This window comes from Streptomyces sp. NPDC002773 (genome assembly GCF_040295605.1).
Taxonomy (GTDB): Bacteria; Actinomycetota; Actinomycetes; order Streptomycetales; family Streptomycetaceae; genus Streptomyces.
Genome location: NZ_JBEOVO010000022.1, coordinates 1 through 54,236 on the forward strand (window position 1 = coordinate 1; position 54,236 = coordinate 54,236).

The window sequence follows — 54,236 nt, forward strand, 5'->3', positions numbered from 1 at the left end:
ATCTTGGGGGGCAGTCGCATGTGTACCCACTCTGAGCAGGCACTTTCCCTCAGAGCCCCCTGTCGGGTTCGAACCGACGACCCCCGCTTTACAAGAGCGGTGCTCTGGCCAGCTGAGCTAAGGAGGCAGCGAGTGCAGTGTAACCAACGTCGTCCCGGGGGCGGTCGGGAATATCACTGGCTTCGGAGTACTGACAGATGCCGGATCGCCAGGTAGCGTCGCCTGGAGTTCACCTTGGTGGACTAGACCTCAATCCTTCCTTTACTCGGATCGTCCGGCACGTTCCTGCCGGTGAAGGGACACATCACCATGGCTTCCGTCACTTTCGACAAGGCGACCCGGGTGTACCCCGGTGCCACCAAGCCCTCCGTCGACCAGCTCGACATCGAGATCGCCGACGGCGAGTTCCTCGTCCTCGTCGGGCCCTCCGGCTGTGGCAAGTCGACCTCCCTGCGCATGCTCGCGGGTCTCGAGGACGTCAACGCCGGCTCCATCCGCATCGGTGACCGCGACGTCACGCACCTGCCGCCCAAGGACCGGGACATCGCCATGGTGTTCCAGAACTACGCGCTGTACCCGCACATGAGCGTCGCCGACAACATGGGCTTCGCGCTCAAGATCGCCGGCGTCAACAAGGCCGAGATCCGCGCCAAGGTCGAAGAGGCCGCGAAGATCCTCGACCTCACCGAGTACCTCGACCGCAAGCCGAAGGCGCTCTCCGGCGGTCAGCGTCAGCGTGTCGCCATGGGTCGTGCCATCGTGCGTGAGCCGCAGGTCTTCCTCATGGACGAGCCGCTGTCGAACCTCGACGCCAAGCTGCGCGTCTCGACCCGTACGCAGATCGCCGGCCTCCAGCGCCGCCTGGGCATCACCACGGTCTACGTCACCCACGACCAGACCGAGGCCCTCACCATGGGCGACCGCGTCGCGGTCCTCAAGGACGGTCTGCTCCAGCAGGTCGACTCGCCGCGCAACATGTACGACCGGCCCGCCAACCTCTTCGTCGCCGGCTTCATCGGCTCCCCCGCCATGAACCTGATCGAGGTCCCGATCGTCGACGGCGGCGTGAAGTTCGGCAACAGCGTCGTCCCGGTCACCCGTGACGCCATCGCCGCCGCGTCCGCCAACGGCGACACCACCGTCACCGTCGGCGTCCGCCCCGAGCACTTCGACGTCTCGGGTGCGACGAGCAAGGACGGCCTCGCCGTCACCGTCAACGTCGTCGAGGAGCTCGGCTCCGACGGCTTCGTGTACGGCTCCACCCGCGTCGGCGGCGAGGACAAGGACCTGGTCGTCCGCGTCGGCGGCCGTGACGTCCCCGCCAAGGGCACCACGCTGCACGTCGTGCCGCGCGCCGCCGAGCTCCACGTCTTCTCGACCTCCACGGGCGCGCGCCTCAGCGACTGACCCGCCCCCGCCCCCGGTCGGCTACGACGACCTCTCGGCAACCCTCCTCGGCCCCGTGTCTCTTGCAGACGCGGGGCCGTTGGACTAGGTGATGGTTTAACCCCGCGAAATCCCGGCAGATCCCGGTAGACCCCGATAGACCCCGCCAGATCCCGGCATTCCCGGGCGGCTCTCACCCCCCGCGTCAACACGGGATTCGAAAAGCCGCTTCGAACCATCCCCCGCGAGAGTGACTAAATGTCGCCAAATCACTACCGCCCGCTACGCTCGCCTGCGTGACGCACACTGCCCGCCGAATCGGCCGCTCTCTCGCCCTCGTCCTGCCCATCGTCCTGGTGCTCTCGGGAACGCTCGCGGTGTCCGCCGTTCCGTGGGCCGGCCGAGACGCCGGGACCCAGCTCACGGCGTCCTCCTCCGAGGTCTCCGTCCGTGCCAAGTCCCGTGCCCCGCACGACATCCTGCGCGACCAGCTCCTCGCGGAGCTCCAGCAGAAGGACCCCGGCATCGCCCTCACCCACCTCCAGCGCGAGGTGGAGAACCGGCCCTCCCTCGCCAAGCACTGCATGTCCATCGCCCGTTCCCTCGGCCGCGCCGCCGTCGAGCAGTACGGCCCGTCCCGCGCCCAGTCGTTCTCCCGACCGGTCTGCGACACCTCGTACGCCACCGGCGTGATGCGCGCGGGCTGAGGCCACCGTCACACGTCCGGCAGTCGGCCGTACGGGGCGCCTATCGTTCCCCGTATGCACAACACCTCTCCGACGCAGGCCGTGGTCCTGGCGGGCGGCCAGGGCTCACGGCTCCGCCCGTACACCGACGACCGCCCCAAGCCGATGGTCGAGATCCCGGGCACCGGGACCCCGATCATCGGCCATCAGCTTTCCTGGCTCGCCGCCGAGGGCGTGACCGACGCGGTCGTCTCCTGCGGCCATCTCGCCGAGGTGCTCCAGGAGTGGCTGGAGAGCGCCGACCTGCCCCTCAAGGTGACCACGGTCGTCGAGACCGAGCCCCTGGGCCGCGGCGGCGGCCTCAAGTACGCCGCCGCGCACCTGCCCGCGCCGGACCGGCCCTGGTACGCCACCAACGGCGACATCTGGACCCGTTTCTCGCTGCGCGAGATGGCCGCCTTCCACGCGGAGCGCGACGCCCTCGCCACGCTCGCCCTGGCCCGCCCCCGGATCCCGTGGGGCGCCGTCGAGACCGACACCTTCGGGCACATCACCGACTTCATCGAGTCGCCGCCGTCGCCGTTCCTCATCAACGCCGGCGTGTACGTCTTCTCCGCCGCCTTCACGGAGCTCCTCCCGGACCTGGGTGACCACGAGCGCACCACGTTCCCCCGGCTCGCGCGGGAGCGGCGCCTGGCGGGCTTCCCGCTCCCCCAGGGCGCCTACTGGAGGGCCATCGACACCGCCAAGGACCTCACCGAGGCCGCGAAGGAGCTCGCCGCCCAGAGGGGCTGAGGCACGGACGCGACGAGCAAGAAGGGCGGCACCGCGCCGAAGCGGTGCCGCCCTTCCCTTCTGTCTACGTCCGCGGGGCCTCAGCCCAGCAGGCCGCCGATCGGGTTCCTCGCGCCGCCCGTCGTCGAGCCGCTCTCGGACGGGGTCCCGGTCGAGCCGCCGGTCGAGCCGCCCGTGGAGCCGCCGCCCGTCGTGCCGCCGGTGGTGGTCGGCGTGTCGCTGGTGGTCGGCGGGGGTTCCGGCCTGGACTGCGTGGGAGTACGACTGCTGGTGCCGCCGGTGCTGCCGCTGCCCTGGGTCGCGGTCGGGCGCCGCTCCTGGGTCCGGGTGGACTCCCGGGTCGTCTCGGTGGGCCGGGTCGCCTCCCGCGTCTCCTCGCGCTCCGCCGGGGCCTCGCTGGTCGCGGTGGGCTCGGGCTCGGCGGACGGGGCGGCCTTCGAGGGGGCTCGGCGCGTCGGCTCGGCGGGGAGGGGCTGGCCGGGGAGGTGGTTGATCGGGTCGTCGTTGGGGCCGGGGACGGTGACCATCTCGGTGGAGCGGACGGCGCCGCCGAGGACCGAGCCGACGAGAAGGGTGAGGCCGACGACGACGGAGGCGACGAGGATGCTGCGGCGCATGACGCGGCGGCGGAGGTCCCAGAGGTCGGCGCGGGGACCGAGGGTCCGCCAGGCCTCTCCGGCGAGACGGCCGTCGAGGGAGTAGACCGGGGCGCCGGCGATGATCAGCGGCGACCAGGCGGCCAGATAGATGATGTCGGCGGAGTCGTAGACCGGGACGGTCTTCCAGCTGACCGTCAGGAGGAGCGCGGCGGAGAGCAGGGCGCCGACGACGGCGGCGACGCGCTGCCAGAGTCCGAGGACGGTGAGGACGCCGACGACGACCTGGAGGAAGGCGACGGTGAGTCCGGCGCCGACGGGGTGCTGGAGGGCGAAGTCGCGGAGGGGTTCGGCGAGGGCCCACGGGTGGAGGGAGTTGAGCCACTTCACCATGGAGCCGCGCTCGCCGCCGTCGAAGTAGACGGGGTCGCAGAGCTTGCCCATGCCCGCGTAGATGGAGATGAAGCCGAGGAAGACGCGGAGCGGGAGGAGGACCACGCCGAGGTTCATCCGGCGGCCGGGGTAGTAGGCGTGCCGGACGCTGTCCTGCCCGTGGCGCTGCGCGGGCCGTCCCTGCGCCGTCTCCTCGTCCTCGTACGAGCTCCCGTACGCGCCCTCGTACGATCCGGGCCCGCCGGTTCCGGGCCGGAGTTCGTACAGCTCGTCGTACGCGCCCTCGGCGCGGCGCATCGGCGGCAGCAGCGGCCCCGAGTCGGCGGGCACGACGGGGACGGGCATGGTGTCGTCGACGCGCGGGATGGCCTGGGTGGCGCCCGCGTCCAGGCCGTCGAGACCGGAGCGGCCCGCGTGCCCCGGGCGGCCTCCGTGGCCGGTGGTGCCCGGCTCCAGGGTGGAGACCGAGGACTCACGGACGGCCTGGAGGAGGCCGGTCGCGCCCGGGGAGGACTTTCCGGTCCACACGACGGGACGACGGCGCGGTCCGCCCGCTCCGGCCGCGGCCCCGGAGAGGGCTGCGGTACGGGCGCCGGCGCCGAACTTCGGCTGCGGAGCCGGCGCGAGCCGCACACGGAAGCTGGCGTGGTTCACGATCACCTGGGCGGGATCGGAATCCACCTTGACCATGCTCAACGCGGGCTGATCGTCGAACCCCGGCCGGGGCGTTCTGGTGTCCACACTCATCTAACCGAGTGATCTGGGTTTAGGACACTGCCTTGACGGCTCGCAAATGTCCGAGACCCGTCAAGATCAACGCCGCGGCCGGGGCCGGGTGGTGCGCGGGGGTGTCACTCCCGGGTGTTACGCCATTCGGCGGCGGGCCGCCTCGTAGAGCACGACACCGGCGGCGACACCGGCGTTGAGCGACTCGGCGCCGCCCGGCATCGGGATGCGGACGAGGAAGTCGCAGGTCTCGCCGACAAGACGGGACAGGCCCTTGCCCTCGGAGCCGACGACGATGACGACCGGGCCGGACAGCGCCTCCAGCTCGTGGACCTCGTGGTCGCCGTCGGCGGCCAGGCCGACGACCGCGAGACCGGCCTTCTGGTACGCCTCCAGGCAGCGGGTCAGGTTGGTGGCGCGGGCGACCGGGGTACGGGCGGCGGTGCCGGCCGAGGTCTTCCAGGCACCGGCGGTCATTCCGGCCGCACGGCGCTCGGGGACGACGACGCCGTGCCCGCCGAAGGCGGCGACGGAGCGGACGACGGCGCCGAGGTTACGCGGGTCGGTGATGCCGTCGAGGGCCACGATCAGCGGCTCCTCGTGGTGGTCGTAGGCCGTGGCCGCGAGGTCCTCGGGGTGCGCGTACTCGTACGGCGGGACCTGGAGGACGAGACCCTGGTGGTTCAGGTTGTTCGTCATCCGGTCGAGCTCGGGGCGCGGCGCCTCCATGATGTTGATGTTGCCGCGGCCGGTGGCGAGGTTCAGGGCCTCGCGCACGCGCTCGTCGTTGTCGATGAACTGCTGCACGTAGAGGGTCGAGGCGGGCACGCCGTCGCGCAGGGCCTCGAAGACCGGGTTGCGGCCGACGACCATCTCCGACTGGCCCTTGCCGCCGCGGCGGGCGACGGGCTTGCGCTTGGCCGCGTTCCTGGTCATCGCGTTGGAGACGCGGAACGCCTTGTGGCCCTTGCGGTTCTCGGCCTTGGGCGTGGGGCCCTTGCCTTCCAGGCCCTTGCGCCGCTGGCCACCGCTGCCGACCGTCGCACCCTTCTTGTTGGACGTGCGACGGTTCCTGCGCTGGCTGTTCCCGGCCATGACTACTCTCATCCTGGGTGTTGCGTACGTCGGCGTACTCGGCCTCCGTACAAGGTCTGTAAGTGAAGTGTGCCGCCCGGGGTCCCGAGCGGCACGTCTTCTAACGGTTGCCCAGCGTCCAGCGGGGGCCGTCGGGGCTGTCCTCGATGGCGAGGCCGGACTGGGTGAGCTGGTCGCGGATCGCGTCCGCGGTCGCCCAGTCCTTGCGCTCGCGGGCCGACTCGCGCTGCTGGAGCACGAGCCGTACGAGGGTGTCGACGACGCCGTGGAGCTCTTCGCCGCCACCGGTCTCCTCGGCCCAGTGCGGGTCGAGCGGGTCCAGGCCGAGGACGCCGAGCATGGCGCGGACCTCGGCGAGGCGGGCGATGGCCTCGTCCTTGTCGTCCGCGGCGAGGGCGCTGTTGCCCTGGCGGACGGTGGTGTGGATGATCGCGAGCGCGTGCGGCACGCCCAGGTCGTCGTCCATGGCCTCGGCGAAGGCCGGCGGCACCTCGGCGGCGGGGGCGACGGCCGCCCCGGCCTTCTCGGTGGCGCGCTGGACGAAGCCCTCGATACGGGCGAACGCCGACTCGGCCTCGCGCAGGGACTCCTCGCTGTACTCGATCATCGAGCGGTAGTGCGGGGTGCCCAGGTAGTAGCGCAGGACGATGGGCCGCCAGTTCCGCACCATCTCGGACACCAGCACGCTGTTGCCGAGCGACTTCGACATCTTCTCGCCGGCCATGGTGACCCAGGCGTTGTGCACCCAGTACGAGGCGAAGTCGTCGCCGAAGGCCTTGGCCTGCGCGATCTCGTTCTCGTGGTGGGGGAAGATCAGGTCGAGGCCGCCACCGTGGATGTCGAAGGCGGAGCCGAGGTACTTGTGGGCCATGGCCGAGCACTCCAGGTGCCAGCCGGGGCGGCCGCGGCCCCACGGGGTCTCCCAGTCGGGCTCGCCCGGCTTGGTCGCCTTCCACATCGCGAAGTCGCGCGGGTCGCGCTTGCCCGTGATGCCGTCCTCGGAGGGCTGGCGCAGGTCGTCGATGTCCTGGTTGGACAGCTCCAGATAGCCCGGGAAGGAGCGCACGTCGAAGTAGACGCTGCCGTCCGCCTCGTAGGCGTGGCCGCGCTCGATGAGCCCGCGCATCATCTCGACCATCTCGGGGACGTGCCCGGTGGCGCGGGGCTCGTACGTCGGCGGGAGGCAACCGAGCGCGTCGTAACCGGAGTTGAACGCGCGCTCGTTCTCGTAGCCGATGGACCACCAGGGGCGGCCCTGGTCCGCGCCCTTGGTGATGATCTTGTCGTCGATGTCGGTGACGTTGCGGATGAACGTGACGTCGTAGCCGCGGTACGCGAACCAGCGGCGCATGATGTCGAAGTTCAGCCCCGACCGGATGTGCCCGATGTGCGGGGCCGCCTGGACGGTGGCGCCACAGAGGTAGATCGAGACGCAGCCCGGCGTGAGCGGGGTGAAGTCACGGATCTGCCGGGCGCTGGTGTCGTACAGGCGAATAGTCACCACTCCAGGGTAGTGGGCGTGTGGTAGTGCCCCGATACCTCTTGCCCGTCTCCGGTCACGTTTTTCACCGCCCCTACCGCGCCACGGGGTAGACGAGAGCCGTCGCGAGCGCCGCGAGGCCCTCGGCGCGGCCCGTGAGCCCGAGGCCGTCCGTGGTGGTGCCGGAGACGGAGACCGGTGCGCCGGCCGCCTCGCTCAGCGCCTTCTGCGCCTCGTCGCGCCGCTTGCCGACCTTGGGGCGGACGCCGACGACCTGGACGGCGATGTTGCCGATCTCGTACCCCTCGGCGCGGACGATCCGGGCGGCCTCGGCGAGGAGGGTGACGCCTGAGGCGCCGGAGTACTCGGGGCGCGAGGTGCCGAAGTGGGCGCCGAGGTCGCCGATGCCGGCGGCGGAGAAGAGCGCGTCGCAGGCGGCGTGGGCGGCGACGTCACCGTCGGAGTGCCCGGCGAGGCCGTACTCCTCCCCGTCCCAGAGGAGACCCGCGCACCAGAGCTCGCGGCCCTTCTCGAAGGCGTGGACGTCGGTGCCGATGCCGGTACGGGGGATCAGGGGTCGGTCCATGGGCTCAGAAGCCATCGTTGGCCCTCCTGCGGGCGAGTACGGCCTCGGCGAGCACGAGGTCGAGGGGGCGGGTCACCTTGAAGGCCTCTTCGTGGCCGGGCACGACGACGACGGGCGCGCCGAGCTTCTCGACCATGCCGGCGTCGTCGGTGGCGCCTTCGCCGGTGAGGGCGATGGTGGCGTGGGCGTTGACGAGGGTGTCGTGGTCGAAGCCCTGCGGGGTCTGGACGGCGCGGAGCCGGGCCCGGACGGGGGTGGCGACGACCTGCTCGGGGTCGCCCGGCTTCTCGGCCGGTTCGACCTCCTTGACGGTGTCGGCGACGGGGAGCGCGGGGACGACGGCGACGGCTCCGTCCCGTACGGCCCCGATCACGGCGTCCACGGTGTCGACGGGGACGAGCGGGCGGGCCGCGTCGTGGACGAGGACGGTGGTGATGCCCTCGGGGAGCGCGTCGAGCCCGAGGCGTACGGACTCCTGGCGGGTCTCACCGCCGGGCACGACGAGGTAGTCGGTGCGCTCGGGGAGGGCGTGGGCGTCGAGGAGGTTCTTGACCTCGGCGGCGCCGTCGGAAGGGGCGACCACGACGACGAGCGAGACCGCGCGGGAGGCGGCCATCGCGCGGACGGCGTGGATGAGCATGGGGGTGCCGCTCAGCGTGCGCAGCGCCTTGGGGGCGCCGGGACCGAGGCGTACGCCCCGGCCGGCCGCCGGGATCACCACGGCGGTACGAGGAGGACGCGCTTCGTCTGACATCGGTTGCACTCCGGCAGGTTTGTTTCCGCGGCCGACATGGGTATGGCCTCAACCGTGCCGGACGTTCCGCCTTGACCGGGCCCTTTCCGTGACGACGGTCGAGGCGTTGCCGCCCGAGCACAAGGGGTTCGGACGTTACAGGGGGTGCGGGTTCCTTCTCGGCGGTGGGCACACGTGACGTCGTGACCGTGTGCGGGCTCGCCGCGCGTACGTCCGCATGCGTACGCGAACATGCCGCGGCGCCCGGCGGCAGCGCTGTGTGGATCACAGCACGCCAACGGGCACCGCGGCATCGCTTCACTTGGTAGCGCGCTCGGATGTCGTCAGAGCACGCTCAGGACGCGAGGACCTCGTCGAGGAGAGCCTCGGCCTTGTCCTCGTTCGTGTTCTCAGCGAGCGCCAGCTCGCTGACCAGGATCTGCCGGGCCTTGGCGAGCATGCGCTTCTCACCTGCGGAGAGACCCCGCTCGCGCTCGCGCCGCCACAGGTCGCGGACTACTTCGGCGACCTTGATGACATCGCCGGAGGCGAGCTTCTCAAGATTTGCCTTGTAACGACGGGACCAGTTCGTCGGCTCTTCGGCGTACGGCGCGCGCAGCACCTCGAAGACCCGGTCCAGCCCGTCCTGACCGACCACGTCGCGGACTCCGACGAACTCCGCATTGTCCGCCGGCACGCGAACAGTCAGGTCGCCCTGCGCGACCTTGAGCACCAAGTAGGTCTTGTCCACGCCTTTGATCTGGCGAGTTTCGATGGCCTCGATCAGCGCGGCCCCGTGATGGGGATAGACCACGGTGTCGCCAACCTTGAACGTCATGTGACAGGTACCCCTTCCGTGGCTATCCAGGGTAACACGGAAACGGCCGCTTCTGAATGGCGTTTTCGCAGGTCAGGGCATATCTCGGGGCTTGACAACAGCAACACGAACGTGCTGCGGAAGGCTTCCGGAAGGCGGTATTCGCAGGTCGGAGCGGCTGCGCGGACGGAGAGAAACGCGCACGTTACACCTACCCGGACCCCCGCCGAGGAGGGGTGATGCCCCGATTTGTCGGTTTCGGAACGTGTCTCTTCGCCTACTCCGTTCGAGGATCGTTCACCCGTACGGATGCATCGCGGGGTGATTCCGTAATTGATCAGCCGGCGCGGGTCGGGGATTTTCCGGAGGTACGGCTCCGGGGAATGCGGGGCGGCCCTCGAATTGATCAAGGCAGTTATGTGAACACCAGGTCAATGGATCGCGATCCGGCCACATCGGCCGACTTCCGACCGACGACGGGGCCGGTCGGGTCGGGGGCGGGTCGGGGCCGGTCGGCCCCGCGGAGGTGTCGCCCCGGAGAGGGCCGCGGCCGGTTAGGGGCGGGTCGGGTGCGGGACGGAGAGTGCGGCTCGGTAACCTGAGCGCGCTGACGCACCTTTAGCCGGTCCCTGGTTCCCCAGCCCGTCCCAGTCCGTCCATACGTCCTCACGTCCTAGGAGAAGCCGCCGCCGTGAGCCGCAGCCTTCGACGCGGCGCCCTCGCCGCCACCGCCCTCGTGTTCTCCATCGCCGCGCTGTCCGCCTGCGGGGCGGGCAACGACGCGCAGACGCTCGGTGTCCGGCCCGACAACGCCGCCGTCACGGTGGACGACGTCAAGATCCAGAACGCGCTCGTGATCACCCAGCCCGAGGCCGGGGTCAAGGGTCCGGCCGTCGTCTCGGCCACCGTCTTCAACAACGGTGACAAGCCGCAGACCCTCGACTCCATCAGCCTGCCGGGCAGCAACGCCACCGTGACGCTGAAGCCGGCCGAGGGCTCCGGCCCGATCAGCATCCCGGCCGGGGGCTCGGTCGTGATCGGCGGCGCGGGCAACGCCACCGCCACCATCGAGAACGGCTCGGAGGCCACCCGTAAGGGCGACGCCCAGAAGGTCGTCTTCAAGCTGAGCCGGACCGGCGACGTCGGCCTGAGCGCCTTCGTCGTCCCGGCGTCGAGCTACTTCAAGGACTTCGGCCCGTCCATCGTCCCGGCCCCGCCGGGCACCAAGCCCAGCGCCTCCGCGACGCCCTCGGGCGAGGCGGAGCACGGCGCCGAGCACGGCGGCGAGGCCACGGGCTCGGCCGGCCACTGACGGCGAGCAGCACGCACGCGTGAAGGGGCGCCCCCGGTCGGGGGCGCCCCTTCACGCGTACACACACCGGGTGTTTACGGCTCGAACTTGTAGCCCAGGCCTCGGACCGTCACCAGGTAGCGCGGGGCGCCCGGGTCCGGTTCGATCTTGGCGCGGAGGCGCTTCACGTGGACGTCGAGGGTCTTGGTGTCGCCGACGTAGTCCGCGCCCCAGACCCGGTCGATGAGCTGCATGCGGGTCAGCACGCGGCCCGCGTTGCGCAACAGCATCTCCAGGAGGTCGAACTCCTTCAGGGGCAGGTCGACCTTGCCGCCCGCGACCGTCACCACGTGGCGGTCGACGTCCATGCGGACCGGGCCGGCCTCCAGGGCCGCGGGGGTGACCTCCTCCGGCTCACCGCGGCGGCGCAGGACCGCGCGGATGCGGGCGACCAGCTCCCGCGAGGAGAAGGGCTTCGTCACGTAGTCGTCGGCTCCTATCTCCAGCCCGACGACCTTGTCGATCTCGCTGTCCTTGGCCGTCACCATGATGACGGGGACGTTCGAGCGGCCGCGCAGCTGCCGGCACACCTCGGTACCGGGCAGTCCCGGGAGCATCAGGTCGAGGAGGACGAGGTCGGCCCCGTTGCGCTCGAACTCGTCGAGACCGTCGGGCCCGGTCGCCGCCACGGCGACCTCGAAGCCTTCCTTGCGAAGCATGTAGGACAGGGCGTCGCTGAAGGATTCCTCATCCTCGACGACGAGCACTCGGGTCACGGAAGGACCTCCGGGGCAGGAAGCGGTTCGGTCATGAGATCAGGGGTGGGGGACGAGGCGGGCCGGCGGTCCCGTGCGGCGCCCGCCTCGGGCAGCCGCAGGGTGAAGGTGGAGCCCTGACCCTCGGTGCTCCAGACGGTGACCTCCCCGCCGTGCGAGGCGGCCACGTGCTTGACGATGGCCAGGCCGAGACCCGTACCGCCGGTGGCACGGGAGCGGGCCGGGTCGACGCGGTAGAAGCGCTCGAAGACGCGCTCCTTGTCCTTGTCGGGAATGCCGATGCCCTGGTCGGTGACGGCTATCTCGATCAGGTCGCCGGAGGGGGCGGCGACACGGCGGGCGGCGATGCCCACCCGCGTACGGGCCGGTGAGTAGTTGACCGCGTTCTCGACGAGGTTGCCGAGGGCGGCGGCGAGCTGGCCGCGGCTCCCCCAGACCCGCAGATCGGCCTCTCCCCCCGAGACCATGGTGATCTGCTTGGTGGAGGCCGTGTGCCGGGAGCGGTCGATCGCCTCGGCGACGAGTTCGTCCACGGACACCGGCTCGGAGTCTTCGAGCGGGTCGTCGTTCTGCACGCGGGAGAGGTCGATCAGCTCCTGTACGAGGTTGGTGAGGCGGGTCGCCTCTATCTGCATGCGGCCGGCGAAGCGGGTGACCGCCTCGGGGTCGTCCGACGCGTCCATGACCGCCTCGGAGAGCAGGGAGAGCGCGCCCGTGGGGGTCTTGAGCTCATGGCTCACGTTGGCGACGAAGTCGCGCCGTACCGCTTCGATACGGCGGGCCTCGGTGAGGTCCTCGACCAGGAGCAGCACGAGCCGCGAGCCCAGCGGGGCGACCCGGGCGGAGACGGCGAGGGCCTCGCCGCGGCCGCTGCCGCGCCGGGCCAGGTCCAGCTCGACCTGTCGTATCTCCCCGTCGCGGCGCGTGTCGCGGGCCATGTTGAGCATGGGCTCGACGGCCAGCTTGCCGCCCCGGACCAGGCCGAGCGCGTACGCCGCCGAGCTGGCCTTCACCACGGAGTCGCTCTCGTCGAGGACGACCGCGGAGGAGCGCAGCACGGACAGTACGGTGTCGACGCCGGGCGGGAGCACGGCGTCGGTGTGCAGGGAGGTACGAGTGGGTCTCGCCTGGTCGCGCTCGCTCCAGCGGAACGCCAGCATGGCGATCACGCCGGTGCACACGCCGGCGATCGCGGCCAATGCGGCGACTGCCGCGTTCACGTCCATGCCTCAAGGTTATGCGGGGTCACGGACACTCTCCCAGCCGTCCGAGTGGCTCCTCGAACAGTCGTCGCTCAGAGTTCACTGTGAAGACGTGGCCGGTTCATTTGCCCCGAGCGGGACAGTGGCGCGTGTAGCCCAGAGTTCACCTGGGAGAAAGTGATGGTTCATGTGTGCGGGTGGAACCGGACGCGTAGAGGGCCGAACGTGGGAGCGTGGGGGTTCCGAGCCCCACCCGGACCCCGGAGTTTTGCGTAGAGAGGGACAGCCACATGCGGGACGCGTACCACGAGGAACTGGACTCGATCGGCGAGAGCCTGGTCGAGATGGCCCGACTCGTCGGGTCGGCCGTCGGGCGCGCCACGACGGCGATGCTCGACGCGGATCTGAAGCTCGCGGAGAGCGTGATCGCGGCGGACCAGAAGGTCGACGACCTCCAGCACGATCTGGAGGCGCGTGCGATAGCGCTGCTCGCGCGGCAGCAGCCGGTGGCCACGGATCTGCGGATAGTGGTGACCTCGCTGCGCATGAGCGCCGACCTGGAGCGCTCGGGCGACCTGGCGCAGCACGTGGCGAAGCTGGCGCGGCTGCGGTTCCCCGACACGGCCGTGCCGCGGGACCTGCACGCGACCATCCTGGAGATGGGGCAGCTGGCGCAGCGCCTGATGGCGAAGGCGGCGGAGGTCATCATCACGAAGGACGTCGACCTGGCGCTCCAGCTGGAGCAGGACGACGACGAGATGGACCTGCTGCACCGGACGCTGTTCCAGCACCTGATCGACGACCGCTGGAAGCACGGCATCGAGACGGCGGTGGACGTGACGCTGCTCGGCCGGTACTACGAGCGGTTCGCCGACCACGCGGTGTCGGTGGCGAAGCGGGTCGTGTACCTGGTGACGGGTGAGCACGCGGACGAGCTCCAGGCCTCGGACGCGCCGGTGGAGGGCGCGTAACCCCGGCCGGCACGCGCGGGCGCACCGGGGTGCGGGCATCGATGCGCCGTTGATGCGCCGGTCCGGGTGGGCATGCAATGGGGGGAGGCGACTCACGCCTCGAAAGGGAGGGACCCCATGGCCGAATCCCCGATGACGACGACCGACGCCGGCGCGGAGGCGCCGCGCGAGGCGGTGTTCCTGCCGGTGCTCGGCGCCTGCGGCTGCGGCTCGGGCTGCAGCTGCGGCTGCCAGTCGGGCGGGCCCTGCCAGTGCGGGGGCTGCTCGGGCTGACGAGCGAGGGGGGCGGGGCGCGGAAGAATCCGCGCCCCACCCCCTTTCTCCGTGTCGTCTCAGACGTCGAGTACGCCGACGGTCTGGCCGCCGCTCAGCTCGCCGGTCGTACGGAAGCCGAGCCGCTCGTAGAAGGCGCCGGGTCCGTTCTCGCCCGGGTGCCAGGTCACGTACAGCCGGGGTGTTCCGCGCCGCCGGAGCTCCTCGCGTACGGCTTCGACGGCGAACCGTCCGTACCCCTTGCCCTGGGCGTCGGCGGAGATGTTGAGCCGCCAGAGGCCGCTGCGCCGGTCGTCCGGGTCCTTCTCCTCGTTCCAGGGGATGTCGAGGAAGGCCATCAGAAAGCCGACGAGTTCGTCGCCGTCGAAGACCAGCCGCGGCCAGGCGGCTTCCCCGAAGGCGTACGCCTCGGCGAGGGAGCGCGCGACGGGGGCGACGTTGTGCTCCTGGTGGGGGTGGACGCGCAGGGCGAGGGCGGCGTCGACGTTGGCCGGGGTGACCGGTTCCAGGCGCAGCGAGGTGCTGGGGGGTGGCGTGCTCATGGCCTGGACGGTAGCCACTCCGTACGAAGGGCGCCGGTGATTATCGGACCGGGCGCCCTGGCCGATGCCGGGCGCGCCCTAGCCGAGGAAGACGACCGAGCGGAGCTTGAGCCGGTCGGTGGCCGGGTTGCCGTGGGGGCGCAGGGTCCAGGAGTCGCCGGTGCAGTCGGGCTCGGTGAAGACGACCGCGTACTCGTCGGTGTCGTTGTGCGGTGCGAAGGCGGGCGCGGAGGCGCCCGGGTCGGCGGCCTCGGGGAGCGTGACGCACTCACCGCTCGCGGGGTCGTGGAGCGTGCTCGACCGCGGGTACCCGTCCATCCCGGTGAACCGGTAACCGAAGTCGCCGGTGGCGGCGTGGGCGGGGGCGGCGAGGGTGGCGGTGAGAGCGAGGGCGCCGCAGACGGCGGCGGCGGAGTGCCGGAAACGCACGGGGGTTCTCGATTCGCGTGAGGGGAGCAGTTCCACCCGCACCTCTAACCCCCCGTCATCCCCGCCACGCGGGAACCGTGCGCCGGAAGGTTTCCCCCTCACCCGTCCGGCCGAACGACACGGAAAGGGCCCCCGCCGGCGGAGAGTCCGACCTCCGCCGACAGGGGCCCCGATGACGTGTCAGGGTTACTTCTTCTTGCCCTGGTTCTTCACGGCCTCGATGGCCGCGGCCGCCGCGTCCGGGTCGAGGTAGGTGCCGCCCGGCTTGAGGGGCTTGAAGTTCTCGTCGAGTTCGTAGGCGAGGGGGATGCCCGTCGGGATGTTGAGGCCCGCGATGTCGGCGTCCGAGATGCCGTCGAGGTGCTTGACCAGGGCACGGAGGCTGTTGCCGTGGGCGGCGACCAGGACCGTGCGGCCGGTGAGGAGGTCCGGGACGATCGAGTCGTACCAGTACGGGAGCATCCGGTCGACGACGTCCTTGAGGCACTCGGTGCGCGGGCGCAGCTCCGGCGGGATCGTCGCGTAACGGGCGTCGTGCGCCTGCGAGTACTCGCTGTCGTCGGACAGCGCCGGCGGCGGGGTGTCGTACGAGCGGCGCCACAGCATGAACTGCTCCTCGCCGAACTCGGCGAGCGTCTGCGCCTTGTCCTTGCCCTGGAGGGCGCCGTAGTGGCGCTCGTTGAGGCGCCAGGAGCGGTGGACCGGGATCCAGTGGCGGTCCGCGGACTCCAGCGCGAGCTGGGCGGTGCGGATGGCGCGCCTCTGGAGGGAGGTGTGCAGCACGTCGGGCAGCAGGCCGGCGTCCTTGAGCAGCTCGCCGCCGCGCGTCGCCTCCTTCTCGCCCTTCGCGGTGAGGTTCACGTCCACCCATCCGGTGAACAGATTCTTCTCGTTCCACTCGCTCTCGCCGTGGCGGAGGAGGATCAGCTTGTACGGTGCGTCGGCCATGCGTACGAGCCTAATGGACCCCTGACGATTGACGCGCGTCGTCAATTGGCTGGCGTCCGACCCCTGAGATGCGTAAGTTACGAGAGCCGGAAGCAGGGCTTACATATCGCAGGGGGCTGCCACACATGTCCATCGACACGCTCAGACGATCGGCCCGTGCGACGGTCTCCGGCCTACCGCAAGGTTTCTGGTGGCTCTGGCTGTCGACCCTGGTCAACAGGACCGGCGCCTTCGTCCTGACCTTCCTCTCGCTCTACCTGACGGTGGAGCTCGGGCACTCCGCCTGGTTCGCCGGGCTCGTCGTCGCCCTGCACGGCCTCGGCGGCATCGCCGGCTCGCCGCTCGGCGGCGCGCTCACCGACCGCTGGGGCCGCCGCCCCACCATGGTCACCATGCACCTCGCGGCAGCCGCCGGCGCCGCGGCCCTCGCCGTCGTCACCAGCGCCTGGGCCATCGCCGCCGTCGTCCTCCTCATGGGCGTCGCCATGCAGGCCGTCCGCCCCTCCATCAACGCCACGATCGCCGACATGGTCCCCGCCCACGACGTGCGCCGGGCCTTCGCCCTCAACTACTGGGCGCTCAACCTCGGCTTCGCCATCGCCTCCATCGGCGGCGGCGCCGCGATCTTCCTCGGGTACCGCACCCTCTTCGTCGTCGACGCCGTCGCCACCGTCCTGTGCGCCGTCATCGTCTTCCTCCGGCTCCCCGAGTCCCGGCCCGAGGCCCGCGTCGACACGGCGGGCGAGCCGGTCGTCGAGGCCAAGGTCAGCATGCTCACCGTGCTGCGCGACGCCCCGTTCCGTACGCTCGTCCTGCTCAACCTGCTCGTCTGCCTCGTCTTCACCGCCCCCTGGATCGGCCTGCCCCTCACCATGGCGGGCCAGGGTCTCGCCCCCTCCGCCTTCGGCGTCGTCATCGCCGTCAACGGCATCGTGATCGTCGGCTTCCAGCTGCTCGTCAACAAGCTGACCGACAAGCGCTCGCCGGTCGTCCTGCTGAGCCTGTCCTCGCTCCTCTTCGCCTTCGGCACCGGCGCCACCGCCCTCGCCGACTCCTCCCTGGCCTTCGCCGCGACCGTGGTCGTCTGGACCGTCGGCGAGATGATCCACGTGCCGACGAACGCCGCCGCCACCGCCCGCCTCGCCCCCGAGCACGCCCGGGGCCGCTACCAGGGCGTGATGGGCATGTCCTGGGCCGTCGCCGGCTTCGTCGCCCCGATCGGCGCCGGTGCGATCGTCGGCGGCCCGGGACCCGGCGTCCTGTGGGCGGCGACGGCCGCGATCGGCGTCCTCGCCGCCGTCGGTTACCTGACCAGGCTGCGCCGTGTTCTGGGGGAGGACGACGAGGGCGGGGCCGGGGGCCGTGCCGACGATACGGACGCCGCGCCCGCCGCCCCTACGGCCAAGACCGAGGCCAAGTCCGGGGCCGAGAGCGTCGGTCAGGTCTCCGCCGGCTCCTGAGCGCCCGCGCCCCCGCCCGCGCCCTCACCCACGCCCGTACGCCGCCCACCGTACGAGCCCGAACCCCTCCCCCTCCCTGCGCACTTCGGCGGCACCTGCCCCGCCGAAGTGCGCCGGCACGACCAGCTCCCGCTCGTCGGCGGCGCGTCCGAGGATCCGGCGCCGACTCGCCGCCGCCTGCCCCGCGTCCAGGCAGAAGCAGCTGTTGCACGAGGGGGCGAGGAACTGCACGGGACTGTGCAGGAGGTCTCCGACGAAGACCGCCCGCTCTCCCCCGGACGCGAGCCGCAGCACGGCGGAGCCGGGCGTGTGGCCGGGCGCGGACTCCAGCGTGAGGTGCTCGTCGATGCGGTGGGTCCCGTCCCACAGCAGGCTCCGACCCGCGCGGTGGACGGGCGCGACGCTGTCCTCGTAGACCAGCCTGTCGTCCTTCCGAAGCCCGTTGCCGTACGCGTTCCCCGGGCCGAAGTGGAAGTCGTCGGCGGCCGGAAGGAGGTACTGCGCGTTCGGGAACGTCGGCACCCACTCCCCGTCGGCCTCGTGCGTGTTCCAGCCGACGTGGTCGGCGTGCAGGTGCGTGTTGACGACGACGTCGACGTCCTCGGGGCGGACGCCGACCCGTTCCAGGAGGCCGAGGAAGTCCCCCCGCCGCCGGTGGAATTCGGGCGAGTCGGGCCGCTCGCGCCCGTCACCCACACCGGTGTCGACGAGGACCGTCCGGCCCCCGCTGCGCAGTACCCACGTCTGCAGCGCCTGCACCGTCCGGCCGGTCTCCGGCTCCCAGTGGTCCGGCGCGAGCCAGTCCTCGTTCTCCGACCACGTCTCCGCCGCGACCGCCGGGACGAGCTCCCCACCGGGCCGGAAGGCCCCCTGCCACTCGACGATCCGGAGGACCTCGACGTCCCCGAGGACCATGCGCTGCGCGTTCTCCTGTGTCATGTCCTCGACCCTACGAAGCGGGATGTGAGCCTCTCAATGCCCGTAGGGCTCTGCCGGATACGCGTCCGTCTCACCTACGCTGGGCGGATGGACGTGGTGAGCGACGCGATCTCGGCGGTACGGGTCGGGCGGCCCTCCTCCCAGCGGGTACGGATCGGCGGCAGCTGGTGCACCCGGCTGGCCCCGTACGAGGGCGCGGGTTTCCACGTCGTCCTGGAGGGCGGCTGCTGGGTGCTGCCCGACGGCGGCGAGCCGGTCGCACTCGGCGCGGGAGACGCCGTCCTGCTGCCGCACGGGGCCGGGCACGTGCTCGCCGACGCGCCCGTCGACACGGAGGGCCTCGCGCGCGCCGTGCCGTTCGAGCGGTGGAGCGACGGGACCGTGGAGCGCCCGCTCCTGACCGCCGCGCACGAGGGCAGGCCCGTGGTGGAGATGCTGTGCGGCAAGTACCGGCTCGACCGCAGCCACGTACACCCGCTCCTGGCGGAGCTCCCGCCCCTCGTGCATCTGCCGCACCGGGCGGAGAGCAGTCCGGAACTGCGGGCCGCCATCGGCCTGCTCGGCCACGAGGCCGGCGAGCGGCTTCCGGGCTCCGGGGTCGCGCTGCCCAGCCTGCTCGACCTCCTCCTCGTCTACATGATCCGCTCCTGGGCGGCCGTGAGCACCGCCGGCACGTGGCCGGCCGCCCTCGGCGACCCGGTGACCGCGACCGCCCTGCGGGCGCTGCACACCGACCCGGCCGCCCCCTGGACCATCGACAGACTGGCGGCAGAGGCGGGCGTCTCGCGGCCCACCCTGGCCCGCCGCTTCACCGCACTCGTCGGCCGCCCTCCGATGGCGTACCTGACCTGGTGGCGGCTCACCCGCGCCGCCGCCCTGCTCCGGGACACCCCGGATCCGCTGGCCTCCGTCGCCCGCCGCGTCGGCTACAGCACCCCGTACGCCCTCTCGCACGCCTTCCGCCGCGAGTTCGGTACGACACCGGGGCAGTACCGGGCCGGCCGGGCGGCGGCTACCGCCGACTGAGCGCCCGCTGTGCCTCGTACAGGTTCCGCGGGTGCACGGAGCCCGGGTTCCCGTACGCCTCCACGCGCGCGTGGAGGTCGCCGGCGAAGTCCGGGACGTCCGTCTGGTCGAACTCGCGCACCTCGCTGATGCCCACCGTCGCGCTGTACGGGGCGACGGTGTCGATCTTGACGAGGCCGGCCCGGGCGTTGGTCACCGTCACGTTCCAGTGGGCGAACCGGGCCCCGTAGAGCGGGCCCGCGGAGGCGTCGCCGCCGTGCCGGCCGTTGTTCTCGACGGTGATCTCGGTCCGTACGTTCGCGAAGGGCATGCCCCGGTGGGTGTCGAAGGTGCCCATCTCCATCACCCCGCGCGACCAGACGTTGTGGCTGGACAGGCCCTCGACGTTGATGCCGTGGAGCTGGGTGCCGGCCGGGGCGGGGACGGTGCGGGCGGCGATGTGGAAGTCCTCGACCAGGTTGTCGTGCGCTCCCTCCCGGCAGTAGTACGGGTGGTGGGAGCCGCGCCCCTCCACCCGGGTACGGCGCAGGGTGCAGGCGGAGGCGGCGACGAGCCCGAAGCCGTTGTCGACGTGCCGGACGACCACGTCCTCCGCCCAGCAGTCGTACGCGCACTGGAAGGTGACGCCGTTGTAGCCCTGGTCGAGGAGGTGGGGGGATTGCGGTGTCTCCACCGCCTCCAGGGTCAGGCCCACCACCCCTGAGTCGGTGAGTGCCTCGGCCCCCGAGATCAGTCGGGGGTCCCACTCGGGGCGCGCGTCGAGGGGCAGCGGCCGTTCCAGGGTCGCGGTCCGGCCCCGTACGGCGGTGATCCGTACGGGCCACTCGTAGGGGACGTAGCTGGTCAGCTTCGTCCTCTCGTCCCAGGTGTACGCCTCCGGGCCCGGCCCGCCGCCCGCCATGTGCTCCAGGAGGGTGTGGGCGGGGTCGTCGGCGAGGCGGAGGACGACCAGCTGTCCGCGCTGGAGGGCCGAGGGGTCGTCGACCGTGATCGTGTGGTCGCCGCGGCGGGCCGGGCGTGCGGCGGTGAGGGTGGTGAGGGTGGTCCACTCGTCGCGCCGGTTGCCGGTCCAGCCCTCGAAGGGCCAGGCCCGGTCCCGTATCGCGGCGACGAGGGAGGCGTGCCGGGCGTGCGGGGAGAGCCAGATCAGGCCGCCCGCCCAGGACCAGGACGACTTGTCGCCGCCGTAGCGGGAGCCGTACGGGCCGATCATGTCGGTCAGGTTCCGGGTGGCGATCAGGGTCGTACGGCCGGAGCCCGCGCCGCGCAGGACGACGCCGCTGTGGCCGATCCGGAGGTAGTCGTCGATCCGGTACGTGCCCGGCGGCAGCAGGACCGTGCCGCCGCCCCGCTCCCCCGCCTCCGTGAGGGCGCGGTTGATGGCGGGCGCCGAGTCGGTCGAGGCGTCGGGGGTGGCCCCGTAGGTGAGCGCGTTCGCCACCACCCGGGGGCGGGGCGGTGTGCGGCGGGCGCCGGCGTGGGCGCCGGCCCGGCCCACGTAGGGGATCTGGGGGTGGGTGTAGGGGGCGGTCTCGAACTCGCGCCAGAGTCGGGCGGGGAGGAGGGGGCCGGGGGGTGGTGAGAAACCCGTCGCTCCCGTGGCTGCCGTCGCTTGTGTCACTCCCGTCGCTCCCGTGGCCGCCGCCACTGCCACCGCGCCGCCGACGAACTGCCTTCTGCTGAGTGCCATGCCCCTGAACCTTTCACGTATATGAACGGTGTTCAGATCTGCGCCGGGCGTGAGCATGGCACTGGAAGGCCCTGTCGGGAAGAGGTCAGTCCGCGGATTTACGAGTCAGCTTCTTGAACGCGTCGAGGTTCCGGGTCGACTCGCCGCGCGAGACCCGCCACGCGTACTCGCGCCGGATCGCCGACGCGAACCCCAGCTCCAGAAGCGTGTTGAAGTCGCCGTCCGCCGCTTCGAGGACCGAGCCGAGCAGCCGGTCCAACTCCTCCGGCGTGACGGCGGAGAGCGGCAGCTTGCCCACGAGGTAGACGTCGCCGAGGCCGTCGACCGCGTAACTCACCCCGTACAACTTGAGGTTGCGTTCGAGCAGCCAGCGGTGGACGCCCGCCTCGTTCTCGTCCGGGTGCCGGACGACGAAGGCGTTGAGCGAGAGCGAGTGGCGGCCGGCGCGCAGCGAGAGCGTCGTGAAGAGCTTGCGCGTGCCGGGGAGTTTGACCACGTAGGAGCCCGGTTCGGGGGACTCCCACTCCAGTTCGGCGTCCTTGAGCGTGTCCTCGACGATCCGCCGGACGTCGCCGGCCCTTGCGTCCTCAGCCATGGTGGGAGCGTACGCGACGGCGGTTCTCGCGCAGCCGGTGGTCGTGCACGGCGGCCGTGTACACATCCGCCGTACCCGAGGCGGCCGTGTCCCAGCCGAAGGAGCCGGCGTGCAGCGCCGCCGCCGCGCCCATCCGGGCCGACAGGGACGGCTCCGCCACGAACCGGCCGAGCGCCCGCGCGTAGTCCGCCGGCTCGTGGCCCTGCACCAGGAAGCCGGTCACGTCGTCCCGTACGGCGACGGGCAGACCGCCGACCGCCGCCGCGACGACCGGCGTGCCGGCCGCCTGCGCCTCGATCGCGACCAGGCCGAAGGACTCGCTGTACGAGGGCATGACGAGGACGCTCGCCGCGCGGAACCAGTCGGCGAGCCGGTCCTGGCCCACCGGCGGGTGGAAGCGCACGATGTCCGCGATGCCGAGCCGTGCGGCCAGCTTCTGCAGCCCCTCCGGCTTCGCGAGGCCGCTGCCGCTCGGGCCGCCGACCACCGGCACGATCATGCGCGTGCGCAGCGAGGGGTCCTGTTCCAGGAGCACCGCGGCGGCCCGCAGCAGGATGTCCGGGGCCTTCAGCGGCTGGATGCGGCCGGCGAAGACCGGGATGAAGGCGTCCTGCGGCAGCCCGAGCCGGGCGCGGGCGGCGGCGCGGCCGTCGGCGGGGCGGAAGTTGTCGAGGTTGACGCCGGGGTGGACGACCGCGATCTTGCCGGGATCGGCCTCGTAGAACCGGGCGAGCTCGTCGGCCTCCTCGGCCGTGTTCGCGATCAGCCGGTCGGCGGCAGAGACGATCTGCGTCTCGCCGATCACCCGGGCCGCGGGCTCGGGCGTGTCGCCGTCGGCGAGCGCCGCGTTCTTGACCTTCGCCATGGTGTGCATGGCGTGGACGAGCGGCACGCCCCAGCGTTCGGCGGCGAGCCAGCCGACGTGGCCGGAGAGCCAGTAGTGGGAGTGGACGAGGTCGTAGTGGCCCGGGCGGTGGCCCGCCCACGCCTGCATCACGCCGTGCGTGAAGGCGCAGAGCTGGGCCGGCAGCTCCTCCTTGGCCAGGCCCTCGTACGGGCCGGCGTCCACATGCCGTACGAGCACGCCGGGCGTGAGCTCGACGACCGGGGGGAGACCGCCGGTCGTGGCCCGGGTGAAGATCTCGACCTCGATGTCGATGGCGGCGAGACGTTTCGCCAGCTCGACGATGTAGACGTTCATACCGCCCGCGTCGCCGGTGCCCGGCTGGTGCAGCGGGGAGGTGTGGACGCTGAGCATGGCCACGCGGCGGGGGGTGCGGTTCCGGCCGGGGAGCCGGAGCCGGGATGGTGCCGGGTGCCGGTGCCGGGTACCGGCGAACCGGGACACGTACTGGCTCACGTCGGCGGTCCTTCCGCTGGGGGGCCTGGGGGGCGGGGCGATGGTGGGCGGGGCTGGGCTTGGCTTGGCCTAGTCGGGCTGGGCTCGGCTTGGCTGGGCTTGCTCGCCTTAGCTGGGCTTGGCTTGGCTGGGCTTTGCTCGGCTCGGCTCCGCTGTCTCGGGCATGACGGTCGGAGGGCGGGGGCCGTCCTCCAGCCGCGACAACACCGGAATGACACCTTTCATTTCCGGTGGCGGGGGCGCTTTGCCAATTCATTACCGGGGGCCCGCGGGAGGCGGGGGCGGGGGCCGGGGGCGGGGCCGGGGCCGGGGCCGGGGGCGGGGTCCGGAGCCCCCGGCCGCTCCCCGCCCGATCCGCCCGCTCCCCCCGCTCCTCTACGCTCATGGCATGGCCCCGCGCACCACCCGCCCCGTCGGCACCCCGACCCGCGGGACCACCAACCCCAACCGGCTGCGCCGTATGGACCGCTGGATCGCCGCCGTCCACGGCCCCGCCCTGCGCCGCTCGCCCGAGCCGCCCGTCGCCGTCGACCTCGGGTACGGGGCCGCCCCCTGGACCGCCGTCGAACTCCTCGCCCGGCTGCGCACCGCCGAGCCCCGCACCCGGCTCTACGGCATCGAGATCGAACCCGCCCGCGTCGAGGCCGCGAAGCCGTACGAGCACGAGGGCCTCTCCTTCCTCCACGGCGGCTTCGAGGTGCCGGTGCCCGGCCGGGTCGCCCTGATCCGGGCGGCGAACGTGCTGCGCCAGTACGACGAGGAGCAGGTCGCGGCCGTCTGGCGGCGACTGTGTGAGCGGCTGGCACCCGGCGGGCTGCTCGTGGAGGGCACCTGCGACGAGATCGGCCGCCGGCACGTGTGGGTGGCGCTCGACCGGAGCGGGCCGCGCACGGTGACCTTCGCGACCCGGCTCGGTTCGCTGGAGCGCCCGTCGGACCTGGCGGAGCGGCTGCCGAAGGCGCTGATCCACCGGAACGTGCCGGGCGAGCCGGTGCACGCGTTCCTGCGGGACTTCGACCGGGCCTGGGCGGCGGCCGCCCCGTACGCCTCGCTCGGCGCGCGGCAGCGGTGGATCCGCTCCGCCCGCGACCTGGCGGCGGACTGGCCGCTGACGGACGGTCCCCGGCGGTGGCGCCAGGGCGAGGTGACCGTGCGGTGGGAGGCGCTGGCGCCTCGGGGGTGAGGCGGCGGCGGGGGTGGTCGGCGCGTCGCCGGGTTCGCGCCTCGCGGGAGACGGGAGACGGGAGACGGGAGAACCGAGGGCACAAGGAGGCGCGGCCCTTTGCCCAACTCCCGCTGAATTTCCCGTACGCCGGGAACGCCACGCCCGCCCCACCCGTCCCCTTGGGGGAGAGGAGGTCCGACAGGCCCCGGCTTCCCCTGTTGATTTCCGGTTTCGCATGGCACTATCGCCATCGTTGCCCTCAAGTTACTGACGGTAAATCAGATGTGGCCACTCAAGGGGGAGCCAGTGAACCGACGCCGCCACGCCACCGCCGCGATCACCATGATCTGCGCCTTGACCGTGCTGGCCTCTCCCGCACTGACCCTCCAGGCCGCCGCCGCTCCCCTCCCCCCTCCCCCGCCGAAGAAGAGCCTGGAGCAGGTGCGCCAGGAGATAGACGGCCTGTACCGGCAGGCCGCCGTCGCCACCGACGCGTACAACCTCGCGGAGGAGAGGGCCAAGGAGCAGTCCGCCGAGATCGTCCAGGTCGCCCGGATGATCGTGGAGGGCCGCGAGAGGATCGAGGCGCTCAAGGCCAAGGCCGGCGCGTCCGCCCGCGCCCAGTACCGCAACGGCGGACTCCCCGACGGCGCGCAGCTCGTCCTCACCGACGACCCGCACCTCTTCCTCGACGCGGCGGGCCGGCTCAAGGCCGGGGCGAAGGCCACCACCGACCTCCTCGGCGAGCTGAACCGCACCCAGGCCCAGCTGGACGTCTACGCCAAGGACGCGGGCATCAACTGGACCAAACTGGAGGCCAACCGCGTCCGGCAGGCCCAGGCGAAGCAGCAGATCAACGACAAGATCGCCCAGGCGAAGAAGCTGGAGTCCGAGCTCGCCGCCGAGGAGCGGGAGCGGCTGCGGCTCCTTGAGGAGCAGGAGCGGCAGCGGGCCCAGACGACCTGGCTCGGCACCGGCGTCCTCACCGGCCTGAAGGCCGACGCGACGCCGGACGCCAAGAAGGCGATCGCGTTCGCGATGGGCCAGATCGGCAAGCCGTACGTGTGGGGGGCGGAGGGGCCGGGCTCGTACGACTGCTCGGGGCTGACCCAGAGCGCCTGGGGCGCGACGGGCCGCACGATCCCGCGCACCTCGCAGGAGCAGTGGCGCCTGCTGCCGCGCGTGGACATCAAGGACATGCGGCCGGGCGACCTGATCGTCTACTTCGCGGACGCGAGCCACATCGGGATGTACGTCGGGAACGGCACGATGGTGCACGCGCCCCGCCCGGGGCGGGACGTGACGCTGGCGGGGGCGGGCTCGATGCAGATCCTGGGAGTGGTACGCCCGACGTGAGGCGGGGGGGCCGTACGCCCGAGGTGACCCTCGTACCCTCGCACCCCCTGTACACCCGTCCACCCGTCCACCCGTCCACCCGTCCACCCGTCCACCCGACGTGACGGAGTGCCCGCCCGGAACCGGGCCGGGAACCGCCACCCCCGCGTGACCTTTCTCATTGCCTTCAGCCGCTCCCGCGCAGCAAACGGCGGCAAGTACGCCCCCTTCCGCGGCATATGCCAATCCCGCCACGGCCGCTCTCCCGCTGATCACCATTCCGCTGCGCACCGCCCTACCGCTAGGGTCCGGGACGGGCGGGACGCCACCCGGCGCCCTGCGCACCCTCGGGGGGAGGGAAGGAAACCCGGACCGATGCCCGTATCCGTACCGCGTCAGAGAATCGTCTCTGCTGCTGCGGGACCCGGCGACGCCACCGCTATGGACGCCACCGCTATGACAGGCACAGTCACAGGAACCGACCGCACCGATCTCACTCTCCTGGTCGTCGAGGACGACCCGGCGGGTGCCCTCGCCGTACCCGAACTCCTCGACGCCGCCGGCACCCGGGTCCGCATCCGTACCGCCCGCAACCTCACCGAGGCCGAGCGGCTCCTCACCGACGACGTCCACTGCGTCCTCGTCGACCTCTCCCTGCCCGGCCCCCGGGCCGCCGCCGGAGACGACCCGCTGGCCCCGCTGAGGCACATCCTGCGCCTCGCCCCGCGCCACGCCGTCCTCGCGCTCGCGGCCTCCGCCGACGCGGAGCTGGCGGCGGAGGCGGTACGGGTCGGCGCCCAGGACCACCTCTTCCGCGAGGAGCTCGATGGGCGGCTGCTGAGCCGGGCCATCCGGTACGCGGTCGAACGCAAGCGGGCCGACGCCGTCCAGGTGAAGCTGGCCGAGTCCCGGCTCCGGGCCCAGGAGAACGCCCGCCTGGAGCGCGGGCTGCTCCCGACGCCGCTCCTGGAGGGCTCCGACCTGCGGTTCGCGGCCCACTACCGGCCCGGCCGCTCCCGCGCCCTGCTCGGCGGAGACTTCTACGACACGGTGCGTACGCCCGACGGCACCGTCCACGCCATGATCGGCGACGTCTGCGGGCACGGCCCCGACGAGGCCGCCCTCGGCGTCGAGCTGCGGATCGCGTGGCGGGCCCTGACCTTCGCGGGCCTGTGCGGGGACGAGCTGCTCTCGACGATGCAGCAGGTCCTGGAGCACGAGCGGGAGAGCGACGAGATCTTCGCGACCCTCTGCACGGTCGACATCGCGCCCGACGGACGCCGGGCGGGCATGTGCCTGGCCGGCCACCCCTCGCCCCTGATCGCCCGGCAGGGACGGGCGGCGCGGCTCCTCCCGTACGAGGACGGCGGCCCGGCCCTCGGTCTGCTGCCGCGCGCCCGCTGGCCGCGCCGGCAGGTCGAGCTCGGCGGGGCGTGGAGCCTGCTCATGTACACGGACGGACTGATCGAGGGCCGCTCGGCCGGGCCCGGCTCGCCGCGGCTCGGCCAGGACGGGATGGTCGGCATGATCAACCGGCAGCTGGCGTCCGGCCTGCGGGGCGAGGAGCTCCTGGAGGCGGCGGTCACGGAGGTCAGGTCGCTGAACGGCGGCGAGCTGACGGACGACGTCGCGGTCCTGGCCCTGGAACGGGACAGGACCCGGGGATGATCCCCGGGCCCTGTCACTCTGCTTCTCCGCTGCCGGACTACCGACCGCCGTTGTAGGGGCCATAGGGTCCGTCGCTGCTGGAGCCGCCGCCCCGGCCTCCGCGGCCTCCGCCGGAGACCTGTGCGAGCGCGGGGCGTACGTCCACCATGAAGACGATGGCGGCGATGACACCGGCGATCTGCAGGAACAGCATCGGCACCAGCAGGTTCAGGGCGAGGTTGATGCCCAGGATGATCAGCCAGAACTTCTTCGTCTGCTTCTCGGCGGCCCGGTACGCGTCCTCGCGCGCCATGGCGGCGAAGACGAGCGCGGCGACGGCGAAGCCGGTGAAGATCAGGAACATCACCAGATGGAGAAGGGAATCGAATCCCGCGCGCAACATGCTGAGCACCGCCTAGAGAAGAGGGGAAGAGCGCCTCGCGGTCAAGGTACCCGGTACAACGCCCTGGATACCTGTATTGGTGCCCGGCCCTACTCCTTCTCGGCGGCGACGGCGTTCTTCTTGGCGGGGGCCTTGCGGGCGGCGGGCTTCCTGGCGGAGGCCTTCGCGGCCTCGTCGGAGTCGCCCCCCGCGTCCTCGCCCTTGTCGGCCTTCTCCTCCGGCTCGACGACGACGGCGATCTCGACGATCTCCTCGGCGACCTCGCCCCGCCAGGCCTTGACGGCCTCCTCGCCGTGGGCGGCGACCTCCTCGTACTTCTCACGGGCCTTGACCGCGTACTCGGCGGCGACGCCGACACCGCGCAGCGCGAGGTCCTGGGCGGTCTCGCCGAGCTTCTTGAGGTCGGTGTCGAGACCGCCGACGACATCGGCGAACTTCGACTGCACGGTGGCCTGGGCCTCCTTGGCCTGGGCGCTCACCTTCTCCTGTACGGCCTTGGGGTCGGTCTTCCGTACGGCCTCGATCCGCGCGGGCGCCTCGGCGGCGAGCTGCTCGATCAGGCCGGGAACCTTCTTGGCCTGCTGCACGGCGAGGTCGGCGGTGCCGGCGGCGAAGAAGAGAGGGGTACGCAGTTCGTCAATGATGGCCATGCTGGTGGTCCTCCCGGATGTGACGTACGAGCGAGCGAGCTAGTTCAGGGGCGTTTCGGCATCGGGCGCGACGGCGGGCGACTCGGGGTCGACGTCAGGTTCGACGTCATCTGCTGCGACTGCTGCGACTGCTGCGGCAGCGGCGACCTCAGCGGCGTTCTCCTTGCGGAAGGAGTCGTAGATCTGGAGCAGCACCTGCTTCTGCCGCTCGTTGATCGAGGGATCGGCCAGGATGACGGCGCGCGTCTCCAGCTCGTCCCGCTCCTTCTCGTCGAGAATCCCGGCCCGTACGTAGAGCGTCTCGGCGGAGATCCGCAGGGCCTTCGCGACCTGCTGCAACACCTCGGCACTGGGCTTGCGCAGCCCGCGCTCGATCTGACTCAGGTACGGATTCGACACCCCGGCGGCGTCGGCGAGCTGCCGCAGGGACAACTGCGCGGTCCGCCGCTGCTCGCGGAGGTACTCACCGAGATTGCCGACGTTGAGCGATGCCATGCTCCGACCATGCCAGCCATTGCTAACTATTGCAAGCACCCGCTTGCAGGAGTCGCCCTGTCATGTGGAGCCCCTGTTCCCACATGCCACCGTCCGGGCCCAGCGGCGAAGGTAGCGGTCAAGGTAGGCGGCCAGCAGGTCGGCGTCGCGCGGCGTGCCGAAGCCGGCCAACGCCACGCAGTACGCCAGTCCCGCACAGCAGACCTCGCTGGCCAGCAGCAGCTCACCGAGTCGCTCACGGAAGTCGGTACGGCGGCCGACTGCGATGAGCCATGCGGCGGTCCTCCGCTCGCGCCACCCACCCTCGAGGAGGGTGGAGATCTCGTCCGGTGTGATGAGTCGCGCGTCTTCGCCGACGGCTCGCACGAATCGGTCGTACTCGGGACCGCGCATGCTCAGCACACCGCCGCCGAGCTTCAGATAGCGGCGCCCGGGTGTGACATAGCGGCGGACCAGGGCCAGCAGTTCGGCATCGTCGTAGGCGTGGCGTATCACAGGACGATCCTGGCTGGCCGATGTGCACTTGGGCCAGCCCTTCTGCGGAAGCTGCCTCAGCCCGCCCAGGCGGCGAGGGTCTCGTAGTCCGCGGCCGCGAGTCCGCGGGTCGGGTTCACGCGGTGGAGCAGTGCTCGGCCGGGGTGGTGGGCGGTGACCCAGTCGCGGTCGGCGGGGGCAATTTCGTCGTCCACCCAGGCGAACGGTCGCCCGTCCGCCCACGCCACGAGCGCCGCCGTCTTCCAGTGGAGGCCCCCGGCGTCGGGGCTGTCGTCCGGCCACCGCACCAGAGGCAGCGGGGACACTCCGAGGCGCGGCGCGATCCAGGCGTTCGCGTCGTCCTCCCAGGTCGTCGCCCAGACCCTGGGCCGTCGACGTCCAGGAAGAGCAGTGTCGTCGTCGTCATGTGCTCATCCTGACCGAATGGCACCCCTTGCCGTCCGCTTCTCGATAATCCGCGACGGATCGAATTTCGTTACCCTGGCAGGCATGACAGCCATGGCGCCCACCCGCACCGAGCCCGATCTCTCCTACCTCCTCGATCACACCAGTCACGTGTTGCGCACCCGGATGGCCGCCGCGCTCGGTGCGATCGGGCTCACGCCCCGGATGCACTGCGTCCTCGTCCACGCCCTGGAGGAGGAGCGCACCCAGGCGCAGCTCGCGGAGATCGGCGACATGGACAAGACGACCATGGTCGTCACCGTCGACGCCCTGGAGAAGGCCGGGCTCGCCGAGCGCCGGCCGTCCAGCACCGACCGGCGGGCGCGGATCATCGCCGTCACCGAGGCGGGGGCGAAGGTCGCCCGCGAGAGCCAGAAGATCGTCGACGGCGTGCACCAGGGCGCCCTCTCCTCCCTCCCCGAGGACGAGCGGACCGTCCTGCTTCGCGCCCTGAACCAGCTGGTAACCGGCCACCTGGAGACCCCCGTCGAGGGCCCGAAGACGGCCCGCCGGGCGCGGCAGCGCGCCTGAGGCATCCCCTGAGGTGGCCCCTCAGGGCCGTCCGTCCCCTAGGGCGTCCCCGAGGGCGTCCCCGAAGGGGCGATCGGCTTGCGCAGGTCGTCGCGTATCTTGCTGGTCTCCGCCGCCGCCACTTCGAGTGTGCTGCTCGGTTCGAACTCGACCGCGACGGTGGTGTTGTCGTCGCCCCAGCCGCACACGGTCTTCTGATCCACCGTCGTACAGCGGAACTCGACGTCCGAACCGGGGACGCTGATCATCCTGGGCGGATCGCTGACGTTCTCGCTGCCCGTGACCGTCATGGCTCTCATCAGGCCGTCCCGATCCTCCTCCGGGTACTTGTACCGACCCGAAGAGCCGTACACCGACACCTTCCGGAACGCGGGGGGCGTGTCGTGGTCGCTGTTGGTGACCGTGTAGTCGGCGCTGAAGTGCGTCGAACCCCTCTGGCTCTCGCTGTCCGCCTGCGGGCGCGGAGGGAGGCGGGATTCGATGTTCCAGCCGTACGCGCCTCCCACGATCGACTCGGCGATGACGAGTTCGTGCGTGGCCTTGGGGAAGGAGGAGTCGTCGTCCGGACCCGCGGTGGCGTAGATGCCGTAGCCCACGCCACCGAGCACGATCAGCACGGACGCCACGCCCGCGGCGAGCCGTCCGCCGCGTTCCCGCACCGGCGGGGGCCCGGTGCGCGGGGCGGCGGTGACGGTCCCGGCGCGGGCAATGTCCGCGTCGGCCGGTGCGACCGTCGGCGAGGCAGTCGGCACGGCCGCTGACCTCGACCCGGCCAGCAGCGTCGGCGGGTGTGCCGCCCGGCCCTCGGGCGCCCGCTCCTCCGCCGCCTCCGGTGCGAACTCGTCCAGCAGTCCTCGGGGCGTCGGCCTGTCCGCCGGGTCCTTGGCCAGGCAGGCGGCGACCACCGGCCGCAGACCCGGCGGCAGGGCCGACAGGTCCGGCGGTTCGTGCACGGCCCGGTACATCAGTGCCATCGGGGTGCCCTCCCCGAACGCCTGCCCACCGGCCGCCGCCACCAGCACCGCACCCAGCGCGAACACATCGGCCGGGGCGCCGACTTCGAGAGCCTGAGCCTGTTCCGGGGCCAGGAAGCCCGGGGTCCCGAAGGCCGCCCCGGTGGAGGTCAGACGGGTCGACTCCAGAGCCCGGGCGATACCGAAGTCGAGCACCCGCGGCCCGTCGTCGGCCATGATGATGTTGCCCGGCTTGAGGTCGCGGTGGATCAGGCCACAGGCGTGAATCGCGTGCAGCGCCTCCACCAGCGCCGCGCCGAGTTGCCGCAGCCGGGCCTCGTCCATCGGGCCCCGCTCGGCGAGCAGCCCCGAAAGCGTCGGCCCCGCGATGTACGCGGTCGCCAGCCAGGGCGCCGCCGCGTCCGGGTCGGCGTCGACGACCTGCGCCGTATGGAACCCGCCGACCCTGCGGGCCGCGTCGACCTCCGCGCGGAACCGGGCCCGGAAATGCGGATCGCCGGCCAGCTCGGGACGGGCCACCTTGACGGCCACCGTCCGCCCGCTCCGGGACCGCGCCAGGTACACCGTCCCCATGCCGCCGGCGCCCAGCTCACGCACCACCGCGTAATCGCCGATGCGCTCCGGCAGGTCCACGCCCACGCCGTCCACCCCCAAGTTCCGTGCGGCACACCCCCGTTGGAATGCCGTCGCTCAGTATGACCGACCCCTCCCGGACACCTTCGCCCCCGCCCTTCGTTCCGTAAAAAATAGTCTGCAACAAAACCTTCTGTTAATGTCACTCCTATCGCCTCCCTCGAACAGGAGTGACTCCCATGGCCACGCCCCGCCCCCTCTCCCCCCAACTCGCCCTCGGCGTCCTCGCCACCGGCATGCTCATGACGATCCTCGACGGCAGCATCGTCACCGTCGCGATGCCCGCCATCCAGCGCGACCTCGGCTTCTCCCCCGTCGGCCTCAGCTGGATCGTCAACGCCTACCTCATCGCCTTCGGCTCGCTCCTCCTCCTCGCCGGCCGCCTCGGAGACCTGATCGGCCGCAAGCGGATGTTCCTCGCGGGCACCGGGATCTTCACCGCCGCCTCCCTCCTCGCCGGCGTCGCCGCCTCCCCCGGCGTCCTCATCGCCGCCCGCTTCCTCCAGGGCGTCGGCAGCGCGATGTCCTCGGCCGTCGGCCTCGGCATCCTCGTCACCCTCTTCACCGTGCCCCGCGAACGCGCCCGTGCCATCGCCGTGTTCAGCTTCACCGGCGCCGCCGGCGCCTCCCTCGGCCAGGTCCTCGGCGGTGTCCTCACCGACGCCCTCACCTGGAACTGGATCTTCTTCATCAACCTGCCCATCGGCGTCGCCACCCTCCTCGTCGCCCTCCGCGCCCTCCCCTCCGACCAGGGCCTCGGGCTCAGGGCGGGCGCCGACGTCCTCGGTGCGCTCCTCGTCACCAGCGGGCTGATGACCGGGATCTACGCGGTCGTCAAGATCGAGGAGTACGGGGCGGGTTCGGTGCACACCCTCGGCCTCGGGGCCCTCGCGCTCGCCCTCCTGGCCGGGTTCCTCCTCCGCCAGACGAAGGCCGCGAACCCGCTCATGCCCCTGCGGATCCTCCGCTCGCGCAGCGTCTCCGGCGCCAACGCCGTCCAGATGCTGATGGTCGCCGCGCTCTTCTCCTTCCAGATCCTCGTCGCCCTCTACCTGCAGAAGGTCCTCGGGTACGGGGCCGCCGAGACCGGCCTCGCGATGCTGCCCGCCGCAGCCGTCATCGGCGCCGTCTCGCTCGGCGTCTCGGCCCGCCTCATCGCCCGCTTCGGCGAGCGGAACGTCCTGCTCACCGGCATCCTGCTGCTCGTCGGCGTCCTCGGCCTGCTGACCCGCGTCCCCGTCCACGCCTCGTACGCCACCGACCTGCTCCCCGTGATGCTGCTCGCCGCCGGCTTCGGCCTGGCGCTCCCCGCCCTCACCTCGCTCGCCATGTCGGGCGCCGAGGAGGCCGACGCGGGCCTCGCCTCCGGCCTCTTCAACACCACCCAGCAGATCGGCATGGCCCTCGGCGTCGCCGTCCTCTCCACCCTGGCCGCCTCCCGCACCGAGACCCTCACCGCGGCCGGCAAGCCCGCCGCCGAGGCCCTGACCGGCGGATACCACCTGGCCTTCGGAGTCGGCGCCGGTCTCCTCCTCGCCGCCTTCGCCATCGCCTTCACCGTCCTGCGCCGCCCGGCCGCCGAGGCCACGGCGGTGGCGCCGGAGCCCTCCGCCAAGGCCCTCGCCACCCACTGAGGAGCACACCCCCCGCCCCGGGCGGCGGCGAGACCGACCGGCTCCCACGGCGACGTCACAATGGCGCCATGAGAGCCGATCGACTCGTCGCCGCCCTGCTCTTCCTCCAGACCCGGCAACGCGTCACCGCCGCCGAACTCGCCGCCGAACTCGACGTGTCCGAGCGCACCGCACGCCGGGACCTCGAAGCGCTCGCGAGCGCCGGGATCCCGGTGTACTCGCAGGCGGGACAGGGCGGCGGCTGGTCCCTCGTCGGCGGCGCCCGCACCGACCTGACCGGTCTCACGGCCCCCGAGATCCGCGAACTGTTCCTCCTGACCGGGGCGGACGCCACCGCGAGCCCGCAGACCCGGACCGCCTTGCGGAAGCTCGTACGAGCCCTCCCCTCACCCCTCAGGGACGGAGCCGAGGCCGCCGCCCGCGCCGGGGTCGCCGACGGCACGGACTGGGCGGGTACGGAGACGGAGGAGGCCGGACTCGCCCCGCTCCAGCGGGCGGTGGTCGAGGCCAGGGAGGTACGGCTCGGGTACGCCCGTCCCGGCCGGGAGCCGCGCGAGCGGACCGTCCACCCGCTGGGCATCGCCCTGAAGTCCGGCGTCCGCTACCTCGTCGCGGACACGGAACACGGCCTGCGCACCTTCCGGATCGGCCGCGTCACCTCCGTCACCGAGACCGGCGCCCCCGCCGTACGGCCCGAGGGCTTCGACCTGCCCACCGCCTGGCGCGCGCTCGCCGCCCGCATGGAGGACCGGCTGGTCGCCGCGACGGTACGGGGCCGGGCCGCCCCCGGCACGGAGCCCGTCCTCGAGGGCCTGCTCGGAGGGCGCGTACGGTACGGGGAACGCGCCCCGGACGGCTGGACGCCCATCGAGGCCGACGGCCCCTCCCCCGAGGTGATCGCCGCGCAACTGGCCGGCCTCGGCGCCCGCGTGGAGCTCCTGGACCCACCCGAGGCCCGCGCCGCCCTGATCCGCATCGCGACCGAACTCACGGAGCTGTACGGGCCCGGGGAGTGAGCCGCCCCACCTCCCCCTCCGCATCCGGCCGCCCCAGCCACCCCGGAAGTTCCTCCGCGTGCACCAGCGTCAGCCGTGACACGGCCCGGGTGAGCGCCACGTACAGACGGTTCGCGCCGCGTGCCTCGGCGGCCACGATCGCCGCCGGTTCGACCACCACGACATGGTCGAACTCCAGGCCCTTGACGACCGTCGCGGGCAGCACCGCCACCCGCTCCCCCGCCCCGCAGTCCCGCACCGCCGCACCCACCGGCCCGGCGAGCCCGTCGGCGGTGATCACCCCGATCGAACCCTCCTCCGCGAGCGCGGTCCGCACGGCCTCGCGGGCCCCGGCGAGGAGGTCCGTCGTCCGGTGGACCGCCACCTCCCCGTCCCCGCGTACCGAACGCCCCACCGGTACGTCCGCTCCCAGGTGCGGAAGGAGCCGGTTCGCGAGGTCCACGATCGCCGCCGGGACCCGGTAGCCGAGGGTGAGCGGCACGACGGGCGCGTCCGCCTTGCCGAGGTGGGCGAGTTGTTCGCGCCAGGAGCGGGCGGCCCACGGGGTGGTGCCCTGGGCCAGGTCGCCGAGGATGGTGAGCGAGCCGAAGGCCGTGCGGCGGGCGATGGCCCGGCACTGCATGGGCGACAGGTCCTGGGCCTCGTCGACGACGACATGGCCGTAGCTCTCGGGCCGCTCGATCAGGCCCGCCAGCTCGTCGAGGAGGACGAGGTCGGCGGCGGTCCAGCGCGCCGAACGGTACGAGCGCGGCGGCCGGTCCCACCGGATGGCCGCCCACTCGGCCTCCGTCAGAACAGCGTCCGGCAGAACACCGTCCGGCAGAACAGCGTCCGCGCGATCAGAGAGGCCAGAGGCGCCCGGGGGGCCGGTGAGAACCCCGGCGAGGACCTCCTCCGGAGTCGTCCTCGGCCAGCACGCGTCGAGGAAGGCCGTCACCGGCCGTGCCCGCTCGATGCGCCGCGCCCAGGCCGCGCCCATCGGCCCCGACCGGCGCTCGGCCAGGAGCTGGAGGGCCCGTACGACCCGGGCGCGCACCCGCTCGCGACCCGTCGCGTAGGGCGGCGCCTCCTCCCGTACGCCCGTGACGATCTCCGCGAGCAGGGCTGCCGGCAGCCGCCAGTGGTACGAGCCGTCGGGGACGGCGAGGTCGCGCGCGGGGGCCGGGTCGACCCTGCCGTACAGCGCGCGGTGCAGCACCTCCGCCATCCGTGCGTCGTGCTTGACCAGGGCCGCCGCGTCGGCGTCCTCGGCGCGGACCGGATGGCGGGCGAGCTCCTCGTCGAGGGTGGCCTGGCGGATGCCGGTCTCGCCAAGGGCGGGCAGCACCTCGGAGATGTACGAGAGGAAGGCGCGGTGCGGTCCGAGGACGAGGAGGCCGGAGCGGCGGATCCGCTGCGGATGGGTGTAGAGGAGGTACGCGGCCCGGTGCAGGCCCACGGCGGTCTTGCCGGTGCCGGGCGCGCCCTGCACGCACAGCGAGGCGGCCGGGTCGGAGCGTACGAGGTCGTCCTGTTCGGGCTGGATGGTGGCGGCGATGTCCCGCATGGGACCCACCCGGGGGCGTTCGATCTCCCCGGCGACGAGGGCGCTGACCGTCCCGGCCGCCCCGCCGTCCGTGAGGGCTTCGTCCTCCAGTGCGGTCAGGTCCTCCGACGCGCCCCGGCTGTGCGGCGCCCATCCGAAGCGGCGGCGCCGGAGAACGCCCTGCGGGTCGTGGGCGCCGGCCTGGTAGTAGGCGCGGGAGACGGGGGCGCGCCAGTCGACGACGAGCGGCGGGGCGGCGGGGTCCTCGGCGATCCGGCGGCGGCCGATGTGGTGGGTCTGGCCGTCCTCGCGGTCGAGCCGCCCGAAGAACAGCGGGCCCGACGGCTGCTCCCGCATCTCCTTGGCGCGGCTGCGCAGATGCCTGCCGAGCGCCTCGGCGTCGGCGCCGGACGCGGCGACGTCCTCGCCGGTGACGACCTGTTCGGCCACGTCCTCGGTCATACGGGTCAGGGCGGCGCGGCAGGCGTCGTGGTGGGAGCGTTCGCGGGCGAGCTCAAGGTCCAGTGACGTCATTCCGGCAAGCCTAGCCGAAAACGTTACTGGGTTACATTTTTTACTTGTCTACGTGAGGCTCCGCATGCTTTGAGTACGGGAGCCCCGCACGCTTCAGTACGGGAGCCCCTCCCGCAGCGCGCGGAACGCCAGTTCCGCCGCCGTCCTCGCGTCCGCCTCCACCGCGTCGGCCGTCTCCCCGGCCGCGATCCGGGCCGTGTTCTCCTCCGCGAGGACCCGGAGCACGGTCACGATCTGCCCGGCGGCGAGCCGGGCGAGGAGGGGGTCGCCCTCCTCGCCGGCCGCCAGCGCGTCCGCGAGAGCCGTCTCCGAGCGCACGCGGTACGCGTGGAGCCGGGCGACCAGGGCCGGCGTGCCGTACAGGAGCCGGAGGTACGCCAGGACCGCCGGGTGGTCGCAGAGGCCGGTGACCGGGTCGCGCCGGGCGAGCCCGTCGAGCAGGTGCGCGTACAGCGCGTCGAGCGGGGCGGTGCCGGCGCCGCGCCCGGCGGCCACCACCCGCGCCGCCTCGTCCTCGTGATCGGCGAACCGGTGGAGGACCAGGTCCTCCTTGGCCGGGAAGTACCGGAAGAGAGTCGGCTTCGACACCTCGGCGGCGGCGGCCACCTCCGCGACCGACACCGCGTCGAAGCCGCGCTCCAGGAAGAGCGCGACGGCCGCGTCCGACAGGGCCTGCCGGGTGCGCTCCTTCTTCCGCTCGCGCAGACCGGGGGACGCGGCGGAGCCCCGCGAGCCCGGGCCCCGCATCACGAGGCACGCCCCTCGACCAGCACCGCGACCCCGTCGAGCAGCCGGGCGAGGCCGAAGCGGAACTCCACCTCCGGCTCGTCGGCGACGTCCATCACCCCCGAGTCGAGCAGCCGCGCCACCTCCGGGTACCGCTCCGGGTCGGCGAGCCGGCGCAGGGTCCGGGCGTACCGGGAGAGCACCTCCTCCGGACCGGCCCCGTCCCCGGCGATGACGGCGGCGAGGTCGGCCATGACCAGGGCGTCGTTCCGGACGAAGCCCCCGAGCAGCAGGGTCACCGAGATCTTGCCGCCCGCGTCGAGGCCCGTGCCGTCGAGGGCGACGAGTGCCTTCTCCCACCAGGCGACCAGGTTCGGGGTCGCGGGCGGCCCGGACACCGGGAGCCGCAGCATCCAGAGGTTGCGGTGGTAGACCTCGCGCAGCGCCCACGCCCAGGCCTCCAGGGCCTCGCGCCAGCCGGTGCCCGGCGGGTAGAGCTCGGGCGGGGCGCCGGTGGCGGCCTCCTGCATGAGGATGTGCAGCTCGCTCTTGGCGGAGACGTACCGGTAGAGCGACATCGTCGAGACGCCGAGCTCCTTGGCGACCCGGCCCATGGAGACGGCGCCGAGCCCCTCGGCGGCGGCGAGCGCGACGGCCGCGTCGACGATCCGGTCCAGGGTCAGACCGGGCTTGGGCCCCTTCGAGGGGCGTTCCCGCAGCCCCCAGGCGGCCTCGATGCTCGGCGGCAGGAAGGTCCCGCCGTCGCCCACGCCGTCACTGCCGTCGCCGCCTGCCATGACCCGCCTCCACCTCGCACGCTTGACGCCCATCCTAGTAATGCGTAACCCTTACACAGTAACGCGTACGGCATACGCAGTACGGCATGCGCGGTACGCCGGCCGCCGTACGCCCCCATGCCCGGCACCACCCACCCACCCGCCCCATGAGCCCAGGGAGTACGCCCATGCCTCCGGCCGCCGTCCACGCCACCGGCCTCACCAAGTCCTACGGAGACGTCCGCGTCCTCGACGCCCTCGACCTCCACGTCGCCCCCGGCACCGTCTTCGCCCTCCTCGGTCCCAACGGCGCGGGGAAGACCACCACCGTCCGCATCCTCGCCACGCTCACCGCGCCCGACGCCGGCCACGCGCGCGTGGCCGGGCACGACGTCGTCACCGCGCGTTCCCAGGTCCGCCGGGCGATCAGCCTCACCGGGCAGTTCGCCGCCGTCGACGAGACCCAGACCGGCGCCGAGAACCTGTGGACGGCGGCCCGGCTCTCCGGCCTCTCGCGCCCCGCCGCCACCCGCCGCGCCGCCGAACTCCTCGAACGCTTCGGCCTCACCGAGGCCGGTGACCGGCTGACGCGCACGTACTCGGGCGGAATGCGCCGGCGCCTCGACCTCGCCGCCGGGCTCGTCCGCGACCCCGGCGCGACCCGGGTGATGTTCCTCGACGAACCGACCACCGGCCTCGACCCGCGCAGCCGCCAGGAACTCTGGCAGGTGGTCAGGGAACTCTCCGACGGCGGTACGACGGTCTTCCTGACCACCCAGTACCTGGAGGAGGCCGACCGCCTCGCCGACCGGATCACCGTCCTCGGCAAGGGCCGCACCCTCGCCGAGGGCACCCCCGCCGAACTGAAGGCCCGCTACGCCGCCCACCGGCTCGACCTCGTCGCGCACGACGACGAGAGCCACCGCCGGCTCACCGCCCGGGCGGACGCCACGGCCGTCCACGCCCCCGGGGCCCGCACCCTCAGCCTCCCCACCGACGGCAGCGCCGCCCACGTCCGCGCGCTCCTCGACGCGCTCGACCCCGAGCGCGTCGACATCGCCCGGTTCACGCTGCACACGGCCACGCTCGACGACGTCTTCCTGACCCTCACCGCCGACCACACCGCCGACAAGGAGCCGAGCCATGTCTGACGCCCTGACCACCGCGAAGCCGCACGGCACCGCGGAGCCACTCACCGCCGCGGGCACCCTCGCCGGGCGCGGTATCCGGCTCCAGCGCCGCAACCTAGACGCCGTCATCACCTCGTTGATGATGCCGATCATGATGATGCTGGTCTTCGTCTACTTCTTCGGCGGAGCCATCGACACCGGCACCCTGTACGTCACCTACGTCGTCCCCGGCGTCCTCGTCCTCTGCGCCGGATTCGGCGCGGCCGGCACCGCCGTCTCCGTCAGCGAGGACATGCGGCTCGGGGTCGTCGACCGCTTCCGTACGCTCGACATCGGCGGGACGCCGTTCCTCGCCGGACACGTCGCCGCCTCCGTCGCCCGCAACGCGCTCTCGACCACCGTCGTCCTCGGCGTCGCCTTCCTCATCGGCTTCCGCCCCTCCGCCACGGCGGGCGGCTGGCTCGCGGCGATCGGGCTCCTCCTCGCCTACATCACCGTCATCTCCTGGCTGGCGGCGGCCATCGGACTCGCCACCCGCACGGCGGAGGCGGCCGGCGCGGTCACCTTCTTCGTGATGTTCCTGCCGTACCCGAGCAGCGCGTTCGTGCCGATCGACACCATGCCGAGCTGGCTGCACGGCTTCGCCGAGCACCAGCCGCTGACCCCGGTGATCGAGTCGATGCGCGGGCTGCTGCTCGACCAGCCGGTCGGGAACTCCCCCTGGATCGCCCTGGGATGGTGCGCGGCGCTGCTGGCCCTGGCGGTCGGTGCCTCCGGATGCCTCTTCCGCCTCCGCACCCGCTGACGGTCCGCCCCCGGACGGAACGTCAGAAGATGTCGGGCGAGAACGGCCGCAGCGGCGTACGGAACAGCAGGTCGGCGCGGGCGGCGGCGCCCGCCGTCAGCTCCTCGACGCGCCCGAGTCGGCAGAGCCGTACCGCCGACTCGTCACCGAAGGCGAGCGTCCCCAACTCGGCGACGTCGAAGGAGAGGTCGGCGGACGCGTCCGTACGGACGCAGGACACGCCGTCCGGGGAGGCGTCGAGCCGGTAGCGCCCACCGGCAAACCCGCCCCTGCCCCCGTCCCCGTCCCGCACATCGAGCACGAGGCCGTCCGCCACCGGGTACGTCCGGCTCTCCAGGACCCGGACGACGTCCAGGACCCGGACCCACAGCATGTCCGCGTACGTCAGGGTCCTCGCCGCGCGCGGGTCGGGCAGCAGCATCGGCAGCGGGTCGTCGGGCGCCCGGTAGCCGGAGCGGACCGTGCTGATCCAGTCCACGGAGCACAGATAGTGCCAGAGGGCGCGCTCGGCGGCCGGGGTGACGGCGATCAGATCCCGTACGGTCGCGGTGTTCTGCGGCTGCTTGGCGTCGTCCCACTTGTCGTCCGCCGTGTAGGCCACGAACCCCTCGGCCTCGCCGGACTCCCCCCGGTACAGCGCGTAGAACGGCTCCCGCCACGGGTCGCTGTGCACGCCGAGACCGGTGCCGACCTCCCAGTCGCGCGGACGGCGGTCGGTGACCCCGGCGCGGACGCCGGCGAGACGGCGGTGCACCTCGGGGCCGACCTTGCGGATCTCCTCGGCGTCGGTCAGGTCGATCCTGCCCCCGTCCTCGGGGCGGCCGGAGCGGCGCGGGTCGAGCCCGGCGCTCCGGACGTCCACGCTCCACTCGGTGGACCAGCTCGCCACGCCGAAGCCGAACCGCCCGTAGATCGGGTACTCGGCGGCGATCAAGGTCGCGATCGCGTCGCCCCGCTCCTTCGCGGCGGCCAGGTCGGCGGTCATCATCCGGCTGAGCAGCCCGCGCCTGCGGTGCGTCGGGGAGACGGTGACCTGGGTGATCGCGTCAGCGGTGAGGCTGCCTCCGCCGACGGTGCTGACCTCCTGCCGGAACGACCGGAAGGTGGCGACGACCCGGTCCCGATCGAAGGCGCCGAGGGTCCGCGCGAGGTCGACGTGCGCCAGCCGGTCGGCGACCTCCTCGTCGGTGACGACGGGCGGACGGAGGAATCCGGTGCGCAGGGCCCGCTGCCAGTCGGGGAACTCGGACTCCGCCACCGCGCGTACGTCGACAGTCATCCTTCGACCCTACGCACGGCCCGCCCGCACCCGCACCCGACTTTTCTCCCGCGTCCGGCGGTCACGCCAGCAGGTCGTCGACCTGCGCCTCGCCCTCCCGGTAACGGCGGGCGATCTCCGCGCTGCAGTCGTCGGCGGTCCGCTGGAGGTGCTGCCGGCGCCGGGAGATCTGCTGCTCGTACCCCGCGAGCCGCCCCATCCCGGTGTGCAGCTCGTCGTCCGTGCGGGCCGTCAGGTCCGACAGCTCGACCTCCGACAGCATCTCGGCGGCGAGCCGCCGGTACTCCTCGCTCCGCGGCGTCGACAGCGTCACGTGCCGGGCCGAGCTGCGATGCCGCGAGGGCACGTCGGCGAGGATCTCGGAGAGCCGGTCGACGACCGGGGTCTCCGGATCGGTCCGCCGCGCCAGCTCCGCCCGCAGGATGTCGATCCGGCCCTGGAGCATCCGCCGTACGTAGCTCAGGTCGGCCTCGTCGCTCTGCGCGTCCCGGCGCAGCGCCCGCAGCTCGGGCAGCCGCAGCGCGCCGAGATCCGGCTGCGCCCGGTCCGGCAGGGCGGCCTCCGCGGACCGCTGCACGGGTGGGCGCGAGCCCGGCCCGCCGCCCCTTTTTCCGGCGCGGGTCAGCGGTACGGGTCCGGACGGCGTCGGCCCGGTGCCAGGTGCACTCATCAGAATCGTCCCCTCGACCGGTGCGGAGCCGCACCGCCTGACACGCATGGTGCCACTCCTGCACGCGCGCGTGCAGGCGCTCTGCACCCGTTCGGCCCCTCGTCCGCCGGACTGCGGGCGGCTCGGTAGGTTGTGACGCATGCGTGCAGTGGTGCAGAGGGTCGACGGCGCGAGCGTCGTCGTCGCAGGAGAGACCGTCGGTGAGATCAGCGGCGAGGGGCTGTGCGTCCTGGTCGGGGTGACCCATGACGACACCCCGGAGAAGGCCGCCCAATTGGCCAGAAAGCTCTGGTCCGTCCGGGTACTGGACGACGAGAAGTCGTGCTCGGACGTGAACGCGCCGCTGCTCGTGATCTCTCAGTTCACGCTCTACGGCGACGCCCGCAAGGGCCGCCGCCCCACCTGGAACGCCGCCGCGCCCGGCCCCGTCGCCGAACCCCTCGTGGACGAGGTCGTACACCGGCTGCGGGAACTCGGCGCGCACGTGGAGACGGGCCGGTTCGGAGCGAAGATGAGCGTCTCCCTCACGAACAACGGCCCGTTCACGGTGCTCCTGGAGGTCTGAGCCCCCGGGCGGTCGGCCCTACGGCTCGACCACGGTCTCCTGGGCGGCCGCCGTCGTCCCGACGATCAGCGGGGCGTCCACGGGCACGTTCCGCTTCACCAGGGCCAGGGCGATCGGGCCCAGCTCGTGGTGGCGGACGGAGCTCGTCACGAAGCCCAGCTGCCGGCCCTCCTCCCCGTCGGCCGCGAGGCGGACCGGGGTGCCGTGCCCCGGCAGCAGCACCTCGCTGCCGTCCAGGTGCAGGAAGACGAGGCGGCGCGGCGGCTTCCCCAGGTTCTGCACCCGGGCGACGGTCTCCTGCCCCCGGTAACAGCCCTTCTGGAGGTGGACGGCGCTGCCGATGAGGCCGACCTCGTGCGGGATCGTCCGGTGGTCGGTCTCGAAGCCGAGCCGCGGCCGGTGCGCCTCGACGCGCAGCGCCTCGTACGCGAGCATCCCGGCGGCCGGCCCGTGCGAGCCGGCGAAGGACTCCAGGTCTGCCCGGGGCAGGAACAGCTCGCGGCCGTGCGGGGTCTCCCGTACGACGACGCCCTCGGGCACCTCGGCGATGGAACCGGCCGGGAGGTGGACGACGGCGATGTCGTCCGTACGGTCGGCGACCTCCACCCGGTAGAAGAACTTCATCGACTCCAGGTACGCGACGAGCTCCTCCCGCGTCCCCGGCTCGACGTGCGCCCACACCGTCTCGCCGTCGTCGACGAGGTACAGGGCGTGCTCGATGTGCCCGTTCGCGGACAGGACGAGCGCCTCGGTCGCCCGGCCCGGCGGCAGGTCGGTCATGTGCTGGGTGACGAGCAGGTGCAGCCAGCTCAGCCGGTCGTCGCCGGTGACGGCGACGACACCGCGGTGCGAGAGGTCGACGAAACCCTTGCCGTCGGCGAGGGTGCGCTGCTCACGGAACAGGTCGCCGTAGTGCGCGGCGACACCTTCGTCGCGGCCTTCGGCGGCGACGGCACCGGGCAGGGACAGCAAGGGGCTGGTCGTGGAAGGTCGCTGCATACGGCAAGCCTACGACCCGGCGCCGGCGTCCTTCCGGTCGCCGTCGCCGGCGGCCTTCTCCGCGGTGCCCGCGGCTGTCTTCCCCGCGCAGTCCCCGCACCGCCCGAAGATGGCGAAGTGCTTCATGTCCGTCTCGAAGCCGAAGGTCTCACGGAGCTTCCCGGTGAACTCGGCCGCCACCTCGACGTCCGCCTCGATCACCCCGGAGCAGTCCCGGCAGACCAGGTGCAGATGGTGGTGCCGGTCGGCGAGGTGGTACGTCGGAGCCCCGTGCCCCAGATGGGCGTGGCTCACGAGCCCGAGCTCCTCCAGGAGCTCCAGGGTCCGGTAGACGGTGGAGATGTTGACCCCCGACGCGGTCCTGCGGACCTCGACGAGGATGTCGTCGGGCGTCGCGTGTTCCAGCGCGTCGACGGCCTCCAGGACAAGCTGACGCTGCGGCGTCAGCCGATAGCCGCGCTGCCGCAGGTCGCTCTTCCAGTCGGTGCTCACCACGCCCCCCAGTGTAGGAGGGTGACCTCGGTACAAGCTGCCCCCTCGGGCCTCCGCCTCGGTATCCGTCTCGCTCTCCACTGGAGGGCTACGGCCCCTCGCCCGTCGTCATCGTGTCGACCAGGGCGTCTCACAGCGAGCGCGTCGGGCGCACCACGTCCTCGTGCGCGCGGATCTCCTCGTTCAGGGCCCTGAGCACCCGGCCGACCCGCCGCTGCTCCTCCCGAGGGGCAGGTATACGGGGAGTTCGCCGAGCAGCCGGATGGAGAGGTGCTGGTTGCCGGTGAATCCGGCGGTGGCGCTTTGGATCCACGCCTGCGCGGGAGCGGAGGCCGGCGATGACGGCGTGCTTCCTCCACCGGAGCGCGTCCTTCACGGTCACGTGCCGGGTTGGGGACGACGTCAGCCGGTGGCTTCCGAGGCCCGCCGGTCGTACGACCGGCAGCCGGGCAGGATCTCGTCGGCGTACCTGTCAGCCTTCTCGCCCGCGCGTCCCGACATACGAAGTCCAGGAGGAGCGCCCAGGAGTGCCCGCGTCCCGGTTTCGGCAGGAGGACGGCGAGGCGGAGTGTCGGGCCGATCCACGGGCGACAGCGGGGTGCGGCCGACGTAGGCGAGGCGGGGGAGTCGGCACGACTGCTGTCGAGGTCGTCGAGGTACGAGATAGTGCCCCTGAGTCGCGCCGCCTGCTGGGCACACATGTGTGCGATGTGTCGCGGGTGCTGGTGAATGTGTGCGTGATTCGCCCGTGCGTGCGGGGAGATCTCTAGGTTGGCTCTGAGGCCGGAGTGACGCCGAGGGGGTGACGGTCATGCGGGCTGCCCAGACGCAGCGGAGGTTCCGGGGCAAGAACAGGGCCCCGAAGTGGAAGAAGCCCGACGACGGGCAGGTGTCGGTGATGGTGCTGCCGCTGGCCGTCACCGACCCCGCCGACCTGGCCCGGCTGGAGAAGCTGTTCGGCTCCATGTGGTCGGTCAAGCGGGCCGTGCAGCGGGATGCCCGCGCCAGAGTCGATGCCTGCTGGGCCGCCAGGCACGAGCGGGAGCGTGACGGGGCGAAGGCCGTACGACAGCGCCTCGGCCTGTCCCGTGAGGCCCTGGAACGGTGCGCGTACACGCACCTCGAAGACTCCGGGCACCTCAAGCACCACGCCTCGAAGGCCCTGGCGATGCACATGGCCGACGAGGTATGGAACGGCGTACAGCGGCACCTGTTCCCCGACGCCACCGGCCACCGCTCCGGGAAGCCGAAGACCGGAGGCTGGTACGACTTCACCCGCATCCCCGGCCGGGCCCGCTCCCACACCACCGACCGCAAGTGGGAGACCTTCCGCCTCGTCGGCACACTCCACGGCCACGCCATGGCCTACACCGGCAGTGGCCGGCACCTCGTGCAGCAGCCCCGCCGGATGCGCGTGCCGATGATTCTGTCCGGTGTTATGCCCAGTGGCGAGGTGACCGCGTCGGGGAAGCCGCGCACGCGGAAGGAGACCTGGTGGGACCACACCGGCCCGCTCGTCGTCGTCTTCGCGGGCGGACCCGGCTCCCACGCCGGTGACCTCGTACTGCCAGTGCGGGTACCTCAGCACCCCGGCCAGTGGGCACGAGTGGAACACTTCCTGTCTGATCCCGGCCGCTGGCACAAGGTCGATCTCGTCCGCCGCCGCAAAGCCAGTGCGCCGGGCGGCTGGGTGTACGAGGCCCACCTCATGATCCTCGGACCCGGCTACACCGCCCCCGCCGTGCGGCGGATGCGCGACCGGGCCGCAGAGACGGGCCGGATCGGCGGGGTGGACGGCAACGTTTCCAACGTCTCCGTCGTCTCCTTCCCTGCCGGACTGGACCCGGCCGACGGTTCTCCGGCCTCCACCGAGATCACCCTTGGCCTGCGGGAAAGGGTGTTTCTGGAGCGTGATGCGAAGAAGCGACGGGGCAGGGCGCGGGCGCTGGAACGCTCTCGTCGGGCCACGAACACCGCGCAGTACGGTCTGTCGAAGAAACAGACCGAACGCGCCGAGCACCGGGCCTCCAAGGGGCTGAAGCCCAAGACTGTCACCGTTCCTGGCGGTGCCCGCGCCGCCCGCGTGGACGGGGTACCGAGGCAGGCGTTCCGCCGCGACCGGATCTCAGGCGGCTACCGGGAGCTGCGCGCCCGTCAGGCCGAAGCCGCCGCCGGCAGCGCTGAGCACCGCCGCCACCGCGCCCGCCAGATCGCCCGGCAGATCATCGCCGCCCACGGGCCGGTGCTCGTGGTCGAGGACTGTGACATCCGCACCTGGTACCGGCTGTGGGGCAAGCGGCTCTCCCAGACCACCCCCGGCCTGCTCATCTCCGCCCTCGACCGTGAATGCGCGGCAGCGGGCGGCCGCCTCGTGCGGGCCTCCACCTGGTCCACCGCCCTGTCCCAGCACTGCCTGTGCGGTGAACGGGTCAACAAGACCCTGCGGGACCGCGAGCACCAGTGCATGGCGTGCGGCCTGGTCGGGAAGCGGGACCTGGTGTCCGCCGCCCTGGCCGCGTTCGTCCGCTTCGCTGACGTGGACGACCCCAACAGCGCGTACCTGGACACCACCGCGTCCCGGCGCGCACAGACCGTTTTCGCAGAAGGGCTGGAAGAAGCCCTGCGGGAGTCAACCGCACCGAGCCAGACCACCGTTCATGGTGCTGGCCATGTGGCAGTCCCACGGCAACGCCGTGGGACCTCTGCTCCCCGAACCGCCGGACAGCGGCCCCGAGCAACCCCGGATGAGACACGCCCCGTGCGTGACCACGCCGGAAAGCCCGGACACCGCCCCGGCCGCGACCCGCAACTCACCCTCTGGTGACGTGCGGATCAAGTCTTAGCGGAAGAAGGCGATGCCGTCGTCCGGCAGGTCGCCCAGGTTGCGGGCCATCTCCGCGACCTCTTCCGGCGTCACGACCTTCTTCAGGTGCGCCGACATGTACGGCCGCAGTGGGACCTCGGGGGTCGCCTTCTCGCCCACCCACATGAGGTCGCTCTTGACGTAGCCGTAGAGGCGCTTGCCGCCGGAGTACGGGCCCGAGGCCGCGGTCCGGGCGACGGCGTCCGTCGCCAGGTCGATCTGCGGCTTCTGGTCGGCGAGCTCGCCGTACCAGATCTCGACGATGCCCTGGTCGCGGACCATGACGATCTCGACCTTGCGGTCCTTGTCGATGCGCCAGTAGCCGCTCTCGCTCTCCAGCGGGCGGACCTTGTTGCCCTTGTCGTCCAGGACCCAGGAGTGGGAGGTGTACTCGAGGAAGTCCCGGCCGTCGTGGCTGAACGTCACGGACTGGCCGAAGTTGCACTTCTCGGCGCCGGGGAAGTCGGAGACACCCGCGCCCTCCCACGTACCGAGCAGGAACGCGAGGGGGACGAGGTCCGGATTGAGGTCGGACGGGATCTCGATCATGAGCAGCTCTGGCGTTCTCTAGAAGTGGTTAGCGCTGGCCCTGGTACAGCTTCTTCACGACCAGTCCGGTGAAGGCGAGCACGCCGACGGCGACCAGGACCAGCAGAGTTTCGAAGAAAATGATCACAGGGTGCTCCTCGACTGAGCGGTGAAGGCGGAACGGGCCGGGCCCCAGCTTAGTGGGCGGGTGCCCGGCCCACTCGGTGAGGTGGGTCTCGCGCCGCGTGACCGGGGCGTGCCCTAGCCGAGCAGCTGCGCCTGGAGGGCGACGGTCTGCTGGAACGGGACGGTCAGCGCGCCGCCCTTGCGGGTCTGGGTGACCACGCCGAAGGTGTCCCCGGCCTGGATGTAGGCCCAGCGGGTCTGCTGGGGGCCGTACGGCTCCTCCTCCAGGTAGGAGTAGACGGAGAGGTACGGCACCTCGACGTTCTGGGTGGACATGTCGATCTCCGCCGACTCGACGCCGAGAGGCAGCCCGCTGCTCTGGGAGACCCCGCGCGTCACCGCGTCCTTGTAGGCCTCGGAGAACGCCACCGACGTGAACCGCAGCAGGTGGATCCGCGTGGTCGTGCCGTCCGGCGTGGTCCAGCCGCGGGCGGCGACGTGCCGGAACGCCGACTCGGCCATGAACTCCTTCGCCTCGCCCCGGTCCTTCTCGGGCATCAGGGCGAGGTACGAGTCGAGGCCGGCCCAGCCGCCCTTCAGCTTCGGGTCGACCACGGCCCCCGTCGGGGCGGGCAGCAGGAGCTGCCGCAGGTCGGCGTGGTGGACCTCGCCGGGGTTGCCGTCGGTCCAGGGGCGCGGGACGCCCTCGGGCAGCGCCGGGAGTGCGAGCTTCGGGTACTCCCAGCGGCCGTCGGACTCGGTCGCGAGCCCCGGCACGTCGGAGCGCTCCATGGCGGTGATCCCCATGGCCGCACCGGCGCCCACACCGCCGCACACGACCACGGCGGCGGTCCAGCGGGCGATGCCCCGGAGTAGCGGACGCCACGACTTCTTGGGCGCGGCCGGGGCGGGCGGCTCGGGCTTGGGCTCGACCGGGGCGTCGGCCGGGGCATCGGTCGGGGCGTCGACCGGGGCGTCGACCGGGGCCTGGGCATCAGGTTCGGTCTGGGCCTCGGCCTCGGTCTGGGTCTGGGTCTGCTCGGTCATACGTACTCCCCCGGGGACTCGATGTGGTCGAGCTGCTTCTTCAGCAGGTCCGCCACGCGCGCCGTGTCGAACGGCCTGGCGCCCGCCGCCGTGACGGTGACGAAGACCTCGGCGTCGTACGCAATGCAGTTCATCGACTGGAGCTCCTCGTCCCGCTCCTTCTTGTCCAGCGTCTCGTCCTCGGGCATCAGGTAGCAGACGGCGTTCCGGTGGTCCTTCACCTTGGGTCCCTTCGGGAACTCCAGCGTGTCCATGACCTCCTTCCGCAGCCGGTAGCTGTCCTTGATCCGCTTCTTGTCCTTCATCCGCGCGATCTCCACGGAGATGACGACGGAGTTGTTGCCGTCGGCGAAGGAGCGCACCGCGATGCCCTCGATGCCGAGCTTGTCGACGTCCTTCTCGTACGCGCGGCGCTTCTTTCCGGAGAGCCCCTCGCCGTACTGCTTCATCAGCGCGGTGGCCTCGGCGGCGCCGAGTTCGCCGTCGTTCCCGTACAGCTCCTCGTCGGGGCCGAAGTCGTACGACTCCGGCAGCGGCAGCAGCAGCTTGCTCAGCGGGGTGTCGGCCCTGCCGCGGGCCCGGGCGGCGGCCGGGTCCTCGTCCTGCGCGGTCTTCTTCGTCGGTTCCCACACCTGCGTCGGCGCGGTGCGGTCGGCCGTGGAGACGGTGACGGCGGTGTACGTGACGCCACCGCCGATCAGGCCGAGGACGACCACGGAGGGCAGGACGACCCCGAGCAGGACCCGGCGGACACCCCGCTTCCTCGGCGTCGGCTCCGACGGCTGCTGTTCCGTCTCGGGCTCGGTCACGTCGTTCCGGTCCTCACTCACAGGCGCCCCAGCTGCTGCTCGGCCAGCGAACGGATGTCCTTCTCGGAGATCTTCTTCGAGTCGCCCACGAAGATCTCGACCGCGATGTCGCCGCGGTAGAAGAGGGCCCTGGCCTCGTAGAAGTCCAGGTAGCCGGCCTCGCGGTCCACGGGGAAGACGTAGTAGCGGCCGTTGGCCGAGCCCTTGAGCGCCGTCCCCTCGTGGCCGGCGAAGTCCTCGTCCGACATGTAGCCCTGCTGGTCCTCGACGAAGTCCTGTGCGCCGAGGGTGTCGCCCGCGCGGTACTGGATCAGCCGGATCTCGGTCCGCCGGTCCGCCCCCGTCAGCCAGGACGTGATCGCGATCCGCCGGACGCCCAACTCCAGCTGGTAGCCGAGCGCGTCGCCCGGCCCCTTGAAGTGCGAGGCGAACGTGGACACCCGCATCCAGCCGTCGCGGTCGGCGAACTCGTCCTTCTTCGCCCCGGCCGGCTTCGGCAGCAGCAGCTTCCGCAGGTCGCCCTGCGCCTTCGCCTGCCGGTCCTCCGAGGCCGGGAGCGGCTTCGCCTTCTGCCCCTTGGGGAGCGGCCGCGGGTGGTCGAGGCTCGGCTGGTTCAGCGGCGGGAGCGCGGTCGGTTCGCGCTGGGCCTGGATGCCGTAGCCGACGGCGGTGCCGCCGACGAGGCCGATGATGGCGGCGACGGCTATCAGGCCGGCCGTGCGGAGGGCACGGCGGCGCGGGCGTGCGGGCGGCGGTGTGTCCGGAGACACATCGGGCGCCTCGCCCTCCGGCATGACCGGAGGCGCGGTTTCCACCGCGCTCTCCGGCTCCGGCGGCGGTGCCGTTTCCGGATTTCGGGTGCTTTCTTCGCTGCTCAAGAGTCCCCCCACGAGACCTGAATCGCGGATTCCGTCATCCGCGCACCCAGCTGACACGCGAGGTGTGCATGAGGTTGCAGGGCCGCGCATTACAGTTCGGTATATGGCGAAGAAGCTCGTGATCAAGGTGACCGCAGGGGCCGACGCCCCCGAACGCTGCTCGCAGGCCTTCACGGTGGCCGCCGTCGCCGTCGCCAGCGGCGTCGAGGTCTCGCTCTGGCTGACCGGCGAGTCCTCCTGGTTCGCCCTCCCGGGCCGGGCCGCCGAGTTCGAACTTCCCCACGCCGCGCCGCTGCCGGACCTGATCGACTCGATCCTGGCGGCCGGGCGCGTCACGCTCTGCACGCAGTGCGCGGCCCGCCGCGAGATCACGGAGAAGGACGTCCTGGACGGCGTCCGCATCGCCGGCGCCCAGGTCTTCGTCCAGGAAGCCCTGACGGACGACACCCAGGCCCTCGTCTACTGACGCGACCGCACGCGCCTCACGGCTCCCGGCCGGCGCCCCGCCGCCTCACGGCTCCCGGTGCTTCTTGCCGTCGAGTTCGTCCCACCACTCGTCCGACGTGGGGTCCCCCGAAGGATCGTCCCACCAGCGGTCCTCCGGGCCTCGGCGGTTCGCGATCATCGCGGCTACCGGGGGTATGAGCATGGCGACCACGCACATGCCGATGGCCACCGGCATCGAGAAGAGCCGCACGACGGCCCAGGCGCCCACGAAGAGGACCAGGCAGGCGCCCATCATCCAGAAGTAGACGTGGCGACGGCGTGCGTACACGTCTTCAGCGTACGACCGGACCGCGTCCCCGCCACCGGCGGAAAAATGAAGGACCGAAGGGCCGTGCCTCGAGTCCTGGAAATGGCGTCCAACCCCCCAGGAGGCACGGCCCTTCGGCCGGTTCAGCGTTGCGGGATCACACCGCGATGGCGACCTCCGCGAGGCCGCCCTGCTGGGCCACGACCTGGCGGTCGGCGGTGCCGCCCGGGACCAGGGCGCGGACGGTCCAGGTGCCCTCGGCCGCGTAGAAACGGAACTGGCCGGTGGCGGAGGTCGGGACCTCGGCCGTGAACTCGCCGGTCGAGTCCAGGAGGCGGACGTAACCGGTGACGGGCTGGCCGTCCTTGGTCACGAAGCCCTGGATCGTGGTCTCACCGGGCTTGATCGTCGAGGCGTCGGGGCCGCCGGGCTGCGCTCCACACATGTCGTTCTGTCCTTACGGTCGAGGGGTCCGGAGGAGGGGAGGTTCCGGGGGGTTACTTGTTGGCGCCGAGCTCGATCGGCACGCCGACGAGGGAGCCGTACTCGGTCCACGAGCCGTCGTAGTTCTTGACGTTCGTGACCTCGAGCAGCTCGTGCAGGACGAACCAGGTGAGCGCGGAGCGCTCACCGATGCGGCAGTAGGCGATGGTGTCCTTCGCCAGATCGACCTGCTCGTCCTCGTAGAGGGCCTTGAGCTCGTCGTCCGACTTGAACGTGCCGTCGTCGTTGGCGTTCTTCGACCACGGGATGTTGCGGGCGCTCGGCACGTGGCCGGGGCGCTGCGACTGCTCCTGCGGGAGGTGCGCCGGGGCGAGCAGCTTGCCGGAGAACTCATCGGGCGAGCGGACGTCGACCAGGTTCTGCGCGCCGATCGCGGCCACGACGTCGTCGCGGAAGGCGCGGATCGAGCTGTCCTGGGCCTTGGCCTTGTACTCGGTGGCCGGGCGGGACGGCACCTCGGCGACGAGGTCGCGGGAGTCGAGCTCCCACTTCTTGCGGCCGCCGTCGAGGAGCTTCACGTCCTGGTGGCCGTAGAGCTTGAAGTACCAGTAGGCGTACGAGGCGAACCAGTTGTTGTTGCCGCCGTAGAGGACGACCGTGGTGTCGTTCGCGATGCCCTTGGCCGAGAGGAGCTTCTCGAAGCCCTCCTGGTCGATGAAGTCGCGGCGGACCGGGTCCTGAAGGTCCTGGGTCCAGTCGATCCGGACGGCGTTGCGGATGTGGTTCTTCTCGTAGGCCGAGGTGTCCTCATCGACCTCGACGATGGCGACCTGCGGGTTGTCGAGGTTGGCCTCGACCCAGTCCGCGTCGACCAGGACGTCGCTGCGAGCCATGCTGTTCTCCTCCGGGGCAGTGTGCGGCGGTGTGGTGCGGGTGTGGTGCGGTACGCGTCGTCGCGTGCGTACGGTCAGCAGACGTGCGTACGGCTACACAGGGGCGGCCCTGACCTCGGTGGGAGGGCCTGAGGAATACGGGAGTGGTGAGTCCCGCTCAGACGGAGCGACAGAGCATGGCGGCGACGCGGCACAGGTCTACTGCCCGCCGCTTCGTGAGATCCGCCTGTCGCTTCATGCCCACGATCGTAGGGACGGACAGGCGGCCGTGTCACCGGCGTGTCGTATTTTGAGACGCGATCGTCCGAGATACGAGACGCGATCACGGCAGGGGTCGGCCCCGGACGCCTGCGGTACCGGGCCTCGGGCCCTGTTTCTACGGATCGGACAGCGGTGTCTCACCATGTGATCCGCGGGGGTCCTCAGCCCGCCAGGACTATGTCCTTGCCGGTCACGGTGACGGCCAGGCCCTCCGGTCGCGGCTCGACCTTCTCCACCTTCATGCCGGCGATCAGACCGATCGGGCGCTCGAAGTCGGTCCGCTCGCGCACCATGTCCTCGATGCCGGGGATGCCCTCGCCGGGCACCTCGTCGGCGCGGACCTTGATGGTGCCGCCGTTCACCACGGTCACCGTCGAGAGGACCGTACGGGTCAGGGTGCGGCCCATGACCGTCACGCTGCCGGTCACCTTCACCTTGCCGTTCTCCCCGTAGGCGACGGTGGCCTCCCGCTCGGAGGCGGCCGTGAGGTCCGCGTACGAGATGACGGCGGTCCCGCTCGCGGAACCCGCCCTGGCGCCCGCCCAGTCCCCGGTCACGGTGACGTCCCGCAGCGCCACGGCCAGCTCGCCGACCCGGATCTGCCGGCTGCCCGCCGTCGCCTGCACGCCCTGCGCCTTCACGTCGATCTCGTCGAACCGCTTGTCCGCGACCTGGGTGAGGAACGGGAAGCCCTTGATGTCGACCTCTATGGAGTCGCTGCGGGCGGCCGAGAGCTTCACCCGGCTCGACGCCTCCGACTCGGCGTACGACAGCGCCAGCCGGTCGATCCCGACGAGGACCCCGCCCAGCACGACGGCAACGATCAACAGAATCCGCAGTGCTCGCATGGGCTGAGTGTCCCCCCGTTGGAAGTGGATATGTGCCGGCCCCCCGACACGAAGATCGACGTGCCGGGGGGCCGGTTGGTTCCCGGGCACCTTCCGGATCAGGGTCCGGTCAGGGCCGGTCAGGGCCGGGTAGGGGTCGTTCCGGGGCGGCACCAGGGCCGTACCGCCGCCGCCCCGGGGTCAGGCGAGGGCCCGGCCGAGCAGGTACACGGCGGGCGCCGCGGCGGTCAGCGGCAGCGCCACCCCGGCCGTCATGTGGACGAAGCGGGACGGGTAGTCGTAGCTGGCCACCCGCAGGCCGACGAGCGCGCAGACCCCGGCGCCGAGGCCGAGCAGCGCCCCGGAGGTACCCAGGTCCGTGAACCCGCCTGCCGCGATCCCCGCGCCCGCCGAGGCGAGCAGCGCGGCGACCAGGGACACCGGGCCGGGCAGCGGGAGGGCCCGCGCCAGGACGGCGGCGGCGACCGCGGCCCCGCCGACGACCACCGCGTCGGGCGCGGCGCCGAGGTGCCCGGTGGCGATGACGGTCAGCGCCGCGGAGGCGATGGTGGCCATCAGGCCGTACATGCGCTCGTCCGGGTCGGCGTGGCTGCGCAGCTGGAGGACGAGGCAGAGCAGCACCCAGACGCCGAGCGTGCCGAGGATCGCGGCGGCCGCGTGCTCGCGGCCGGAGGCGAGCAGGGCGGCGTCGGCGGCGAGCCCGCCCGCGAAGGCGAGGGCGATGCCCTGCCGGGCGGGCCACATGCCGTTGAGCCGGAACCAGCCGGCGGCGGTGAGGCCCTGGAGCAGGACGAGCGGGACGAGCAGGCCGTACGTGCCGAGGGCGGCGCCCCCGGCCAGCAGCAGCCCGAGGACGGCGGTCAGCGCGGCGGGCCGCATCCCGGGCTCGATCACGGGCGAACGACCTTCGGCGCGGGCGCGCTGGGCGTCGGTCATCGGGGCGGTCGGGGTGCTGCCGGTGTTGCTGCTGTTGCCGGCGTTCCCTGAGGTCGTGGGCGTGGACCAAGCGGGGGCCGGGGCCGCGGCCGGGACCTCATAGGGCTCGGACTGCGGCGGCTCCGCGTAGG

The 54,236-nt window shown here is 72.1% G+C and carries 54 protein-coding genes, 1 tRNA gene and 3 pseudogenes (1 of these 58 running past the window's edge); 19 read left to right on the top strand and 39 right to left on the bottom strand.

Annotation, left to right across the window (positions count from 1 at the left end; all coding sequences use genetic code 11):
- Positions 1-53: 53 nt before the first annotated feature.
- Positions 54-127: transfer RNA gene (locus tag ABT034_RS24085), tRNA-Thr, on the bottom strand.
- 182 nt (positions 128-309) lie between these two features.
- Between ABT034_RS24085 and ABT034_RS24090 the strand changes: the two genes are divergently transcribed.
- The 3 genes from ABT034_RS24090 (at position 310) to ABT034_RS24100 (ending at position 2,867) form a co-directional block, all read left to right on the top strand.
- Positions 310-1,407 carry an ABC transporter ATP-binding protein gene (locus ABT034_RS24090; RefSeq protein WP_351218496.1) on the top strand — a complete coding sequence of 366 codons (1,098 nt, stop codon included), beginning with the start codon at positions 310-312 and terminating at the stop codon, positions 1,405-1,407.
- Positions 1,408-1,682: 275 nt separating this feature from the next.
- Positions 1,683-2,093 carry a hypothetical protein gene (locus tag ABT034_RS24095; protein WP_351218498.1) on the top strand — a complete coding sequence of 137 codons (411 nt, stop codon included), beginning with the start codon at positions 1,683-1,685 and terminating at the stop codon, positions 2,091-2,093.
- Between the two features lie 54 nt (positions 2,094-2,147).
- Positions 2,148-2,867 carry a nucleotidyltransferase family protein gene (locus ABT034_RS24100; protein WP_351218500.1) on the top strand — a complete coding sequence of 240 codons (720 nt, stop codon included), beginning with the start codon at positions 2,148-2,150 and terminating at the stop codon, positions 2,865-2,867.
- An 80-nt stretch (positions 2,868-2,947) separates the two neighbouring features.
- Here the strand turns inward: ABT034_RS24100 and ABT034_RS24105 are convergent, their stop codons facing one another.
- The 6 genes from ABT034_RS24105 to ABT034_RS24130 all read right to left on the bottom strand — a co-directional run bounded on the left by ABT034_RS24105 (position 2,948) and on the right by ABT034_RS24130 (position 9,314).
- Positions 2,948-4,603, bottom strand: a complete 1,656-nt coding sequence (locus tag ABT034_RS24105) for a DoxX family membrane protein (protein ID WP_351218502.1) — start codon at positions 4,601-4,603, stop codon at positions 2,948-2,950.
- A gap of 117 nt (positions 4,604-4,720) precedes the next feature.
- Positions 4,721-5,677: a 23S rRNA (guanosine(2251)-2'-O)-methyltransferase RlmB gene (gene rlmB, locus ABT034_RS24110; RefSeq protein WP_351218504.1), complete on the bottom strand. Its 957-nt coding sequence runs from the start codon at positions 5,675-5,677 to the stop codon at positions 4,721-4,723.
- 100 nt (positions 5,678-5,777) lie between these two features.
- Complete coding sequence (gene cysS, locus ABT034_RS24115; protein ID WP_351218506.1) at positions 5,778-7,178, bottom strand: cysteine--tRNA ligase; 1,401 nt, start codon at positions 7,176-7,178, stop codon at positions 5,778-5,780.
- A 73-nt stretch (positions 7,179-7,251) separates the two neighbouring features.
- Positions 7,252-7,758, bottom strand: a complete 507-nt coding sequence (ispF, locus tag ABT034_RS24120) for a 2-C-methyl-D-erythritol 2,4-cyclodiphosphate synthase (protein ID WP_351218508.1) — start codon at positions 7,756-7,758, stop codon at positions 7,252-7,254.
- Entirely contained in the window at positions 7,748-8,497 is a 750-nt protein-coding gene (ispD, locus tag ABT034_RS24125) for a 2-C-methyl-D-erythritol 4-phosphate cytidylyltransferase (protein ID WP_351218510.1), read from the bottom strand. Before ispD ends, ispF begins: the two co-directional genes overlap by 11 nt.
- Before the next feature lie 334 nt (positions 8,498-8,831).
- Positions 8,832-9,314, bottom strand: a complete 483-nt coding sequence (locus tag ABT034_RS24130; protein ID WP_003953493.1) for a CarD family transcriptional regulator — start codon at positions 9,312-9,314, stop codon at positions 8,832-8,834.
- Positions 9,315-9,984: 670 nt separating this feature from the next.
- On the opposite strand from ABT034_RS24130, the gene ABT034_RS24135 reads away from it, so the two are divergent.
- Positions 9,985-10,605 carry a copper chaperone PCu(A)C domain-containing protein gene (locus ABT034_RS24135; protein ID WP_351218512.1) on the top strand — a complete coding sequence of 207 codons (621 nt, stop codon included), beginning with the start codon at positions 9,985-9,987 and terminating at the stop codon, positions 10,603-10,605.
- A 74-nt stretch (positions 10,606-10,679) separates the two neighbouring features.
- Here the strand turns inward: ABT034_RS24135 and phoP are convergent, their stop codons facing one another.
- Together phoP and phoR are read right to left on the bottom strand one after the other, a co-directional pair.
- Positions 10,680-11,351, bottom strand: coding sequence for a two-component system response regulator PhoP (phoP, locus tag ABT034_RS24140; RefSeq protein WP_466728736.1), 672 nt, complete (start codon positions 11,349-11,351; stop codon positions 10,680-10,682).
- 5 nt (positions 11,352-11,356) lie between these two features.
- Positions 11,357-12,586 carry a two-component system sensor histidine kinase PhoR gene (gene phoR, locus ABT034_RS24145; protein ID WP_351218514.1) on the bottom strand — a complete coding sequence of 410 codons (1,230 nt, stop codon included), beginning with the start codon at positions 12,584-12,586 and terminating at the stop codon, positions 11,357-11,359.
- Positions 12,587-12,852: 266 nt separating this feature from the next.
- Here phoR and phoU point away from each other — a divergent pair, with 266 nt between their 5' ends.
- Positions 12,853-13,533: a phosphate signaling complex protein PhoU gene (phoU, locus tag ABT034_RS24150; RefSeq protein WP_351218516.1), complete on the top strand. Its 681-nt coding sequence runs from the start codon at positions 12,853-12,855 to the stop codon at positions 13,531-13,533.
- A gap of 117 nt (positions 13,534-13,650) precedes the next feature.
- The gene (locus tag ABT034_RS24155; RefSeq protein WP_351218518.1) at positions 13,651-13,806 is read left to right on the top strand and encodes a hypothetical protein; all 156 of its coding nucleotides are present in this window, start codon (positions 13,651-13,653) and stop codon (positions 13,804-13,806) included.
- A 59-nt stretch (positions 13,807-13,865) separates the two neighbouring features.
- On the opposite strand, the gene ABT034_RS24160 is transcribed toward ABT034_RS24155, so the two are convergent.
- The 3 genes from ABT034_RS24160 to ABT034_RS24170 form a co-directional block, all read right to left on the bottom strand.
- Positions 13,866-14,348 (bottom strand): GNAT family N-acetyltransferase, encoded by a 483-nt coding sequence (locus ABT034_RS24160; RefSeq protein ID WP_351218520.1) that lies wholly within the window; start codon positions 14,346-14,348, stop codon positions 13,866-13,868.
- 78 nt (positions 14,349-14,426) lie between these two features.
- A complete protein-coding gene (locus ABT034_RS24165) occupies positions 14,427-14,777 on the bottom strand; it encodes a hypothetical protein (protein ID WP_351218522.1) in 351 nt (116 codons plus the stop codon).
- Between the two features lie 186 nt (positions 14,778-14,963).
- Positions 14,964-15,725, bottom strand: a complete 762-nt coding sequence (locus ABT034_RS24170; protein WP_351218524.1) for a phosphoglyceromutase — start codon at positions 15,723-15,725, stop codon at positions 14,964-14,966.
- A 125-nt stretch (positions 15,726-15,850) separates the two neighbouring features.
- On the opposite strand from ABT034_RS24170, the gene ABT034_RS24175 reads away from it, so the two are divergent.
- Positions 15,851-17,185: an MDR family MFS transporter gene (locus ABT034_RS24175; protein WP_351218526.1), complete on the top strand. Its 1,335-nt coding sequence runs from the start codon at positions 15,851-15,853 to the stop codon at positions 17,183-17,185.
- Positions 17,186-17,209: 24 nt separating this feature from the next.
- Here ABT034_RS24175 and ABT034_RS24180 read toward each other — a convergent pair whose 3' ends face one another.
- Positions 17,210-18,124, bottom strand: a complete 915-nt coding sequence (locus ABT034_RS24180; protein ID WP_351218528.1) for an MBL fold metallo-hydrolase — start codon at positions 18,122-18,124, stop codon at positions 17,210-17,212.
- Positions 18,125-18,211: 87 nt separating this feature from the next.
- On the opposite strand from ABT034_RS24180, the gene ABT034_RS24185 reads away from it, so the two are divergent.
- A complete protein-coding gene (locus ABT034_RS24185) occupies positions 18,212-19,150 on the top strand; it encodes an AraC family transcriptional regulator (protein ID WP_351218530.1) in 939 nt (312 codons plus the stop codon).
- Here ABT034_RS24185 and ABT034_RS24190 read toward each other — a convergent pair.
- From ABT034_RS24190 to mshA, 3 genes are all read right to left on the bottom strand, one after another.
- On the bottom strand, positions 19,137-20,840 hold the full coding sequence (locus tag ABT034_RS24190) for a glycosyl hydrolase family 28-related protein (protein WP_351218532.1): 1,704 nt from the start codon (positions 20,838-20,840) through the stop codon (positions 19,137-19,139). The genes ABT034_RS24185 and ABT034_RS24190 overlap by 14 nt on opposite strands.
- An 85-nt stretch (positions 20,841-20,925) precedes the next feature.
- Positions 20,926-21,435 carry a type III secretion system chaperone family protein gene (locus ABT034_RS24195; protein WP_351218534.1) on the bottom strand — a complete coding sequence of 170 codons (510 nt, stop codon included), beginning with the start codon at positions 21,433-21,435 and terminating at the stop codon, positions 20,926-20,928.
- The gene (gene mshA, locus ABT034_RS24200; protein ID WP_351218536.1) at positions 21,428-22,795 is read right to left on the bottom strand and encodes a D-inositol-3-phosphate glycosyltransferase; all 1,368 of its coding nucleotides are present in this window, start codon (positions 22,793-22,795) and stop codon (positions 21,428-21,430) included. Before mshA ends, ABT034_RS24195 begins: the two co-directional genes overlap by 8 nt.
- Positions 22,796-23,183: 388 nt before the next feature.
- Here mshA and ABT034_RS24205 point away from each other — a divergent pair, with 388 nt between their 5' ends.
- The 3 genes from ABT034_RS24205 (at position 23,184) to ABT034_RS24215 (ending at position 26,963) form a co-directional block, all read left to right on the top strand.
- Positions 23,184-23,978, top strand: coding sequence for a class I SAM-dependent methyltransferase (locus ABT034_RS24205; RefSeq protein WP_351218538.1), 795 nt, complete (start codon positions 23,184-23,186; stop codon positions 23,976-23,978).
- Positions 23,979-24,266: 288 nt separating this feature from the next.
- Entirely contained in the window at positions 24,267-25,316 is a 1,050-nt protein-coding gene (locus tag ABT034_RS24210) for a C40 family peptidase (protein WP_351218540.1), read from the top strand.
- Between the two features lie 420 nt (positions 25,317-25,736).
- A complete protein-coding gene (locus ABT034_RS24215) occupies positions 25,737-26,963 on the top strand; it encodes a PP2C family protein-serine/threonine phosphatase (protein ID WP_351218542.1) in 1,227 nt (408 codons plus the stop codon).
- 37 nt (positions 26,964-27,000) lie between these two features.
- On the opposite strand, the gene ABT034_RS24220 is transcribed toward ABT034_RS24215, so the two are convergent.
- The 5 genes and pseudogenes from ABT034_RS24220 to ABT034_RS24240 form a co-directional block, all read right to left on the bottom strand.
- The gene (locus ABT034_RS24220; RefSeq protein ID WP_351218544.1) at positions 27,001-27,345 is read right to left on the bottom strand and encodes a DUF2516 family protein; all 345 of its coding nucleotides are present in this window, start codon (positions 27,343-27,345) and stop codon (positions 27,001-27,003) included.
- 89 nt (positions 27,346-27,434) lie between these two features.
- Positions 27,435-27,995 carry a hypothetical protein gene (locus tag ABT034_RS24225; protein ID WP_351218546.1) on the bottom strand — a complete coding sequence of 187 codons (561 nt, stop codon included), beginning with the start codon at positions 27,993-27,995 and terminating at the stop codon, positions 27,435-27,437.
- Between the two features lie 39 nt (positions 27,996-28,034).
- Positions 28,035-28,490, bottom strand: coding sequence for a helix-turn-helix domain-containing protein (locus ABT034_RS24230; protein ID WP_351218548.1), 456 nt, complete (start codon positions 28,488-28,490; stop codon positions 28,035-28,037).
- A gap of 102 nt (positions 28,491-28,592) precedes the next feature.
- Positions 28,593-28,985 (bottom strand): annotated as a pseudogene (locus ABT034_RS24235) (DUF6000 family protein); the annotation flags it as partial.
- 56 nt (positions 28,986-29,041) lie between these two features.
- Positions 29,042-29,347 (bottom strand): annotated as a pseudogene (locus ABT034_RS24240) (hypothetical protein); the annotation flags it as partial.
- A 127-nt stretch (positions 29,348-29,474) separates the two neighbouring features.
- On the opposite strand from ABT034_RS24240, the gene ABT034_RS24245 reads away from it, so the two are divergent.
- Positions 29,475-29,960: a MarR family winged helix-turn-helix transcriptional regulator gene (locus ABT034_RS24245; protein ID WP_351218550.1), complete on the top strand. Its 486-nt coding sequence runs from the start codon at positions 29,475-29,477 to the stop codon at positions 29,958-29,960.
- Between the two features lie 38 nt (positions 29,961-29,998).
- On the opposite strand, the gene ABT034_RS24250 is transcribed toward ABT034_RS24245, so the two are convergent.
- The gene (locus ABT034_RS24250; RefSeq protein ID WP_351218552.1) at positions 29,999-31,582 is read right to left on the bottom strand and encodes a serine/threonine-protein kinase; all 1,584 of its coding nucleotides are present in this window, start codon (positions 31,580-31,582) and stop codon (positions 29,999-30,001) included.
- Positions 31,583-31,746: 164 nt separating this feature from the next.
- Here ABT034_RS24250 and ABT034_RS24255 point away from each other — a divergent pair, with 164 nt between their 5' ends.
- Positions 31,747-33,201: an MFS transporter gene (locus ABT034_RS24255; RefSeq protein ID WP_351218554.1), complete on the top strand. Its 1,455-nt coding sequence runs from the start codon at positions 31,747-31,749 to the stop codon at positions 33,199-33,201.
- Positions 33,202-33,269: 68 nt separating this feature from the next.
- The gene (locus ABT034_RS24260) at positions 33,270-34,217 is read left to right on the top strand and encodes a helix-turn-helix transcriptional regulator (protein WP_351218556.1); all 948 of its coding nucleotides are present in this window, start codon (positions 33,270-33,272) and stop codon (positions 34,215-34,217) included.
- Here the strand turns inward: ABT034_RS24260 and ABT034_RS24265 are convergent.
- The 3 genes from ABT034_RS24265 to ABT034_RS24275 form a co-directional block, all read right to left on the bottom strand.
- The gene (locus ABT034_RS24265; protein WP_351218558.1) at positions 34,189-36,276 is read right to left on the bottom strand and encodes a HelD family protein; all 2,088 of its coding nucleotides are present in this window, start codon (positions 36,274-36,276) and stop codon (positions 34,189-34,191) included. The genes ABT034_RS24260 and ABT034_RS24265 overlap by 29 nt on opposite strands.
- A gap of 93 nt (positions 36,277-36,369) precedes the next feature.
- Positions 36,370-37,023: a TetR/AcrR family transcriptional regulator gene (locus tag ABT034_RS24270; protein ID WP_351218711.1), complete on the bottom strand. Its 654-nt coding sequence runs from the start codon at positions 37,021-37,023 to the stop codon at positions 36,370-36,372.
- Complete coding sequence (locus ABT034_RS24275; RefSeq protein WP_351218560.1) at positions 37,023-37,799, bottom strand: TetR/AcrR family transcriptional regulator; 777 nt, start codon at positions 37,797-37,799, stop codon at positions 37,023-37,025. Before ABT034_RS24275 ends, ABT034_RS24270 begins: the two co-directional genes overlap by 1 nt.
- 167 nt (positions 37,800-37,966) lie before the next feature.
- Here ABT034_RS24275 and ABT034_RS24280 point away from each other — a divergent pair, with 167 nt between their 5' ends.
- Both ABT034_RS24280 and ABT034_RS24285 read left to right on the top strand, forming a co-directional pair.
- The gene (locus tag ABT034_RS24280) at positions 37,967-38,929 is read left to right on the top strand and encodes an ATP-binding cassette domain-containing protein (RefSeq protein ID WP_351218562.1); all 963 of its coding nucleotides are present in this window, start codon (positions 37,967-37,969) and stop codon (positions 38,927-38,929) included.
- On the top strand, positions 38,922-39,713 hold the full coding sequence (locus ABT034_RS24285; RefSeq protein WP_351218564.1) for an ABC transporter permease: 792 nt from the start codon (positions 38,922-38,924) through the stop codon (positions 39,711-39,713). Before ABT034_RS24280 ends, ABT034_RS24285 begins: the two co-directional genes overlap by 8 nt.
- Before the next feature lie 22 nt (positions 39,714-39,735).
- Here the strand turns inward: ABT034_RS24285 and ABT034_RS24290 are convergent, their stop codons facing one another.
- A complete protein-coding gene (locus ABT034_RS24290; RefSeq protein WP_351218566.1) occupies positions 39,736-40,992 on the bottom strand; it encodes a GNAT family N-acetyltransferase in 1,257 nt (418 codons plus the stop codon).
- A 61-nt stretch (positions 40,993-41,053) separates the two neighbouring features.
- Positions 41,054-41,662 carry an RsiG family protein gene (locus tag ABT034_RS24295; protein WP_351218568.1) on the bottom strand — a complete coding sequence of 203 codons (609 nt, stop codon included), beginning with the start codon at positions 41,660-41,662 and terminating at the stop codon, positions 41,054-41,056.
- Positions 41,663-41,801: 139 nt separating this feature from the next.
- On the opposite strand from ABT034_RS24295, the gene dtd reads away from it, so the two are divergent.
- Complete coding sequence (gene dtd / locus ABT034_RS24300) at positions 41,802-42,227, top strand: D-aminoacyl-tRNA deacylase (RefSeq protein WP_351218570.1); 426 nt, start codon at positions 41,802-41,804, stop codon at positions 42,225-42,227.
- 18 nt (positions 42,228-42,245) lie between these two features.
- On the opposite strand, the gene ygfZ is transcribed toward dtd, so the two are convergent.
- Together ygfZ and ABT034_RS24310 are read right to left on the bottom strand one after the other, a co-directional pair.
- On the bottom strand, positions 42,246-43,226 hold the full coding sequence (gene ygfZ / locus ABT034_RS24305; protein WP_351218572.1) for a CAF17-like 4Fe-4S cluster assembly/insertion protein YgfZ: 981 nt from the start codon (positions 43,224-43,226) through the stop codon (positions 42,246-42,248).
- A gap of 9 nt (positions 43,227-43,235) precedes the next feature.
- Positions 43,236-43,721: a Fur family transcriptional regulator gene (locus tag ABT034_RS24310; RefSeq protein ID WP_351218574.1), complete on the bottom strand. Its 486-nt coding sequence runs from the start codon at positions 43,719-43,721 to the stop codon at positions 43,236-43,238.
- 808 nt (positions 43,722-44,529) lie between these two features.
- Between ABT034_RS24310 and ABT034_RS24315 the strand changes: the two genes are divergently transcribed.
- Entirely contained in the window at positions 44,530-46,542 is a 2,013-nt protein-coding gene (locus ABT034_RS24315; RefSeq protein WP_351218576.1) for a transposase, read from the top strand.
- A 15-nt stretch (positions 46,543-46,557) separates the two neighbouring features.
- On the opposite strand, the gene ABT034_RS24320 is transcribed toward ABT034_RS24315, so the two are convergent.
- The 4 genes from ABT034_RS24320 to ABT034_RS24335 all read right to left on the bottom strand — a co-directional run bounded on the left by ABT034_RS24320 (position 46,558) and on the right by ABT034_RS24335 (position 49,906).
- A complete protein-coding gene (locus ABT034_RS24320; protein WP_351218578.1) occupies positions 46,558-47,130 on the bottom strand; it encodes a heme-binding beta-barrel domain-containing protein in 573 nt (190 codons plus the stop codon).
- Between the two features lie 240 nt (positions 47,131-47,370).
- Positions 47,371-48,282 (bottom strand): hypothetical protein, encoded by a 912-nt coding sequence (locus ABT034_RS24325; RefSeq protein WP_351218580.1) that lies wholly within the window; start codon positions 48,280-48,282, stop codon positions 47,371-47,373.
- Positions 48,279-49,091, bottom strand: coding sequence for a hypothetical protein (locus ABT034_RS24330; RefSeq protein WP_351218582.1), 813 nt, complete (start codon positions 49,089-49,091; stop codon positions 48,279-48,281). The genes ABT034_RS24325 and ABT034_RS24330 overlap by 4 nt, the downstream gene beginning before the upstream one ends.
- Positions 49,092-49,108: 17 nt before the next feature.
- A complete protein-coding gene (locus ABT034_RS24335; protein ID WP_351218584.1) occupies positions 49,109-49,906 on the bottom strand; it encodes a hypothetical protein in 798 nt (265 codons plus the stop codon).
- Between the two features lie 166 nt (positions 49,907-50,072).
- On the opposite strand from ABT034_RS24335, the gene ABT034_RS24340 reads away from it, so the two are divergent.
- Positions 50,073-50,435, top strand: coding sequence for a DsrE family protein (locus ABT034_RS24340; protein WP_351218586.1), 363 nt, complete (start codon positions 50,073-50,075; stop codon positions 50,433-50,435).
- 45 nt (positions 50,436-50,480) lie between these two features.
- Here the strand turns inward: ABT034_RS24340 and ABT034_RS24345 are convergent.
- From ABT034_RS24345 to ABT034_RS24370, 6 genes and pseudogenes are all read right to left on the bottom strand, one after another.
- Positions 50,481-50,759, bottom strand: a pseudogene (locus ABT034_RS24345) (DUF3099 domain-containing protein); the annotation flags it as partial.
- Positions 50,760-50,880: 121 nt separating this feature from the next.
- Positions 50,881-51,168: a DUF1416 domain-containing protein gene (locus ABT034_RS24350; protein WP_073819964.1), complete on the bottom strand. Its 288-nt coding sequence runs from the start codon at positions 51,166-51,168 to the stop codon at positions 50,881-50,883.
- Between the two features lie 52 nt (positions 51,169-51,220).
- Positions 51,221-52,060: a sulfurtransferase gene (locus tag ABT034_RS24355; protein ID WP_351218588.1), complete on the bottom strand. Its 840-nt coding sequence runs from the start codon at positions 52,058-52,060 to the stop codon at positions 51,221-51,223.
- Positions 52,061-52,217: 157 nt separating this feature from the next.
- The gene (locus ABT034_RS24360) at positions 52,218-52,298 is read right to left on the bottom strand and encodes a putative leader peptide (protein ID WP_350497993.1); all 81 of its coding nucleotides are present in this window, start codon (positions 52,296-52,298) and stop codon (positions 52,218-52,220) included.
- 184 nt (positions 52,299-52,482) lie between these two features.
- On the bottom strand, positions 52,483-53,169 hold the full coding sequence (locus ABT034_RS24365; protein WP_351218590.1) for an LmeA family phospholipid-binding protein: 687 nt from the start codon (positions 53,167-53,169) through the stop codon (positions 52,483-52,485).
- Positions 53,170-53,349: 180 nt separating this feature from the next.
- Positions 53,350-54,236 carry the 3' portion of a hypothetical protein gene (locus ABT034_RS24370; RefSeq protein WP_351218592.1) on the bottom strand. 262 nt of this gene lie beyond the right edge of the window, so only the last 887 of its 1,149 coding nucleotides appear in the window; the start codon falls outside the window, past its right edge; it ends in the stop codon at positions 53,350-53,352.

What these genes read in the sequence shown, in the direction of transcription:
- ABT034_RS24195 (WP_351218534.1), bottom strand. Translation starts at nt 21,435, where the DNA reads ATGGCTGAGGACGCAAGGGCCGGCGACGTCCGGCGGATCGTCGAGGAC.
- ispF (WP_351218508.1), bottom strand. Translation starts at nt 7,758, where the DNA reads ATGGCTTCTGAGCCCATGGACCGACCCCTGATCCCCCGTACCGGCATC.
- ABT034_RS24320 (WP_351218578.1), bottom strand. Translation starts at nt 47,130, where the DNA reads ATGATCGAGATCCCGTCCGACCTCAATCCGGACCTCGTCCCCCTCGCG.
- phoU (WP_351218516.1), top strand. Translation starts at nt 12,853, where the DNA reads ATGCGGGACGCGTACCACGAGGAACTGGACTCGATCGGCGAGAGCCTG.
- ABT034_RS24155 (WP_351218518.1), top strand. Translation starts at nt 13,651, where the DNA reads ATGGCCGAATCCCCGATGACGACGACCGACGCCGGCGCGGAGGCGCCG.
- ABT034_RS24275 (WP_351218560.1), bottom strand. Translation starts at nt 37,799, where the DNA reads ATGGCAGGCGGCGACGGCAGTGACGGCGTGGGCGACGGCGGGACCTTC.
- ABT034_RS24170 (WP_351218524.1), bottom strand. Translation starts at nt 15,725, where the DNA reads ATGGCCGACGCACCGTACAAGCTGATCCTCCTCCGCCACGGCGAGAGC.
- ABT034_RS24245 (WP_351218550.1), top strand. Translation starts at nt 29,475, where the DNA reads ATGACAGCCATGGCGCCCACCCGCACCGAGCCCGATCTCTCCTACCTC.
- ABT034_RS24260 (WP_351218556.1), top strand. Translation starts at nt 33,270, where the DNA reads ATGAGAGCCGATCGACTCGTCGCCGCCCTGCTCTTCCTCCAGACCCGG.
- ABT034_RS24185 (WP_351218530.1), top strand. Translation starts at nt 18,212, where the DNA reads ATGGACGTGGTGAGCGACGCGATCTCGGCGGTACGGGTCGGGCGGCCC.
- ABT034_RS24105 (WP_351218502.1), bottom strand. Translation starts at nt 4,603, where the DNA reads ATGAGTGTGGACACCAGAACGCCCCGGCCGGGGTTCGACGATCAGCCC.
- ABT034_RS24285 (WP_351218564.1), top strand. Translation starts at nt 38,922, where the DNA reads ATGTCTGACGCCCTGACCACCGCGAAGCCGCACGGCACCGCGGAGCCA.
- ABT034_RS24315 (WP_351218576.1), top strand. Translation starts at nt 44,530, where the DNA reads ATGCGGGCTGCCCAGACGCAGCGGAGGTTCCGGGGCAAGAACAGGGCC.
- ispD (WP_351218510.1), bottom strand. Translation starts at nt 8,497, where the DNA reads ATGTCAGACGAAGCGCGTCCTCCTCGTACCGCCGTGGTGATCCCGGCG.
- ABT034_RS24100 (WP_351218500.1), top strand. Translation starts at nt 2,148, where the DNA reads ATGCACAACACCTCTCCGACGCAGGCCGTGGTCCTGGCGGGCGGCCAG.
- ABT034_RS24220 (WP_351218544.1), bottom strand. Translation starts at nt 27,345, where the DNA reads ATGTTGCGCGCGGGATTCGATTCCCTTCTCCATCTGGTGATGTTCCTG.
- ABT034_RS24280 (WP_351218562.1), top strand. Translation starts at nt 37,967, where the DNA reads ATGCCTCCGGCCGCCGTCCACGCCACCGGCCTCACCAAGTCCTACGGA.
- ABT034_RS24160 (WP_351218520.1), bottom strand. Translation starts at nt 14,348, where the DNA reads ATGAGCACGCCACCCCCCAGCACCTCGCTGCGCCTGGAACCGGTCACC.
- ABT034_RS24360 (WP_350497993.1), bottom strand. Translation starts at nt 52,298, where the DNA reads ATGAAGCGACAGGCGGATCTCACGAAGCGGCGGGCAGTAGACCTGTGC.
- ABT034_RS24290 (WP_351218566.1), bottom strand. Translation starts at nt 40,992, where the DNA reads ATGACTGTCGACGTACGCGCGGTGGCGGAGTCCGAGTTCCCCGACTGG.
- ABT034_RS24340 (WP_351218586.1), top strand. Translation starts at nt 50,073, where the DNA reads ATGGCGAAGAAGCTCGTGATCAAGGTGACCGCAGGGGCCGACGCCCCC.
- rlmB (WP_351218504.1), bottom strand. Translation starts at nt 5,677, where the DNA reads ATGGCCGGGAACAGCCAGCGCAGGAACCGTCGCACGTCCAACAAGAAG.
- ABT034_RS24180 (WP_351218528.1), bottom strand. Translation starts at nt 18,124, where the DNA reads ATGACACAGGAGAACGCGCAGCGCATGGTCCTCGGGGACGTCGAGGTC.
- ABT034_RS24230 (WP_351218548.1), bottom strand. Translation starts at nt 28,490, where the DNA reads ATGGCATCGCTCAACGTCGGCAATCTCGGTGAGTACCTCCGCGAGCAG.
- ABT034_RS24090 (WP_351218496.1), top strand. Translation starts at nt 310, where the DNA reads ATGGCTTCCGTCACTTTCGACAAGGCGACCCGGGTGTACCCCGGTGCC.
- ABT034_RS24130 (WP_003953493.1), bottom strand. Translation starts at nt 9,314, where the DNA reads ATGACGTTCAAGGTTGGCGACACCGTGGTCTATCCCCATCACGGGGCC.
- ABT034_RS24355 (WP_351218588.1), bottom strand. Translation starts at nt 52,060, where the DNA reads ATGGCTCGCAGCGACGTCCTGGTCGACGCGGACTGGGTCGAGGCCAAC.
- ygfZ (WP_351218572.1), bottom strand. Translation starts at nt 43,226, where the DNA reads ATGCAGCGACCTTCCACGACCAGCCCCTTGCTGTCCCTGCCCGGTGCC.
- dtd (WP_351218570.1), top strand. Translation starts at nt 41,802, where the DNA reads ATGCGTGCAGTGGTGCAGAGGGTCGACGGCGCGAGCGTCGTCGTCGCA.
- ABT034_RS24365 (WP_351218590.1), bottom strand. Translation starts at nt 53,169, where the DNA reads ATGCGAGCACTGCGGATTCTGTTGATCGTTGCCGTCGTGCTGGGCGGG.
- ABT034_RS24215 (WP_351218542.1), top strand. Translation starts at nt 25,737, where the DNA reads ATGGACGCCACCGCTATGACAGGCACAGTCACAGGAACCGACCGCACC.
- ABT034_RS24295 (WP_351218568.1), bottom strand. Translation starts at nt 41,662, where the DNA reads ATGAGTGCACCTGGCACCGGGCCGACGCCGTCCGGACCCGTACCGCTG.
- phoR (WP_351218514.1), bottom strand. Translation starts at nt 12,586, where the DNA reads ATGGACGTGAACGCGGCAGTCGCCGCATTGGCCGCGATCGCCGGCGTG.
- ABT034_RS24225 (WP_351218546.1), bottom strand. Translation starts at nt 27,995, where the DNA reads ATGGCCATCATTGACGAACTGCGTACCCCTCTCTTCTTCGCCGCCGGC.
- ABT034_RS24190 (WP_351218532.1), bottom strand. Translation starts at nt 20,840, where the DNA reads ATGGCACTCAGCAGAAGGCAGTTCGTCGGCGGCGCGGTGGCAGTGGCG.
- ABT034_RS24265 (WP_351218558.1), bottom strand. Translation starts at nt 36,276, where the DNA reads ATGACGTCACTGGACCTTGAGCTCGCCCGCGAACGCTCCCACCACGAC.
- ABT034_RS24325 (WP_351218580.1), bottom strand. Translation starts at nt 48,282, where the DNA reads ATGACCGAGCAGACCCAGACCCAGACCGAGGCCGAGGCCCAGACCGAA.
- ABT034_RS24350 (WP_073819964.1), bottom strand. Translation starts at nt 51,168, where the DNA reads ATGTGTGGAGCGCAGCCCGGCGGCCCCGACGCCTCGACGATCAAGCCC.
- ABT034_RS24205 (WP_351218538.1), top strand. Translation starts at nt 23,184, where the DNA reads ATGGCCCCGCGCACCACCCGCCCCGTCGGCACCCCGACCCGCGGGACC.
- ABT034_RS24255 (WP_351218554.1), top strand. Translation starts at nt 31,747, where the DNA reads ATGGCCACGCCCCGCCCCCTCTCCCCCCAACTCGCCCTCGGCGTCCTC.
- ABT034_RS24270 (WP_351218711.1), bottom strand. Translation starts at nt 37,023, where the DNA reads ATGCGGGGCCCGGGCTCGCGGGGCTCCGCCGCGTCCCCCGGTCTGCGC.
- ABT034_RS24175 (WP_351218526.1), top strand. Translation starts at nt 15,851, where the DNA reads ATGTCCATCGACACGCTCAGACGATCGGCCCGTGCGACGGTCTCCGGC.